The sequence below is a fragment of the Daejeonella sp. genome, from assembly GCF_030695525.1.
Lineage (GTDB): Bacteria > Bacteroidota > Bacteroidia > Sphingobacteriales > Sphingobacteriaceae > Daejeonella.
The window spans coordinates 1-49,349 of the sequence record NZ_JAUYSS010000039.1; the positions used below are offsets into that span (position 1 = coordinate 1).

43 protein-coding genes and 2 tRNA genes are annotated in these 49,349 nt (G+C 40.5%); 22 read left to right on the top strand and 23 right to left on the bottom strand.

Going from position 1 to position 49,349, the window contains the following annotated elements; genetic code table 11:
- Nucleotides 1-162 precede the first annotated feature (162 nt).
- From Q8S11_RS08515 to tgt, 5 genes are all read right to left on the bottom strand, one after another.
- Nucleotides 163-456, bottom strand: coding sequence for a hypothetical protein (locus Q8S11_RS08515; protein ID WP_305661664.1), 294 nt, complete (start codon nucleotides 454-456; stop codon nucleotides 163-165).
- A gap of 152 nt (nucleotides 457-608) precedes the next feature.
- On the bottom strand, nucleotides 609-3,443 hold the full coding sequence (locus Q8S11_RS08520) for a hypothetical protein (RefSeq protein WP_305661665.1): 2,835 nt from the start codon (nucleotides 3,441-3,443) through the stop codon (nucleotides 609-611).
- 637 nt (nucleotides 3,444-4,080) lie between these two features.
- Nucleotides 4,081-4,989: a DMT family transporter gene (locus Q8S11_RS08525; RefSeq protein WP_305661666.1), complete on the bottom strand. Its 909-nt coding sequence runs from the start codon at nucleotides 4,987-4,989 to the stop codon at nucleotides 4,081-4,083.
- 6 nt (nucleotides 4,990-4,995) lie between these two features.
- A complete protein-coding gene (locus tag Q8S11_RS08530) occupies nucleotides 4,996-6,075 on the bottom strand; it encodes an LptF/LptG family permease (protein ID WP_305661667.1) in 1,080 nt (359 codons plus the stop codon).
- 9 nt (nucleotides 6,076-6,084) lie between these two features.
- On the bottom strand, nucleotides 6,085-7,215 hold the full coding sequence (tgt, locus tag Q8S11_RS08535; RefSeq protein ID WP_305661668.1) for a tRNA guanosine(34) transglycosylase Tgt: 1,131 nt from the start codon (nucleotides 7,213-7,215) through the stop codon (nucleotides 6,085-6,087).
- Between the two features lie 156 nt (nucleotides 7,216-7,371).
- Between tgt and Q8S11_RS08540 the strand changes: the two genes are divergently transcribed.
- The 4 genes from Q8S11_RS08540 to dprA all read left to right on the top strand — a co-directional run bounded on the left by Q8S11_RS08540 (nucleotide 7,372) and on the right by dprA (nucleotide 10,894).
- On the top strand, nucleotides 7,372-8,487 hold the full coding sequence (locus tag Q8S11_RS08540) for a glycosyltransferase (protein ID WP_305661669.1): 1,116 nt from the start codon (nucleotides 7,372-7,374) through the stop codon (nucleotides 8,485-8,487).
- Nucleotides 8,484-9,092 carry an RNA polymerase sigma factor gene (locus tag Q8S11_RS08545; RefSeq protein WP_305661670.1) on the top strand — a complete coding sequence of 203 codons (609 nt, stop codon included), beginning with the start codon at nucleotides 8,484-8,486 and terminating at the stop codon, nucleotides 9,090-9,092. Before Q8S11_RS08540 ends, Q8S11_RS08545 begins: the two co-directional genes overlap by 4 nt.
- On the top strand, nucleotides 9,082-9,708 hold the full coding sequence (gene rsmG / locus Q8S11_RS08550; RefSeq protein WP_305661671.1) for a 16S rRNA (guanine(527)-N(7))-methyltransferase RsmG: 627 nt from the start codon (nucleotides 9,082-9,084) through the stop codon (nucleotides 9,706-9,708). The genes Q8S11_RS08545 and rsmG overlap by 11 nt, the downstream gene beginning before the upstream one ends.
- 91 nt (nucleotides 9,709-9,799) lie before the next feature.
- A complete protein-coding gene (dprA, locus tag Q8S11_RS08555; protein WP_305661672.1) occupies nucleotides 9,800-10,894 on the top strand; it encodes a DNA-processing protein DprA in 1,095 nt (364 codons plus the stop codon).
- Here dprA and Q8S11_RS08560 read toward each other — a convergent pair.
- The 4 genes from Q8S11_RS08560 to sppA form a co-directional block, all read right to left on the bottom strand.
- Nucleotides 10,891-11,388, bottom strand: coding sequence for a histidine phosphatase family protein (locus Q8S11_RS08560; protein ID WP_305661673.1), 498 nt, complete (start codon nucleotides 11,386-11,388; stop codon nucleotides 10,891-10,893). The two genes, dprA and Q8S11_RS08560, sit on opposite strands and share 4 nt — an antisense overlap.
- Complete coding sequence (locus Q8S11_RS08565; protein ID WP_305661674.1) at nucleotides 11,381-12,358, bottom strand: glycosyltransferase family 9 protein; 978 nt, start codon at nucleotides 12,356-12,358, stop codon at nucleotides 11,381-11,383. Before Q8S11_RS08565 ends, Q8S11_RS08560 begins: the two co-directional genes overlap by 8 nt.
- Nucleotides 12,355-14,037: a DNA polymerase/3'-5' exonuclease PolX gene (locus Q8S11_RS08570; protein WP_305661675.1), complete on the bottom strand. Its 1,683-nt coding sequence runs from the start codon at nucleotides 14,035-14,037 to the stop codon at nucleotides 12,355-12,357. Before Q8S11_RS08570 ends, Q8S11_RS08565 begins: the two co-directional genes overlap by 4 nt.
- An 85-nt stretch (nucleotides 14,038-14,122) precedes the next feature.
- Nucleotides 14,123-15,892 carry a signal peptide peptidase SppA gene (gene sppA, locus Q8S11_RS08575; RefSeq protein WP_305661676.1) on the bottom strand — a complete coding sequence of 590 codons (1,770 nt, stop codon included), beginning with the start codon at nucleotides 15,890-15,892 and terminating at the stop codon, nucleotides 14,123-14,125.
- Nucleotides 15,893-15,979: 87 nt separating this feature from the next.
- On the opposite strand from sppA, the gene folK reads away from it, so the two are divergent.
- Both folK and Q8S11_RS08585 read left to right on the top strand, forming a co-directional pair.
- A complete protein-coding gene (gene folK, locus Q8S11_RS08580; RefSeq protein ID WP_305661677.1) occupies nucleotides 15,980-16,462 on the top strand; it encodes a 2-amino-4-hydroxy-6-hydroxymethyldihydropteridine diphosphokinase in 483 nt (160 codons plus the stop codon).
- 35 nt (nucleotides 16,463-16,497) lie between these two features.
- A complete protein-coding gene (locus Q8S11_RS08585; RefSeq protein ID WP_305661678.1) occupies nucleotides 16,498-16,866 on the top strand; it encodes an Hpt domain-containing protein in 369 nt (122 codons plus the stop codon).
- 23 nt (nucleotides 16,867-16,889) lie between these two features.
- Here the strand turns inward: Q8S11_RS08585 and pssA are convergent, their stop codons facing one another.
- Nucleotides 16,890-17,609, bottom strand: a complete 720-nt coding sequence (gene pssA / locus Q8S11_RS08590; protein ID WP_305661679.1) for a CDP-diacylglycerol--serine O-phosphatidyltransferase — start codon at nucleotides 17,607-17,609, stop codon at nucleotides 16,890-16,892.
- Nucleotides 17,610-17,672: 63 nt separating this feature from the next.
- Nucleotides 17,673-19,265 (bottom strand): transcription termination factor Rho, encoded by a 1,593-nt coding sequence (gene rho / locus Q8S11_RS08595; protein ID WP_371135142.1) that lies wholly within the window; start codon nucleotides 19,263-19,265, stop codon nucleotides 17,673-17,675.
- A gap of 239 nt (nucleotides 19,266-19,504) precedes the next feature.
- Here rho and pyrF point away from each other — a divergent pair, with 239 nt between their 5' ends.
- The 3 genes from pyrF to Q8S11_RS08610 all read left to right on the top strand — a co-directional run bounded on the left by pyrF (nucleotide 19,505) and on the right by Q8S11_RS08610 (nucleotide 22,076).
- Nucleotides 19,505-20,332, top strand: a complete 828-nt coding sequence (gene pyrF, locus Q8S11_RS08600) for an orotidine-5'-phosphate decarboxylase (protein WP_305661680.1) — start codon at nucleotides 19,505-19,507, stop codon at nucleotides 20,330-20,332.
- Nucleotides 20,333-20,569: 237 nt separating this feature from the next.
- Nucleotides 20,570-21,850, top strand: coding sequence for a DUF2851 family protein (locus Q8S11_RS08605; protein ID WP_305661681.1), 1,281 nt, complete (start codon nucleotides 20,570-20,572; stop codon nucleotides 21,848-21,850).
- Between the two features lies 1 nt (nucleotide 21,851).
- A complete protein-coding gene (locus Q8S11_RS08610) occupies nucleotides 21,852-22,076 on the top strand; it encodes a PspC domain-containing protein (protein ID WP_305661682.1) in 225 nt (74 codons plus the stop codon).
- A 53-nt stretch (nucleotides 22,077-22,129) separates the two neighbouring features.
- Here Q8S11_RS08610 and Q8S11_RS08615 read toward each other — a convergent pair whose 3' ends face one another.
- Together Q8S11_RS08615 and Q8S11_RS08620 are read right to left on the bottom strand one after the other, a co-directional pair.
- Complete coding sequence (locus tag Q8S11_RS08615) at nucleotides 22,130-22,618, bottom strand: CHRD domain-containing protein (protein ID WP_305661683.1); 489 nt, start codon at nucleotides 22,616-22,618, stop codon at nucleotides 22,130-22,132.
- Between the two features lie 77 nt (nucleotides 22,619-22,695).
- Nucleotides 22,696-23,343, bottom strand: a complete 648-nt coding sequence (locus Q8S11_RS08620; RefSeq protein WP_305661684.1) for an ankyrin repeat domain-containing protein — start codon at nucleotides 23,341-23,343, stop codon at nucleotides 22,696-22,698.
- Nucleotides 23,344-23,475: 132 nt separating this feature from the next.
- Here Q8S11_RS08620 and Q8S11_RS08625 point away from each other — a divergent pair, with 132 nt between their 5' ends.
- The 4 genes from Q8S11_RS08625 to Q8S11_RS08640 all read left to right on the top strand — a co-directional run bounded on the left by Q8S11_RS08625 (nucleotide 23,476) and on the right by Q8S11_RS08640 (nucleotide 27,803).
- Complete coding sequence (locus Q8S11_RS08625) at nucleotides 23,476-26,022, top strand: DNA translocase FtsK (protein WP_305661685.1); 2,547 nt, start codon at nucleotides 23,476-23,478, stop codon at nucleotides 26,020-26,022.
- Between the two features lie 16 nt (nucleotides 26,023-26,038).
- On the top strand, nucleotides 26,039-26,689 hold the full coding sequence (locus tag Q8S11_RS08630) for an outer membrane lipoprotein carrier protein LolA (RefSeq protein WP_305661686.1): 651 nt from the start codon (nucleotides 26,039-26,041) through the stop codon (nucleotides 26,687-26,689).
- Between the two features lie 71 nt (nucleotides 26,690-26,760).
- Nucleotides 26,761-27,036 carry a hypothetical protein gene (locus Q8S11_RS08635; protein WP_305661687.1) on the top strand — a complete coding sequence of 92 codons (276 nt, stop codon included), beginning with the start codon at nucleotides 26,761-26,763 and terminating at the stop codon, nucleotides 27,034-27,036.
- Nucleotides 27,033-27,803, top strand: a complete 771-nt coding sequence (locus Q8S11_RS08640; RefSeq protein ID WP_305661688.1) for an MBL fold metallo-hydrolase — start codon at nucleotides 27,033-27,035, stop codon at nucleotides 27,801-27,803. The genes Q8S11_RS08635 and Q8S11_RS08640 overlap by 4 nt, the downstream gene beginning before the upstream one ends.
- A gap of 153 nt (nucleotides 27,804-27,956) precedes the next feature.
- On the opposite strand, the gene Q8S11_RS08645 is transcribed toward Q8S11_RS08640, so the two are convergent.
- The 4 genes from Q8S11_RS08645 to Q8S11_RS08660 all read right to left on the bottom strand — a co-directional run bounded on the left by Q8S11_RS08645 (nucleotide 27,957) and on the right by Q8S11_RS08660 (nucleotide 29,749).
- A tRNA-Leu gene (locus Q8S11_RS08645) sits at nucleotides 27,957-28,040 on the bottom strand.
- 106 nt (nucleotides 28,041-28,146) lie between these two features.
- Nucleotides 28,147-28,230 (bottom strand) — tRNA-Leu (locus tag Q8S11_RS08650).
- A 141-nt stretch (nucleotides 28,231-28,371) separates the two neighbouring features.
- Complete coding sequence (locus tag Q8S11_RS08655; RefSeq protein WP_371135143.1) at nucleotides 28,372-28,749, bottom strand: RadC family protein; 378 nt, start codon at nucleotides 28,747-28,749, stop codon at nucleotides 28,372-28,374.
- A gap of 406 nt (nucleotides 28,750-29,155) precedes the next feature.
- Entirely contained in the window at nucleotides 29,156-29,749 is a 594-nt protein-coding gene (locus tag Q8S11_RS08660; RefSeq protein WP_305661689.1) for a four helix bundle suffix domain-containing protein, read from the bottom strand.
- A gap of 306 nt (nucleotides 29,750-30,055) precedes the next feature.
- Here Q8S11_RS08660 and purL point away from each other — a divergent pair, with 306 nt between their 5' ends.
- The 5 genes from purL (at nucleotide 30,056) to Q8S11_RS08685 (ending at nucleotide 38,375) form a co-directional block, all read left to right on the top strand.
- A complete protein-coding gene (purL, locus tag Q8S11_RS08665; RefSeq protein WP_305661690.1) occupies nucleotides 30,056-33,742 on the top strand; it encodes a phosphoribosylformylglycinamidine synthase in 3,687 nt (1,228 codons plus the stop codon).
- A 361-nt stretch (nucleotides 33,743-34,103) separates the two neighbouring features.
- A complete protein-coding gene (locus Q8S11_RS08670) occupies nucleotides 34,104-34,535 on the top strand; it encodes a DUF2147 domain-containing protein (protein WP_305661691.1) in 432 nt (143 codons plus the stop codon).
- Nucleotides 34,536-34,555: 20 nt separating this feature from the next.
- Nucleotides 34,556-35,548 carry a YCF48-related protein gene (locus Q8S11_RS08675; protein WP_305661692.1) on the top strand — a complete coding sequence of 331 codons (993 nt, stop codon included), beginning with the start codon at nucleotides 34,556-34,558 and terminating at the stop codon, nucleotides 35,546-35,548.
- Between the two features lie 42 nt (nucleotides 35,549-35,590).
- Nucleotides 35,591-37,219 (top strand): acyl-CoA carboxylase subunit beta, encoded by a 1,629-nt coding sequence (locus Q8S11_RS08680; protein ID WP_305661693.1) that lies wholly within the window; start codon nucleotides 35,591-35,593, stop codon nucleotides 37,217-37,219.
- Between the two features lie 7 nt (nucleotides 37,220-37,226).
- Nucleotides 37,227-38,375 carry a dipeptidase gene (locus tag Q8S11_RS08685; protein WP_305661694.1) on the top strand — a complete coding sequence of 383 codons (1,149 nt, stop codon included), beginning with the start codon at nucleotides 37,227-37,229 and terminating at the stop codon, nucleotides 38,373-38,375.
- 251 nt (nucleotides 38,376-38,626) lie between these two features.
- On the opposite strand, the gene Q8S11_RS08690 is transcribed toward Q8S11_RS08685, so the two are convergent.
- Entirely contained in the window at nucleotides 38,627-40,813 is a 2,187-nt protein-coding gene (locus Q8S11_RS08690) for a DUF5916 domain-containing protein (protein ID WP_305661695.1), read from the bottom strand.
- Between the two features lie 197 nt (nucleotides 40,814-41,010).
- Nucleotides 41,011-43,245: a DUF5916 domain-containing protein gene (locus tag Q8S11_RS08695; protein ID WP_305661696.1), complete on the bottom strand. Its 2,235-nt coding sequence runs from the start codon at nucleotides 43,243-43,245 to the stop codon at nucleotides 41,011-41,013.
- A gap of 301 nt (nucleotides 43,246-43,546) precedes the next feature.
- Between Q8S11_RS08695 and trxB the strand changes: the two genes are divergently transcribed.
- Both trxB and Q8S11_RS08705 read left to right on the top strand, forming a co-directional pair.
- A complete protein-coding gene (gene trxB, locus Q8S11_RS08700; protein ID WP_305661697.1) occupies nucleotides 43,547-44,500 on the top strand; it encodes a thioredoxin-disulfide reductase in 954 nt (317 codons plus the stop codon).
- A gap of 187 nt (nucleotides 44,501-44,687) precedes the next feature.
- The gene (locus Q8S11_RS08705; RefSeq protein WP_305661698.1) at nucleotides 44,688-45,326 is read left to right on the top strand and encodes a hypothetical protein; all 639 of its coding nucleotides are present in this window, start codon (nucleotides 44,688-44,690) and stop codon (nucleotides 45,324-45,326) included.
- Here the strand turns inward: Q8S11_RS08705 and Q8S11_RS08710 are convergent.
- Genes Q8S11_RS08710 through Q8S11_RS08720 form a run of 3 tightly spaced genes read right to left on the bottom strand, consistent with a single transcriptional unit; the run spans nucleotide 45,321 to nucleotide 46,967 of the window.
- Complete coding sequence (locus tag Q8S11_RS08710) at nucleotides 45,321-45,923, bottom strand: hypothetical protein (protein WP_305661699.1); 603 nt, start codon at nucleotides 45,921-45,923, stop codon at nucleotides 45,321-45,323. The genes Q8S11_RS08705 and Q8S11_RS08710 overlap by 6 nt on opposite strands.
- The gene (locus tag Q8S11_RS08715) at nucleotides 45,910-46,404 is read right to left on the bottom strand and encodes an RNA polymerase sigma factor (protein ID WP_305661700.1); all 495 of its coding nucleotides are present in this window, start codon (nucleotides 46,402-46,404) and stop codon (nucleotides 45,910-45,912) included. Before Q8S11_RS08715 ends, Q8S11_RS08710 begins: the two co-directional genes overlap by 14 nt.
- Before the next feature lie 44 nt (nucleotides 46,405-46,448).
- Nucleotides 46,449-46,967, bottom strand: coding sequence for a hypothetical protein (locus tag Q8S11_RS08720; protein ID WP_305661701.1), 519 nt, complete (start codon nucleotides 46,965-46,967; stop codon nucleotides 46,449-46,451).
- A 66-nt stretch (nucleotides 46,968-47,033) separates the two neighbouring features.
- On the opposite strand from Q8S11_RS08720, the gene Q8S11_RS08725 reads away from it, so the two are divergent.
- On the top strand, nucleotides 47,034-48,449 hold the full coding sequence (locus Q8S11_RS08725; protein ID WP_305661702.1) for a dicarboxylate/amino acid:cation symporter: 1,416 nt from the start codon (nucleotides 47,034-47,036) through the stop codon (nucleotides 48,447-48,449).
- A 26-nt stretch (nucleotides 48,450-48,475) separates the two neighbouring features.
- Nucleotides 48,476-48,982, top strand: coding sequence for a hypothetical protein (locus Q8S11_RS08730; protein WP_305661703.1), 507 nt, complete (start codon nucleotides 48,476-48,478; stop codon nucleotides 48,980-48,982).
- Nucleotides 48,983-49,058: 76 nt separating this feature from the next.
- Here Q8S11_RS08730 and Q8S11_RS08735 read toward each other — a convergent pair.
- The coding region (locus Q8S11_RS08735) for a hypothetical protein (RefSeq protein ID WP_305661704.1) at nucleotides 49,059-49,349 on the bottom strand (291 nt) is incomplete at its 5' end.

Genomic DNA, 49,349 nt, shown 5'->3' on the forward strand with positions numbered 1-49,349 from the left:
ATCGAAATTCAAATGAAACAGGCGATTTATTTGTTTGTCGACTGCAAAAAAAAAAATGCAAAACGTATTTGTTACATTCCCTAATTATGAAAATGGTAAGTGTAATAGAGAATTGATCCTTAATGGAATTTGAGGAGCAGAAATAAAATAACAGAATATAGACTACCTGATATAGTCACGATCCTCATCGCTCAGTGGATCATGATCACCTTTGATATAAGGCTGGTCTTTATCAAGTGGTTCTGTTGTATTTGAAGAATTAGTTAGAATTTTATTTCTTGGTCTTCCAGCCATAAATCCTATAATCAGGCCCAGGCCAAACATTACCCCCAGGACTGCCAGTTTGGGTAAGCGGGCATTGCCGAAAATCCAAAAGTTTACCTCGTCGGTATTATTCATCAGTATGATGGTCACAAGTACCGAAACGACGATTATAAAAATGGTTTTGAAGGTCATATTGAGAGTAATTTATTAATCCGAATATCGGAATTCCATTGTTAATATTGAAATTAATCTCTGATCCCTGAAATTTAGCTCTGAATTTTTCATTAAACAAAAGCCATAAAGGAATAATTGACCCTATTCCTAATAGTTTACATGCAAAATCCCTAGAAATCATATAAAAAACCAATTTCTAAGATCGGTTTTTTGAGTGCTTTCTCCCTGGCAAAGATCAGTTTACCGGCAAGTTCAAAATTTGGTAGCATGAACCTCATGAGGTTCATATCCGTACTTAATTCGAGTCCGAAAGTGCGTGGCTGGAGAGGGGCGCCTTTTCCGATATTCTCAAAATCAGCAAAGAAACCGCCTTTCAGTCTTTTAATATAAGCAATCGGGCCTAACTCCGCATCAGGATAGAATAACGGAAACCGATAATCAAGGAGTAATGTATTTCTGAGTTGAGTAGTCAGACTTAAATTTCTGTATCCGCTGATTCTTGGAATTTCTATACTAAAATCATAAGCCCCGCTGTTTTCCTGATAATTGAAACTTGCCTGAAAAGAATGGTTGCTTAAGAGGCCGGGAGTATAAAATATACTCCTGAATGATAGCAGGCTGCCTTTTTGTACATGCTGAAAGGGAAGATGAAAATAGGATAATGAAAAATTTTGACCCCAGGCTGGTGCAAGATCCCTGGCACTGCGTTGGGTATTCCGGCTTAAGTATAGCTGATATTTCATCGGAAATTTCAGCTTTTCAATAAAATTACTGGGTTTGTTCTGAACCTCATACCTGGAGGTGAAGCTGCTTGAACTTCGGATACCCATGCTGTAGCTCTTATTAAGGCGATTAAAGGCAAATGGGATACTCAGTTCAGCTTCGGTAATGTTCTCGCGCCAGCTTACCGGAACCAAACGATTATTTTGCCGGGAATAGATCAAATTTGCCCTGTTTGAATAAGTGATATCCAGAATAGGATAGAAGCGTTTATAACTTAATCCGGCCAGATATTCACTTTTCCTTAGTCCGGAATTATACTGATAGCCTCCATACAGATCAAGGGTATTCAGTTGATTGTTCGATTTGAACTTTAGGCCAATGCTCAGCTCATCACCAATCTCGCTGTTTTTGGCAATCGGAGATAAACTATGGAAATTGAGCAGGTTATTAAATTCATTGTAGGATTTGGCTGGATATTTTTTTTGCGGTATGGAGTCGAGAATGTTGGCGTTTGACTCCTGAATGACCAGTGGGGATGCATAATCAATAAAACTGTCAATGGTTTCCCGGTTCTTAGTTTGCAGATCCAAGGGTATGCTGACTATATCATATCCCTTAAGCTGATAGTTATTGAACAGTACCCTGTTTTTACTCTTGTCATAGGATGGATTTGTGGCTCCGTACGGAGCTGAAGTAAGAGGTATGATCTCATGTTCAGGCGTAAGGCAGTAAATATTGTTCAGACCCTTATAATGCGCCCTGAACAGGATGTTATTGTTGGCATAAACCGGACGTGCAATCTGCTGCCTCTGAAAGGATGTGATGATCTTATAATTTCCATCAAGCCGTCCGAATTCCATTAGGGCAGCCCCATCTTTACTCATCACAACTGAAATTATTTTATCACCCTGCTCATTGTATGATGGATGCTGCAAGCTGAAGCCTTCCTTAACCGGATATTCCCTGAGAAGACTACCATTTTCAGCATCCAGCTCAATTAATGAGAACCGGTTTGATGTACTGATTCTTACGGCCACAATCGTTTTTGCATCTGCCGAGAGGCTGGGCGAGAATAGGCGACTTTTGTGAGTGAGTTGTTTAACCTGACCATGCTCTAAATCAAAAATATTGATCACATTGTAAGAGCGTTTTCTATACCGCTTGTCAATTCTGAACTCATCCCAGACAATTTTTCCGGCAGCATACCTGAAATTATATTCAGTTTGAAATCCGATTCTACGAAGTGTGCGCTCCCTGCCTTCAGAATCGATGAGGATTAGGGCAGGTGTATGAGTCAAATTTTGCCGGAGGGCAATTATTTCATCAGTGGAAGTGCTGACCGGTAAGAGGTAGTCGGCAGGTATTGAATCTTTTCTCTTGTTAATTGCAGCATATTTTAAGGGAAACAGGCCCAGGGATTGTTTTTCCCAAAGTGACTTCAATTCAGCAATGCTTGAATCATGAAGCATCTTGCTGTTAAGTCCGGTGAATTTTTTAATCGAATTACTAAGGCTGTAAGGCCGTAAAGGATTTCGCTTAATCCTAGTCATGATGCTGTCGATTATATCTTTGCCATAGTCCCTTTTTAGTTTAGTGGTCATAAAATAACCTAACTGATAATAACCCGGTGTCAGGTCCCTGAGTGAACCAAAATAATTCTTGGAGTAGGAGTAGGGATGGGTACTTAGTGTATTTGTTCTGAAAATTAGCTCCCAGTCGGGAAGCCTTCCGCGACCCGCATGGCTAAGGGCTGTTTCGATACCAACAGCATCCCCTTCATAGAACCAGGGCGGGAGGCTGATTCCGAAAATTGCAAGTGCTAACTCTTCAAAAAAAGGAGCCTTCAGTCCGCCGCTTAGTTTATCAAATTGTACCACATGTCTGAGTTCATGGATTGCCACGCCATCGAGCCAATCCTGGAAGTCGAGGTTCTGGGGTGGGGTAGTGTAGAACTCAGACCGCCGGGGTGCAAGCTGTACAAAACCATTGGAAATAACACCCTGATTTTGCAGGATTATAGTTATGGGCCGGGGTCTTTTATTCAGGGATTTGCTGACCCCGCTTATCAGATGTTCAAGGGTATTTGACATTCTCTGAGCTTCATTTTCCAGCTCTTCTGAGTAAAGGATCTGAAAATTATCAGTCCGGATCTGCATCCATTTTATACCTGGGGGGTTCTGTTCGGCATCAAAAATCTGTCCCAAAACCAATACTGTATTAAAACATAATATAAATGTTGTAAATATACTGATATACAGGTTATTAAATATTGATATATTCATCTATTTTCTCATTTACTAAATAAATTAGTTTTCCAATTCCTGAAAATAAATTTTCATTTAAACTAATTGTTAAAAATTAACATATATATTATTGATTATTAATTATTTATAATTTATATAGTTTTAATTGCTCTTTATAAAAAATATAGAATTTAGTGTAAAAACTGCCTTCTTCAAAAGATTTTTAAACCATTGAAAAGATACTGATTTCCCGATCGAAAAGTAATCAGATAGTTCTACAAAATTGAATTACGATAATTGCTGTCTTTCGGGTTTTCTTCCAATGTGCCTTTATAATTCCAGAAATTCAGATAGGGCAAACGGATTACAATTAGCCTGTTCAGAACCCATTTTAAAAGGCAGGAACAAGCACCATCTTTCTTAAATGAATCAGCTGAATCAGCTGGTTTGTGAGCGGCTTCTTTTGGCTCATTATAAAGTTTTCTTTTCGCTTTCCAACTCCACTCTGAAAGGAATTATATTGGCCTATATTTCCTTGCAAATTTGCATTACACTATTCTGTGCACAAGCAGGAAAACTGGGCTTGAATTCTCCCAATACTGAAGCTCAACGGCACTCTTTTTTTCTTTGTTATGAGCTGGTATTTAAAATGGACTTAGTGTAAAAAACTCCTCCCCTACCCGATGGGGGTTTTGGAAATTGGCCTTCTTTTTATGTTTTTTAAATAAGGATAAAGGAAGATTGTACCGAGAACAATTATGGCTCCGGCATAAAATCCCAGCGTCATTTGTTCCCTCTTTCCAAAGAACATAAAAGCCAGAATAATGCCATAAACTGGTTCCAGATTTGTAATAAGAGCCACCCTGAAAGCAGACAATTCTTTCATAACAGCCACCCCGGCAACGTAGGCCACAGAGGTACAAACGGTTCCAAGTATTAACAAAAAGAACAGATCTGAAGGATTGAGGCTAACAGGAGCCTTCAGGCCCTCTGAAATTAATAAATAGATAGAAACCCATACCCAGGCTCCGATGAGCTCATAGAAGCTTATAATGGGTGCAGGACGATTTTGGATTTGTTTCGAATTTATAATTGAGAAAATACTAGCACATAGGGCGCTTAACAGGCCACTGATAATTCCTGCAGAGTACTGGGATTCAAACTTGAATATCATATAGATTCCGGAGATGATCATCAATCCGGTAAATATTTCAAGGCCAGATATTTTTTGTCTTTTTAAAAGGGGTTCTAATATCGCCGTGAATAAGGTAAGGGAAGAAAGACTCACCAGTGCTACTGAAACGGTGGAAAGTTTGATGGATTGAAAGAAAAGAATCCAGTGCGCCGCCACAATTGCCCCTGTAAAGAACAATTTGATAAATGTTTCTTTTGATATCCGGATAGAGATTTTCTTAAAATATAAATAGCCGTATAAGCTGATAAAGGCGATGAGAACTCTGTACCATACCAGATGGGCGGCGTCAATTGAGATCAAAGCACCCAGAATGCCGGTAAATCCCCATACAAATACAGTGATGTGAAGGATGATCAGGTTTTTACTAATCTCAGGTTTAAGAGAAGGCATGATCGCTTATTTTGGGGCTTTCATCAATAAATAGATGCCCAGAATTCCAAAAACTATATTGGGGATCAATACGGCAATTAGAGGGGGTAATCCGCCTTTTAAGGCGAACATACTTGAGAATCTGATGAATAAAATATAGGTGAAGCTTAAAAAAATACCTATTCCAAGCGGAAGACCAACACCGCCCCGCACTTTACGTGAGGAGAGTGATACACCCATTAAGGTTAAAACGAAGGCCGATAAGGGATACACATAACGCTGGTATTTTTCAAGTTTTAAATCGGCCATTACCCCGGTGCCACGTATTTCTTCCTTCTCAATACGATCATTTAACTCTCCCATATCCATTGCCTGGTATATATTATCATAAATCTCAAAATCTTTCGGTCGCATATCCAGTGTGGTATCCATTTGTAAACCGGCTGACATGCTCTCTTTTAAACCATCGATTTTTCGGATGGAATAGTTTTCAATTTTCCATTTTGTTTTCACTGAATCCCAACTGATCCTGTCGGCAACCAACTTCTCTTTTAAATCCTGCCCTGAAAATTTTTCGAGTGTGAATTTATAACCGGTTTTTAAATTATTGTCGAAATTTTCAATGTACACCAGCGTATTTTTATCAATTTGCATATGGGTATACATCTTTGAATTATCTGATTTCGGATTTACATAAACATTCTCAAAGTCGATCTTCAGCCGGTTGGTTTCAGGAATGATAAAGAGATTAAAGATCAGAGTAACAAAAAAAATGATTGAGGATGAGATCAGATAAGGCCATAAAAATCGTTTAAAACTGACTCCACTACTAAGTATCGGCACAATTTCGGTTTGATCTGCCATTTTAGCCGTAAAGAAAATAACCGCAATGAAATTTATTAAGGGTGAGAGAAAATTGAGATAAAATGGGATAAAACCGGCATAATAACTAAAAATAATCTCTTTCATCGGTGCCTGATGTCTTAAAAAGTCATCCAGCTTTTCGGAAAAATCAAAAATTACAATAATCACAGTGAAAATTGTCAGGGTAAAGGCAAATGTCCCCAGATATTTTTTTATGATGTACCTGTCGATAATTCCGATCATATTTTATTTCTATAAGCGCTGTGCTAATTGAACGACCATTTTGTTTTTCCAATCGTAAAAATCACCGGCTATAATTTTCTCACGGGCTTCATTCACCAGCCATAAGTAAAAGTGCAGGTTATGTAAAGTTGCGATCTGAGCACCAAGTATCTCTTTTGAATGAGCCAGATGTCTAAGGTACGCCTTTGAATAATTTCTGTCGGCAAAAAGATCACTATCTTCTTCAAGGGGGGAGAAATCATTCTTCCAGCGTTCATTTCGGATATTAATGATACCGTTTTTGGTAAATAACATCCCATTTCTAGCATTTCGGGTTGGCATGACACAGTCGAACATATCGATTCCCAAGGCGATATTTTCGAGGATATTTACAGGCGTTCCTACACCCATCAGATAGCGTGGCTTGTCTTTTGGAAGAATATCGGTGACAATATCGGTCATTTCATACATTTCTTCAGCAGGTTCTCCCACCGAAAGTCCGCCGATTGCATTTCCTTCTCTTTCAAAAGAAGCAATAACCTCTGCAGATTGTTTTCGAAGATCTTTATACACTGATCCCTGAACAATAGGAAATAAGGTTTGATCAAATCCATAATGGGCTTCTGTCGTATCAAACCGCTCGCAGCATCGCTTCAGCCATCGATGTGTCATTTCCATCGATCGACGGGCATAGCCATATTCGCAGGGATAAGGTGTGCATTCATCAAAGGCCATAATTATATCTGCTCCAATAACCCTTTGGGTATCCATTACCGATTCTGGGGTAAAAAGATGCTTTGAACCATCGATATGTGAGCGGAAGGTCACACCTTCCTCCTTGATTTTACGTACTCCCGACAGGGAATAGACCTGATAACCACCACTATCAGTCAGCAGGGGTTTATCCCATCCATTAAATTTATGTAAGCCGCCGGCAAGTTTGAGGGTTTCCAAACCCGGCCTGAGATATAAATGATAGGTATTGCCAAGGATGATCTGGGCTTTGATATCTTCCGAAAGTTCATGTTGGTGCACTGCTTTAACCGAACCTGCAGTGCCTACAGGCATAAATATGGGGGTTTTGATGGTACCGTGCGCTGTACTAATTTCACCTGCCCGTGCTTTTGTAGATTTATCTGATGCCTGTAATTTAAATTTCATTCAATTGAAAAATATGAGCCGCAAAAATAGCAAAATATAAACTGTAGCCGGGGAGAGCCTGAAATATGGCCCCTTTATTTCTTTTATTTATTAAAAAATGACAATAGTTAGCTGAAAAATGAGAAATTTACCTCTGTTTAAAGCTCATAGTAACGCGTGGATTATTTAGTTATTTCATTTTCAATTGCCCTGTTTATTTGTTTGATCCTGCAGTTATATTATACGCTTGCAATTCATAGAAAATTAGCTGTTTATAAAGGTTATGAAGGACATAACCAGATTTTGGAGCCCATTTCTGTGATTATCTGCGCTAAAAATGAGCTGGAGAATTTAAAGCAGCATCTCCTGCCATTTCTTGAACAGGATTATCCTGATTTTGAGATCGTTATTGTCAATGATTGTTCAAATGACGGCTCCGACTGGTTTTTACGTGACCTGTCCCTGCAGCATAAAAATCTGAAGGTTGTTACCATTAACGATCATCCCCGTTTTAAGCACGGAAAGAAGTTTGCTGTAACACTTGGTATAAAGGCAGCGAAAAATGAAAATCTGGTCTTTACCGATGCAGATTGCAGACCAGCAACAAATCAATGGCTCAAATGTATTCAGCGAAATTTTGATGAGCATACTGAAATTGTATTGGCTTACTCACCTTATGAATTTAAGGGGAGCCTGCTGAATCGCTTTATCCGGTATGAAACATTTATTAACGCCCTTAATTATCTTTCCTATGCTCTGAAAGGCGATCCATATATGGGAGTGGGAAGAAATATGGCCTATAAGAAATCCTTATTTTTTAAGGGTAAGGGTTTTGCATCACATATGCATATTTTATCCGGGGATGATGATCTTTTTGTAAACCAAAATGCGACCAGTACAAACACCCGGATTGAAATAGATTGTGATTCTCACATCTGGTCTGAACCCAAAGAATCGCTCTCGAGCTATTTTTCTCAAAAGTTTCGTCATCAGGGAGCTGGTAAAGCATACAAAAGCAGTCATAAAAAAATGTTGACATTACAGGTGCTCTCAGGTTTTCTGTTTTATGTATTTCTGATTGTTTTAATCATACTTAAGGTCGATTGGTGGATTATTGCTGCATTTTATGCAATCAGGTTATTTATTCAAATACTGGTTTATGTTCCTGTTTTAAAGAAATTAAAGTATATTGATTTAATTTGGTGGGTACCGGTATTTGATTTCATTTATTACATGTTTATAGTGCTATTAAACTTTTTAGCCTTATTCAGGAAGAAGATTGAATGGAAATGAATCCAAACTTTTCGGCAAATGCCAGGAACGATTTTTTGCTCGTCATTAGGGCAAAGGATGGTGATCAGAAGGCCTATGCGGAGTTAATGCAGCGCTATAAGGATTCCATTTACTTTATGGCCATTAAAATGGTTAATAATAAAGATGATGCAATGGATCTGACAGTCGAAACTTTCGGAAAGGCATTTGAGAACATTGAGAAGTATAAGCCTGATTTTGCTTTCAGTACCTGGCTGTTCCGGATAGCAACCAATAATTGTATTGATTTCATCCGAAAGAAAAGACTAAATGTGGTTTCACTGCAAACCCTATCTGAGGATGATAAAGATGAGAAGCAATTGCAGATTGCATCTGATAGCTTAAATCCCGAACAAACATCAATTAAAAAGCAGGAAAGTGAGAAACTGAAGAGTATTGTGGATCAGTTACCTCAAAGGTACAGAACCCTGATTACATTGAGGTATTATGATGAACAATCCTACGAAGAAATTGCTCAGCAGCTCGATCTGCCTTTGGGTACCGTAAAAGCTCAGCTTTTCCGTGCCCGGGATCTGATGTCGAATATTATGAACCGTAGGAAGAAAAATTTGAGAAGTGACTTCTGATATCATATTACACTATTTTCCAGACCTGAGTCCGAAGCAAATGGAGCAGTTCGCCGAACTGGATGAGCTCTATCGTTTCTGGAATGCCAGAATCAATTTGATTTCAAGGAAGGATATCGATATGCTATATCTTCATCATATCCTTCACTCATTGGCTATTGCAAAGCTGATCTCATTTCTGCCTGGTGAAAAAGTGCTTGATGTAGGTACCGGTGGGGGATTTCCGGGGATACCTCTGGCTATCATGTTTCCAGAAACCGATTTTCATCTGGTCGATTCCATTGGGAAGAAGATAAAAGTAGTGCAGGAGGTTGCTTCAGGATGTGGGTTGACGAATGTACGGGCAAGTCATGCCCGGGCTGAGCAGATTGATGAGAAATTCCATTTTGTGGTTTCCAGAGCTGTAACCCGGCTTTCTGAATTTTATCCCTGGGTGAAAGGAAAATTTGAAAAAAAGTCGATGAACACTCTTCAAAATGGTATATTGTACCTGAAGGGTGGTGATCTGACTGAGGAAATTAAAGAATCAGGTTTAAAAACAGAGCTTATACCTCTTTCAAAGTATTTTAAAGAAGATTATTTTGATACTAAATTTGTGGTTTATATTCCGCAATAAGATTAGTATTTATATTGACTAAATGCGGCATCCCCAAATGTCCCATCTTTTGTTTGTTCTGATTATCTTATTTCGTTAAAATTCTTAAAATATGTCATTGCTACATCAGTTGGCATTATCCTGTATCCCGGGTATCGGCTCGGTACTTGCCAGAAATCTGCTTAGTTATTGCGGCGATGCCGAAGAAGTGTTTAAAGCAAAAACCAGGCATCTAGCTCATGTTCAGGGGGTAGGGCCAAAAACTTTGGAGTTTTTAAAAGAACATACTGCTTTAAAACGGGCTGAACAGGAAATCAAATTTATCGAAAAATTTAAAATAAAAGCTCTGTTTCTTACGGATGATGCTTACCCGAAACGGCTTAAAAATTGTGCAGATGCGCCCATAATAGTATATTTTAAAGGAAGCACAGATCTGAATGCCGGCAAGGTAGTCAGTATTGTAGGTACCAGAAATGCAACAGATTATGGAAAAGAAATTTGCAGAACGCTGATAGAGGATCTGAAGGTTCATAAGCCATTGATTATTAGCGGACTGGCTTACGGTATTGATGGGGCTGCACATAAAGAAGCCCTTAAAAATGAAATTCCGAATGTGGCAGTTCTTGCACATGGTCTGGATCGTATTTATCCGGCACAACACCGGGGAATGGCCGAAAAGATACTGGATTGCGGTGGACTGATTACGGAATTTATGTCGGGTACAATTCCCGACCGGGAGAATTTTCCTAAACGAAATCGGATCATCGCCGGTTTGTCCGACCTGACCATTGTAGTAGAGGCAAACATCAAAGGAGGGGCTTTAATTACCGCCGAACTGGCCAATTCCTATAACAGGGATGTATTTGCCTACCCGGGAAGGGTTAATGACGAGTTTAGTCAGGGATGTAATTTCCTGATTAAGACAAACAGAGCAAACCTGATGACCAAAGTAGCCGATTTGGAATACCTAATGGGATGGACCAGAGATCAGGTTTTAACTCTAAAACCTCAGCTTAGTCTGCCAATCAACCTGACAGATGATGAACGGATCATTGCAGATATACTTTATGCCAATGGAAGTCTTGGAATCGATGATCTCGCTAGTTTAAGCGGTTTTCAGCAAAGCAGGCTGGTCATGATCATTCTGGGTATGGAAATGCAGGGCAGTATCATTTCATTACCCGGTAAGGTTTATAAAATGACTTAATGCTCATTTTTCGGATAATCATAGAGAATCAATTCCCCGGTACCTTTGCTTATCATGTTCCAATTGTCAAAAGGGAATAGCATCAAAGCCATTCCACAGGTTGGAATATTGTAAATATCTACTCCGCAGAGTCTATTGACGAGATCAGTTATTGACGGATTATGGCCAAATATGGCCACAAAATCTGCCTGATCATCTATTTTGTTAATAGAATCGAGCAGGGTATTGGTAAGTGCATCGTATAATACCTCATCCTTTATAATTTCTGAATGTGCTATTCCAAATACGTCGGCAAAATACCGGGCAGTTGAAATAGCGCGCAATGCCGGACTGCTGTACAATTTTTGAGGGTGTAAATTTTTTCCTTTTAGTCTTTCAGCCATTTCATGAGCATTTCTTTCACCGCGGTTACTCAAGGCTCTTTTAAAATCCGGTTTTTTAAAGTCGGCTTCTTCTGCTTTTGCGTGTCGAATAATCAGTAATTGTTTAGGCATTGCATTCTTTGATAATTTGATTTAAATCGATAAGATTCATGCAGTTAAAATGCACTTTTGGGCAAGTGTTAAATCCAATTTTTGAGCATGGACGGCAGCTTAAATTATCTACCTGAATGATGCATGAATGATCTGTTTTGTATGGATACATTCCAAATTCAGGTACTGTATTGCCCCAAACAGATACAATTGGCTTGTTGAAGGCCGCTGCAATATGCATCAGTCCGGTATCATGGCTTATAACTTTCTCAGCATGGCTGATAAGAAATGCAGATTCGTCAAGTTTAAACCTGCCACAGCCATTAAATACCAGAAGGCCTGCCGCATGTGTAATTTCTTCAGCACGATCTTTGTCTTCAGGCCCTCCAAGTAACACTAAAGGTCCTTTGATCTTGCTGCATAGTTCAATCAATTTTTCCACCGGCAGCCGTTTTGTTGCATGCTGGGCACCTATTACAATTGCTATAAACTTCTGGTGTGAAGCTGGTAGAAGTTCATTCAGGTCATAGTTCTTCAGAAAAAAATAATCAAGTCCTTTGGAATCGTTCTTTACACCTAGAAATTCGACGGTTTGAAGATATCGGTCAACAATATGAACAGGGGGGAGGGCATTCATTTTAAAATTGACTAAAAGCCACTTTTGACGGTTTAATTTATCAAAAGAGCTTGAACTTACACCCAATTTGGTCTTGATCCATAATGTCCTCAGGTTATGATGCAGATCAATTATATAGTCAAAGTGTTCATTTTTTAGTTCTGATATACAATCTGACAGGGAATTTTCAAGGTAATGGATTTTATCAAGGTGTGGATTGCCTGCTAATACAGTTTCATATGACTTTTTAGTTAAATAATGCAGCTCAAGCCCTGCCAACTGCTCTTTCAGGCATCTCACAACCGGACTGGTGAGTACAATATCCCCAATTGAACTAAAGCGGATGATCAGTATTTTCAGTTTTTTGTCTTTCAAAGCTGCTGTTTCTTTTTTTTCTGTTCAAACAGAATACTGATCTGATCAAGAGTCATTGCATTCAGACAGTTTTCTTTGGCTAGCCCCCCCTTTCTTGCAACAAGAGTCCCGTATTTCATGTCATGAAACCCTTCCTTACGGTGAGCATCAGGATTTATCGACAAAAGTACACCTTTTGAAATTGCGTATTGATGCCATCTCCAGTCCAGATCGAGTCTGAGTGGATTGGCATTGATTTCAATGATTACCTGATTTTCAGCGCAGGCATCGATAACCTTTTTATGGTCAATTGGATACCCGCTTCGGCTGAGCAGCAATCTGCCGGTAGGATGCCCCAGAATTGTAGTATAGGGGTTTTCAATCGCTTTTATTAATCGCTCAGTAGCCTTTTCCTCATTCATATTTAAAATGGAATGTATGGATGCGACTACAAAATCGAAGCTGGACAGAACCTCATTTGAATAATCCAGGGAACCATCATATAATATATCAGATTCAATCCCTTTAAATATCCTGAACGGAGAAAGTTTTTTATTTAGTTCGTCAATTTCCCGTTGTTGTGCCGCAATTCTGGTTTCATTCAAACCATTGGCATAAAAAGCCGATTTCGAGTGATCACAAATCCCAAAATATTGCAGTTTTAAGTCATTTTTACAGAACAGAGCCATTTCCTCCAATGTATGGATTCCATCACTCCAGGTACTATGGTTATGCAGGCTTCCACGAAGGTCGGAATATTGGATAAGTTGAGGTAAGGAATTGGCTTCTGCAAGTTTAAATTCATTATTCCCTTCCCGTAATTCCGGTTCGATGAAGGGGAGCCCGGCCAGTTCATAGATTTGCGATTCTGACTTACCGACCCAATCAGCTCCCTGGAGCATTGCTTTCAGAGTTTCCACATGCTCCTCATTCCCGGTTTTGGAGATTAATTCCCATCCCAGCTCAGCATTTTTCACAAAATTTAATTTAATTTTGATGCCCTGTTCGGTCTCAGCAATTATTTGATTGTTAATAACTTCCAGGCCTTTAAAATTCCAGCTTTCAAGTTTATTTAAGCTGATATTATCAAGTTCTTTTACCAATAGAAGGTCAATGCTATCAATGATCTCAGATTTTCTGCGGTATTGTCCTGTCAGGAAAGCGAATTCAGGTTGAATTTCTGATATTAACCGTTCCAGGATAGCTTCAGCAATACTTTCAACCTGTGCATAGAGAAAGCGGCCACTACTGGCCATTATAAATTCGATGCTTTTCTTTATTTCTTCCTGAGTCTTGAGTCCGAATCCCTTTGCTTCAATCAGGCGATTTTCATTACAGGCATAATACAATTCCCCAACGTTTTCAATTCCAAGATCCTTCCAGATTACCCTGATTTTTTTGGGCCCAAGACCTTTGATTTTCATCATTTCCACTATTCCGGGTGTGGTTCGCATCAGCAGATCAGAGAGATCCGCTATGGCGTTTGAATGTACGAGCTCCCAAATTTTGGATGCAATACTTTTACCAAGACCATCAACCTGTTCTATTTCATCCAGTGTTTTGTCTGCTATGGGATAAGGAAGTTTATCAACTTTAAACGCGGCATTTGCTATTGATCTGACCTTGAAGGGATTTTCATCATGAAGTTCCATCAATTGACTTAAAAGTCTTAAAGTCCGGGCAATTGTTTTGTTTTCCATAAAGCTATTAGCTCAAAAATAAACAACCCTTCCCTGAAAAGGGAAGGGTTTGATATTTTTTAAAGAGATTTTGTTTTCGATAGATTTATTTCACCTGTATATTATAGGGTATACGAGCCTGAACCCCGGAAAGCTTAATCGCTGCCTTCATTTGCTCATAATAAATATACTGATCACCTAATTCCTGCTTCATAAAATAGGTCTTGATTTTATCACCGGTATTTTCAAAAAGCGATTTGAGAGGGTCAACCTGGTCAGGATAGCTGACGAGCTTGAAATCTTTTAAGTTCGCTTTTCTTGCTGCCGAAGCTATAGCGTCATCTATATTTCCAAGTCGGTCAACCAGGCCATTTTGCAAAGCTTCAGTACCACTCCATACTCTTCCCTGTCCGATACTATCAATATAAGCCTGTGATTTTTTACGGCCATCAGCCACCTTCTGTGTGAAAGTACTGTAAACTTTATTTACTTCCTGCTGAATAATCATTTTCTCTGCGTCTGTCATAGGGCGGCTTACTGTACCAAGATCAGCAAATTTGCCGGTTTTAACGCCGTCAAAAGTGATTCCCAACTTGTTTTTAAAGAAATTCTGCATATTGGGAATGATACCAAAAACCCCAATTGAGCCTGTAATTGTATTGGGCTGTGCAAAAATTGAATCAGCTGCACAGGCAATATAATAACCACCGGAGGCTGCAACATCACCCATAGAAACAATAACAGGTTTCGTTTTTTTAGTCAGAACCATTTCACGCCAAATAACATCCGAAGCCAGGGCACTGCCTCCGGGAGAGTTTACCCTGAGTACAATAGCCTTAACTTTATCATCCATGCGGGCTTTTCGGATAGCCCTTGAAATTCTATCGGAACCAATAGATTCATCATTTCCTTCTCCACTGATAATATCTCCATTGGCATAAATAAGGGCAATACGATCAGAGGATGGTGCTTTCTTTTCATTTGGAGCTGGAGCATATTCTTCAATACTTACCGATTTCAGGTCTTTTTTCTTGGCGGTTCCGGTACGCGTTTTTAGTTCTTCAAGAACCTCATCTTTGTATTTAAGGCCATCAATCATCTTGTATACCAGGGCATCTTTTGGATTTCTGACCTTGGCGCTGTCTGCGAGAGAAAAAAGTGTACTTTTTGGAATTTTTCTGCTTTTCGATATTTCAGTAAGGAAGTGATCATACATTGATCCCAAAAACGATGTTACCTGCTGCCGGTTTGGCTCACTCATTTTATCGAGAATGAATGGTTCAACAGCGCTCTTATAGGTTCCAACTTTAATGATCTGTGCTTCAATTTCAAGTTTTTCTAGTGAACCCTTAAAAAACAAAAGTTCTGAACTTAGGCCTCTGAAATCGATCATGCCTTCAGGGTTCAGGTAAACTTTATCGGCTACAGAAGCCAGGTAATATGCCCCCTGAGTATAAACCTCACTATAAGCTAAGATGAATTTTCCGCTCTTTTTGAAATCAATCAAAGCATTTCTGATCTCTTCAATTGTTGCAAAACCTGCGGATAAGGACGATACATCCAGATAAATGCCTTCAATATGATTGTCTTCCTTTGCCTCTTTCAGGCCCAGCAGTATCTCGTTAAGCCCTATTCTTTTTTTATTGTCAAATCCCATCAGACTAAATTCAGAAAATGGATTCTTATCAGTCCGTTCTTTAATCGGGTAGTCCAGACTGACATGCATAATGCTGTTAGAAGTTGGACTCACCTTACCATCTCCACCTGCGGATGAAATCATACCTACAATCAAAGCAATGAGTAGGATGAAAACAAAGAAAAATGACAAGATGAATCCTATCATGGAGGCAAAAACAAATTTGAAAAACTCTTTCATATTCAGAAACAAATATATTATCTATGCAAGTATACTAATTTACAGATTCAGTATTTGGCAAATTGTTACATGGAATTACCTAATTAGATGCATATCACCTATTTATTACTTGGAAGTAATCTTGGTAACAGGAGAAAATATATCTCAACGGCTATTTCTGAAATAGGGACAAAGCTGGGAACCATCGTGAAGAGTTCATCGCTCTATCAAACGGCCTCATGGGGAAAGCAGGATCAGCCTGACTTTTTAAATCAGGTTATTGAACTTAAGACAAACCTTAAACCGCAGGATTTATTGTCAGGAATACTGGGTATAGAGGCTGATTTGGGTCGTAAGCGACTTGAAAAATGGGGCTCCAGAGTTATTGATATCGATATTTTGCTTTATGGGGATCAGGTAATTAATGAACCCGAATTGAGTATCCCTCATCCTTACTTAGCAGTCAGACGGTTTTGCCTGATGCCATTATGTGAGATTGCTCCTGAATTTATTCATCCCCTGTTAAATAAAAATATTCAGGAATTGCTACATGCATTGTCTGATGATTTATTTGTAAAAAAGTTATCTTAGATAAAGTAATGTTAACTATAGCTTAAAGATTAAAAATGGATAATTCCGGTTTCAAGGTTGATTTATCATACCTAAAAGATGTTGCTAGTGGCAGCGATGAATTTATAATTGACATGATTGATCTGTTCCTTAATCAAACCCCCGATTATTTTGAGCAGCTTGAGCAATTTATTGCAGAAGAAAACTGGACCAAAGTGGCCGATATAGCGCATAAAATTAAGCCAACCCTGGCATTTATGGGGGTCGACTCCGCAAGGGAAAAAATGGCCGAAATTGAGCAGAATGCCCGCGATATTAAGAATCTTGGGACAATATCCCCTGCATTTCAAATACTGAAGGAAATGTCTGTGGAGCTATACAAACAATTAGATGAAGTAAAAGCCAGTCTACAGAATCCTACTTAATATTATTCCAATAGAGTTTAAGACTAATATTTCTGAGATAGATTTTTGCCTGACGATCTGAACTGAATCAAGGATATTAGAAAATATATTATAATAATTATCGGAACTGCTTCAAATTTTAAAAACCATAGAAGTAGTATTGAAGAAAAAATCAGAATATAACGAAGCAAGTTATCCTTAAACTTTAATGATTTAAATTTCAGGGAAATTAATGGAACTTCTGCGATCAGCAGCAAGCTCATGGACAGGCTGAATATCATCAGAAACCATTGATTTAGGATAAAATCAGCAAAAAACGGGTTGTTTTCAGCAATAATCAGAGGGAAAGAAGCAATTAATAGTGCATTTGCCGGAGTAGGAAGGCCGATGAAATTCTCGGATTGCCGGGTGTCTAAATTAAATTTTGCCAGTCTTAAAGCTGAAAAGACAGTAATGATGAAAGCCGAAAAGCTTAACCATGTGCCTCCAAATTCTGGCTGCGGAGAAATGGCAAATAAATGGTAGACAATTACTGCCGGTAAAACCCCGAAACTCACCATATCGGCAAGTGAATCCAATTCCTTACCGATCTCTGAATAGGCATTTAATAGTCTGGCCAGCATGCCGTCAAAAAAATCAAAAATTGCTGCAATTACTATTGCATAGGATGCCCAGATCAGATTTCCCTGAAAGGCAAAAACAATCCCCATGCAGCCGCTGAACAGATTCAGACAAGTTACAAAATTTGGAATATGCTTCTTCATCAGAAATTAGTTGAGTTCAACCCGATGCGTTTAATCCAAAAGTATGAACAAGATATTTTCAGATCAGGAGTTCATTGATATCAGGAATTCCTCATTTGTTTTAGTACCACGCATTTGTGATTGTAAAAACTCCATCGATTCCTGAGAATTCATGTCGGCAAGGTGATTACGCAAGATCCATATCCTTTGTAGTGTATCTTTATCAAGTAGCAAATCATCACGACGTGTACTCGAAGCGGTCAGGTCTATTGCAGGGAAAATACGCTTGTTAGATAGTTTTCTATCTAACTGTAGTTCCATATTACCTGTTCCTTTAAACTCTTCAAAGATTACTTCGTCCATTTTTGAACCGGTCTCAGTAAGAGCCGTTGCAAGGATAGTTAAAGAACCTCCATCCTCTATATTTCTTGCTGCCCCAAAAAAGCGCTTTGGTTTATGTAAAGCATTGGCATCCACTCCACCGGATAATATTTTACCCGAGGCAGGTGCAACAGTATTGTATGCCCTTGCCAGACGGGTAATGGAATCGAGCAGGATAACCACATCATGTCCGCATTCAACCATACGCTTCGCTTTTTCAAGTACGATGTTAGCGATCTTAACATGGCGTTCCGCTGGTTCGTCGAAGGTAGAAGAAACTACCTCAGCCCGAACACTTCTGGCCATATCGGTCACCTCTTCCGGACGTTCATCGATCAGTAAAATAATCAGATAAACCTCAGGATGGTTTTTAGCAATGGCATTAGCCACGTCCTTAAGGAGCATGGTTTTACCGGTTTTAGGTTGCGCTACTATGAGTCCACGTTGTCCTTTACCTATGGGGGTAAATAAATCGATGATGCGGGTGGAGTGATTTGCGGTATCTACGAACAGGTTTAGTTTTTCAGTTGGAAATAATGGGGTAAGATAATCGAATGGCACCCTGTCGCGGACCTCTGCCGGAATACGGCCGTTAATGGCTTCAACCCTGACTAAGGGAAAATATTTTTCACCTTCTTTTGGTGGTCGGATGCTGCCTCTCACAGTATCCCCTGTTTTAAGTCCGAAAAGCTTTATTTGTGATTGGGAAACGTAAATATCATCAGGTGATGACAGGTAGTTATAATCTGATGACCTTAAAAAGCCATAGCCATCAGGCATAATCTCTAAAATCCCTTCATTGACAATAACATTATCAAAATCCAAATTGATTACAGGTGCTTCCTGTGTTCTTGGATTTTGATTTTGGTTTTGCCTGCGTTCAAATTTTCTTGGCTCTGGCTGATCTGCAGGTTTTACTTCCACTGCTTCAACGGGGATTTCCGAATCATTTACATTTTGAACCGGATCTATTGCCGGTATTTCATCATCCTCCGGAAAATCAAAAGTGCGGGTGTTATCCAGGGGCACTTCCTTGTGTTGTTTACTTTCAGCAACAGGTTTTGTGCTGCGAAGCCGTTTCCGGGGCCTCGCACCTGATTCAGATGAATCTGCTGTTTCAGCACCCACAGAAACTGATTCCTCAGTTTCAGAAGCAGGGGAGGGTTCTGCAAATTGAAGAATCTTGGATATCAGATCCTGTTTACGTAAGGTATCAGTATCCTGAACACCGAGGGTTTGAGCAATTTCACGCAGCTCAGAAACGAGCTTATCGTTCAATTTATTACTATCCAGCATTAAATTTGGTTTATATATTTTGGGATTTTAGTTCAATATATTTATCCTGGAAATAGACGACACATGTATTCTAGCAAAAGAAATGATTTGAGAGAACTTTGTGATTTCCTGAATTCAGGGATAAAATGAGATTATGACACAATTCTATGCAATAAAATGTAATAAAACAAAATTTTAATTTTTTTTTTAATGCGCTGAGCTCATCTTTAAGTAATTTCGCTCAAATTTCGCAGAAAATAATGAATAGAGAGCAGTTAATTGAACAGATAAAAATTAAGAAATCTTTCCTTTGTATTGGTCTGGATACCGATATAACACTCATACCAAAGTTTTTACTTGACTATGATGATCCTGTTCTGGAATTTAATAAGCAGATCATTGAAGCCACACATGATCTTTGCGTCGCCTATAAGCCAAACAGTGCATTCTATGAAAGCAGAGGAGTGCCTGGCTGGCAAAGTTTAATCGGGACCTCTAAACATATACCTGGTACCTGCCTGGGGATCATAGATGCGAAACGGGGTGATATTGGAAACACATCTTCCATGTATGCCAAAGCATTTTTTGACCCCGAATCTTCAGGGATGAATTTTGATGCAATCACTATTGCACCTTATATGGGAAGTGATTCAGTAAAACCATTCCTTGAATTTCAGGATAAATGGGTCATTTTGTTGGCATTGACATCCAATGAAGGCGGAAAGGACTTTCAGTTTATAGAAACCGGAAACGGTCGTTTGTTTGAAAATGTGATTCAACGAGCAAATACCTGGGCGGGAAACGAGCGCATGATGTATGTAGTAGGTGCCACCCGTGGGGAAGAATTTTTAAATATCCGCAAATATGCACCTGATCACTTTCTACTGGTTCCCGGAGTGGGAGCGCAGGGGGGAAGCTTAAAGGATGTATGTAAATATGGTTTATCTAAAAGCTGTGGATTGCTTGTAAATTCCTCAAGATCAATAATTTATGCTTCATCAGGTCAGGATTTCGCCGAACGGGCAAGGGATGAAGCGAAGAAACTTCAATCTGAGATGGAAATATTGCTGGAGGGTATTGGGTTTTAATTTGGGAATATGCAACTCATTGTCAGAATTAGGATTTAAGGATTCAAGGATTTTAGGATTAAGGTGATTGCCTTGATTACTATGATTTATAAAATCCTACCCATCCTAAAATCCTAATAATCTTAATCCAGATAATTTAGATAAGTCACCTATTTCTTTAACCAACCGTTTAAACAATCTTTAATACCGTTTAATCATATTTTTTTAGTGCCGGAATTATTTTCGGCAAATTAAAGCATGATTCAGAATGAAGATTTGCTGCATTATATCTGGCAATTCCGGCTTTATCATGTGCCGGATCTTAAAAGCACCACAGGCGAAAGCCTGGAGATTATCCGGCCTGGCCAGCATAACCACCATGCGGGCCCTGATTTCTCCAATGCAAAAATCCGGATCGGAGATACTTTATGGGCCGGCAACGTTGAGATACATATTAATTCTTCCGATTGGTACCGGCATCAGCATCAGCTCGACCGGTCCTATGACAATGTAATTTTGCATGTGGTGGCTCATCATGACCAAAGCATTTTCAGGACTGATGGAACAGAAATCACTGTTTTGGAGATCGGCAACCTGATTCCTGAACATATTGCTCAAAATTATGAGGAACTAATGTCCGGATTGAACTGGATTCCCTGTGAAAAGAAAATAAAATTTGTGGATGAGCTATATATAAATACTTGTCTTACAAGGGTTCTGATAGAGCGTCTGGAGGCAAAAAGCGAACTGATAGATCTGCTGCTTACTGAGCTGAAGGGCAGCTGGGACGATGCCTTTTATATCATGCTTGCCAGGAATTTCGGCTTTAAAACCAATGCCTTGCCCTTTGAGATGCTCGCCCGGTCCCTGCCTCAGTCTTTACTTGCCCGATATAAAGACCATCCATTTCAGATTGAGGCCCTTATCTTCGGACAAGCAGGCTTTCTGAATACTAAACCAAAAGATCAATATCCGCAATTACTCAGAAAGGAATATCGCTTTTTGTGTAAAAAGCATGAAATGAAGCCATTGGATAGGTATTTATGGAAATACATGCGTTTAAGACCCCGTAATTTCCCATCACTACGGCTCGCTCAGTTTGCGGCTCTGATTATCCGTTCAAACCATCTTTTCTCTAAAATAATTGAAGAAAAGGAGATTGGTTTAATCGCTGCAAGATTTAATAAGCTTAGCTTGAATGAGTACTGGAACACACATTATCGCTTTGATCAGGAATGTAAATATTCTGCTTTATCTATCGGAGAAGAGACCATTAATAATATTCTGATTAATACAATTTCAGTATTTTTGTTCGCATTTGGTGTCAGAACGGGAAGTGAAATTCACAGGGAAAGAGGTATTATGCTGCTTGAAAGCCTCAAGCCTGAACGAAATGCAATTATCAGAAGATTTAATAAGATTGGGGTAAATTCCTGTAACTCTGCTTTAAGCCAGGCACTTATACAATTAAAAAAATCATATTGTGATCAAAAGAAATGCTTATCTTGCGGGATTGGAATCAAATTTTTGAACAAGTAAAATGTTTCAGCAGTTTCTTACATTTTTTGAAAAACGTTCGTTTGGGGTATGTACCTATCTGGGAGAGCGGTTTAATATATCCATTTCCAAGATCCGTCTATTTTTTATTTACTCTTCATTTCTGGCCGTTGGCTTTCCCCTGATATTCTATATTTTTGCCGCCATTGTTTTGGATGTGAGGCATTATATCAAGCGGATCAGGGCAAGTAGTGTTTGGGATTTTTGACCCCGGATCAAGTCCGGGGTGACATTGGATCAAGCCCTTGGTGTCAATATTCACTAAAACTTAATATTCCCTCTTAATTCCCCAGATCCTACGGTTGAACTGTGAATATTTACATACCATTTTCCGGCCAGTAACTGGGCCTCCTGAGCATCGGTAAGGGCGACTGTCATTCCACTCAATGTGCCGCTGCTGCCTGTTGAAAACCCGGTGATACCGATGGCAACACCAGAACTGACCGTATCACTGCCGGTATCAGAACCATGAAAATGCATGTTTGTTGTTGTTGCAGACGCATTTCCTAATTGCCAGGTAATTTTGTAAGTGATCATTTTCATTGTCGGATCGTAAGAGATCTCCGCGGTGCCTGTCCCTGTAGTATTTACTGCGGGAACTTCCTGAGCACCACTTAATGTAACGTTAGCCTTTTTAATCAGGCTGACAGGTTCCTCGGCTTCATCTTTTTTGCAGCCTGAAAGTGCAATTACAGACAGCAAAATAAGTGAAATTGACTTAATGGAACCAATGAGTAGGGACTTTTTCATAAGTTATTTGTTTAGTTTTAAGTACCTACGCAAATAAAATCCGTTTGGTTGTTTTAAGGAAAGAAAAAAGATTGCTGTCAGGAAAGAATCTTTGCAATTTCAATAAAACCCTTTTCATGAGCTTTGTCGGCAGCAGTTTTACCGTCTTCCATTTTAGCATCAACAATAGCACCGGCCTCCAGTAATACAATGAGAAGTTCGATGTTGCCGTTATGGGCGGCTGAATGAAGGGGGGTTGCTCCCGATTTTTGTACCACATTGATATCAGCACCGGCTTCAAGCAGCATTTTTGCAATCATGGTATAATTTGAAGCCACAGCAGAGTGGATAGGGTATACACTAAACCCGTTTTTTGAAGGGATATTTGGATCAGCACCAGCCAGAAGCAGTGCTCTAATCACATCTTCGTTTCCAAAATAGGCAGCCAGACTAAGGGGGGTAAATCCATCATCAGAAAATTCATGAACCAGACCAGGATTTTCTGCGACAAGCTTTGTAATATGATCGTTCTTCCCTAAGGCAGCAGCCTCAAAAATGCTGATTTCAGGAACATGTTTGAGGATAATATCAGCCAATTCAGGCTTTTTGTAATAACAACAGAGCAATAAAGGGGAAATCTGCTGACTTGTTTTTTGAATGGCAAGTTTCGGATTAGAGTTTAACAGTGCATATAATTCGATCGCATTGCCTGTTGCAATGTATTCCTCCAATAAATCCTGATCCATTTTATAAGGTATTAAATGAACTAAACATCTGTTTATCAATAATAAGAAAATTAAATAAAAAATGCAGCAGATTTAGGCTATCTCAGATATTCTTTATAACATTATATTTGTCAATATTTAACAAAAGTTCGAATGCCCTTATTAAAAGGAAACCAATTCAGGAATACCAATTCTTTTCGCGACGAGCCAAAGTCAAAGCCTTCCTCCAGGCAGCGGGTTCCGAAAGAAACGACAGAGGATCTGCCGAAGTTCAAATTGAATGACGACCGGGCAATAAAGATTATCGGCCTGTTTTTTCTGATTGTTTCACTTTATTTCATGGTGGCCTTTACTTCCTATCTTTTTACATGGCAGGATGATCAAAGTTATGTGATCGATGCCAATGGCGGCTGGAGTAATTTGATGAAAACCCAGCAGGAATTGACGGAAATGGGACTTAACCAACCCGCAGTTCAAAATTGGCTTGGTAAATTAGGTGCCCTCTTATCCCATCAGTTCATATATGAGTGGTTTGGTGTCGCCTCCTTCCTGTTTATCGCTGTCTTTTTTATTATTGGATACCGTATGTTATTTAAAATCAAGGTTTTATCCATATCAAAAACGCTTGCTTATTCCTTTTTTCTGTTGATTTTTACTTCCCTGAGTCTGGCATTTTTTCATGCTTTCATCAGTGACTACCCTCATTTTTTGGAAGGTGAGTTCGGGTTCTGGACCAATCGCTTGCTTCAAGCCCAGATTGGAGATGCCGGTACGGCCGGTTTGCTGGCATTTGCAGGTTTAAGTGTTTTGATCATTGCTTATAACATCGATTTTAAACTGCCCGAGCGTAGTGCTAAACCTAAATATATTGTCCCAGAAACCAGCGATGAAGTTGAACTGGAGGATGAGGTTTTGTATCCCCCTGTAGAATTTAATTTACCAAATCGCCCCGGACAGGAAATAAGCAACGGAAATACCCAAAAGCTAAGTCAGAATCTGCCGCCAATTGAAATTCCTGAGCGGACTGAACCTGAGGAACATAGACCTGTAGTTCTTAGTCCGGCGAAAAATGTACCTTTCGAAACCTCCCAGGCAGTATCCAATGAACTGAATGAATCACCACCGCTTATTATCGAGAAAACAGAGGAGGAGAAGAAATCGACTGAGCTTGTTGAGCAGTTCGGGATGTATGATCCAACTCTGGACCTGTCAAGCTATAAGTACCCGACATTAGATCTTCTCGAAAATCATGGTTCCAATAAAATTGCAGTTAATTCTGAAGAACTTGAAGCCAATAAGAATAAAATAGTTGAGACTCTTAACCATTATAATATAGAGATCGATAAGATTAAGGCAACGATCGGTCCGACCGTGACCCTGTATGAGATCATTCCTGCTCCGGGTGTCAGGATCTCGAAGATTAAAAACCTGGAAGACGATATTGCCCTCAGCCTTGCAGCACTGGGTATCCGTATTATTGCCCCAATGCCCGGAAAGGGGACAATTGGTATTGAGGTTCCGAATCAGAACCCTGAAATGGTATCGATGCGTTCGGTACTTGCAACAGAGAAGTTCCAGAATACGACAATGGATTTGCCTATTGCCCTTGGGAAAACGATTTCAAATGAGGTTTATATTGCCGATCTGTCAAAAATGCCACATTTGCTGGTCGCCGGTGCTACCGGACAGGGGAAATCGGTTGGTATCAATGCAATATTGATCTCATTACTCTATAAAAAACACCCATCACAATTAAAGTTTGTGCTGGTCGATCCCAAAAAAGTTGAATTAACCCTCTTCAGGAAGATCGAAAGGCATTTCCTTGCCAAATTGCCGGGCGAAGCAGATGCGATCATAACTGATACCAAAAAAGTGATCACCACCTTAAATTCTTTGTGTATTGAAATGGATCTGCGTTATGACCTGCTGAAAAATGGACATGTACGCAATCTGAAGGAGTATAATCAGAAATTTATCAGCAGGAAGCTTAATCCTAATGAAGGCCATCGTTTTTTGCCTTTTATCGTTTTGATCATTGATGAGTTTGCCGATCTGATGATGACGGCTGGTAAGGAAGTTGAGACACCGATTGCGAGGATCGCGCAATTGGCCCGTGCGGTGGGTATCCACCTTGTAATTGCAACGCAGCGTCCATCAGTAAACATTATTACCGGAACAATCAAAGCGAATTTCCCTGCCCGTCTGGCATTCAGAGTACTCTCTAAAATTGACTCAAGAACTATCCTTGACAGTGGTGGTGCTGATCAGTTGATAGGCCGCGGTGACATGCTTTTATCCACCGGAAGTGACCTGATCAGGATACAATGTGCCTTTGTGGATACTCCGGAGGTCGAAAAAGTGTCTGAATTTATCGGTTCACAGCGCGGATACCCCTCTGCCTGGATGCTGCCAGAATACCTGGATGAGAACGCGGATTCTGCGGCAAAAGACTTTGATGCTTCCGACCGCGATCCTATGTTTGAAGAAGCTGCAAGGCTGATTGTGATGCATCAGCAAGGTTCTACCTCTTTAATCCAGCGAAAGTTGAAATTAGGGTATAACAGGGCAGGCCGCATTATTGATCAACTGGAGTCCGCTCATATTGTCGGACCATTTGAAGGGAGCAAGGCCAGGGAAGTTCTGATACCTGACGAATATTCTTTGGAACAGTTCTTGAATACATTGGATAAGAATGATTAATTAAAGATAAAATCAAATGAAGAAGTTATTTATAGCAGCCTTTCTTGTTTTAGGTTCAGGAATAAGTGTAATGGCGCAGAGCGAAGTAAAAGCAAAGGCAATTTTGGCAGAAGTTTCCAAAAAGTACCGCAGTTATGACGTGATCAAGACTGAATTTTCATACACCCTTGAAAATCCGGAAGCAAAGATCAAAGAAACCCAGAGCGGAACATTATTTGTGAAATCGAAGCTAAATAAGTATAAAGTTATATTGAAAGGTCAGGAACTGATTAGTGATGGTAAAAATCAGTGGACATACCTCAAAGCAGATAAAGAAGTTCAATTGAGTGAGGTAGACAATTCGGCAGATGCATTAAATCCTGCAAAATTATTCACGATCTATGAAAAGGGTTTCAAATCCCTGTATACGAATGATACTAAAGTGAACGGAAAAATAGTGCATAACATTGATTTGAGTCCGACAGATACCAAACGTAGTTTTTTTAAAGTAAAACTGCAGATTGATAAATTGAATAAGCAAATTGTAAATGCGGTAATTTATGACAAAAATGGTAACCGGTATACGTATACCATCAGGACATTTACACCGAATATTAAGGTGCCTGAGTCTACATTTGCATTTGATTCTAAGCTATATCCGGGCGTAGAAGTAGTGGATCTGAGATAAGGATCATAAATATTTTTTAAAGGCTTCAATCACTTAGTGTTTGAAGCCTTTTTTGTTATTTTTGAAATGCAATGACCTTAAGCTATACCCAGCATACACTCGATAAGCTCGAAGCCCTGATCAAAACCCTTGGATTCAAGCTTCGCTATGAGAAAGGTAATTTTAAAACCGGTTCCTGTGTTCTGGAGAATGACCGGATAGTGATTGTGAATAAATTTTCAAATCTGGAAAGCAAAATCAACTCACTGGCTGAACTGCTTCAACGATCAGAGACCGACGAAAACCTGCTTGATGAAAAACAAAAAGCATTCCTTTACGTATTGAAACAGACAAAAATAGAGTTTTGAAGATCACATTTTTAGGAACAGGAACCTCCCAGGGCGTACCGGTCATAGCCTGTGATTGTGCGGTCTGTACCTCGAATAGCAAGCATGACAAGCGATTGAGAGTTTCAGTTCTGATTGAAGATCAGGGGAAAACACTGGTGATCGATGCAGGGCCTGATTTCCGTTACCAGATGCTCAGGGCAGGGGTGAGGCGACTGGATGCAATTCTGTTTACCCATGAACACAAAGATCATGTCGCCGGGCTCGATGATGTGCGCGCCTTCAATCATAAACAACAGTCAGAAATTGATATTTATGCCCATATCCGGGTTCAGGAGGCTTTGAGGAAGGAGTTTCATTATATATTCTCAGGCAATAACTATCCGGGTATACCCCGCTTAAGACTGAATACAATTGTAGAAAACCGGGCTTTCGATGTTTCAGGAATTTCTGTGATACCTATATCAGTTATGCATTTCAAATTGCCTGTTTTTGGTTTCCGGATAGGAGGCTTTACCTATATCACCGATGCGAATTCGATTTCAGAAGATGAAAAGTTGAAATTAAAAGGCACAAAGCTGCTGGTGATCAATGCCCTGCAAAAAACAAAGCATATTTCTCATTTCACTCTGGATGAAGCTTTGCAATTAGCTGCAGAGATTGGAGCTAAAAAAACCTATATCACCCACATCAGCCATAATATGGGCACTCATCGCGAAGTGTCAAAAGAACTGCCGGAAGGGGTTTATCTGGCGTATGATGGACTGGAGATGTCAATTGACAGTTGACAATTGAGAATTGAGAATGAATCCGCCACTAGAGATCGTCATCCCGATCCGTCCTTCGCGGAGAGGGATCTCCTGAAGATATTTTGAAATTTCAATTTAAAATTTACGTCCTCGTCGCTAGCCAGGTAACAGCCAACAGATAACTTATTTTAGTGCCCAGGAGCAGATTCGAACTGCCACACCCGTTAGGGCGCCACCCCCTCAAAGTGGTGCGTCTACCAATTTCGCCACCTGGGCATTTTGTTGTTATCAGTATTCAGTTTTCTGTTGCCAGATAAAGTTGTCTGTTTTCAGTTGCGAATTACTGATAACTGCTAACAGCTAACAGACAACTCATCACTCGTGCCCGAAGAGAGACTCGAACTCTCAAGGATTGTACTCCAACGGCTTCTGAGACCGCAACGTTTACCAATTTCGCCATCCGGGCATTCTTTTCTTTCCTTATTTTGTCCTGATTTCATCCTGATTTGTCAGTGAGCTGTCAGTGAGATTTCAGTGAATAGATAGTGAAAGTGTGTGCAAATATATGTGTTTAGGTCATTATTTCTAATTATGTTTTATTTTTTGTCTACATCAATCCTTCATCCGCGAAACTAAAATATGCATCTCTTGTCAGGATTATATGATCTAGTACTGGAAGGTCTAAAAATTGCCCTGCTGCTTTCAATTTCTTTGTAAGCTCTATATCTGCTTGACTAGGTCTTAAATTTGAACTTGGATGGTTGTGCGCTAAGATTATCGAAGCAGCATTACATTTAAGAGCTGTTACATAGATGACTTTGGGATCACAGATCGTGCCTGCTGTTCCACCTACTGAGATAGGTACGATTCCCAAAACCCGATGTGCTCGATTCAAGAGTATGATTTTAAACTCTTCTATGAACTCGATTATCTCAAAATTCCAATTACTCTTGAGTACCTGAAATGTTTCAATAGAGGAGCTAATTTTAGGTCTATCACTCGCTTTAACTGATTAAATCTCATTCGAAATCTAAGGGGATTATTCTGACCGACCATGATTATCATAGTGTTCTGGATATTGCCAATAGGCATTATTTATTAAGTGATGGCTATCTCAGATCAATATCGGGAAGAACTGATTTGGTTAGGTTGGGGTATTTGAATCGTTAGAGATTGCTGTTATTTAAACGAGGTACATATTACCCCATCTGACAATGTCTTCATTGGTCTGTAATACTGGTATTTATTGTGTTGGCAGGGCTTATATTTCTCGGTTGGTGGTTAAAACGATGGGTAATGTAATGATTGGGCGGGTAAATTAGTTGGCGGGTTTGGGTTGCTTGTTTATTAACTTCTAGTGACTCTAAGGACAAATGGGACCTATTGCCGATTCAGTGTCCCAACTTGTCATTTTTGTCCTTATTTCTTAATTCGATTCTAGCCTTAGTCATTCTTTCCCTTAAGCCGCCTTCCTTTAAAAAAGACTGTTCTAATGATTTGATCTGCTTGTTTAGTAAATAACTCACAAGCCTTATCAGGCCTATCATCACATTGGCACAAATTTCCGGGTTTTCATTTTCAATCCCTTTTTTGAAGGTTTCATAGTTTGGGTTTGGTATTTTGTTCAGTTCCCTGAGCCTTGCAACATACTTATGTTCTTTATCCCATATTTCCTGTTTATTGCTTCTTAAATAATCTTCATAATCTATTCTCAGTTCCTCCAAAGAAGCTCTGGCGACATTGGTTAACTTTATTTCCATTTCTTTTGAGGTTCCGGAAGCCATGCTGGCCTCTACTATATTTTGTTTACCGCTTCGGGCTGCCTGCACCATCTGATCGATGGTACGGTCGTATCTGGTAAAAAATCGTTTGGTAAAATATATTGTACCATCATATATAATTTCCGATTTCTGATAAGTGATCAGGTTGCGGTAACCACCGTGTTTGGGGATGAAGCCTTCATTATTGTTATCTTCTGCTTCCATATTACTCAAATTAATTAGGGACTTAATCGAAATTAGAGCCGTCGCATGAGTCCCTATTGTCCTAAAAATACCTGTTTATAGAGGGTAATGGCAAATATTGGGGTATGATTTAGTAAACGGTAGGTTTGAGGGTGGGGAAAGGTGAAATGGTTCTTTGTGTAGTTGGAAGATAATTGTTTAATCAAGCTTAAGTTTTTGCCTATTAAGCCGGCCTTCTTATCAAATCATAATCATATTCCCCTGTCCAAATTCCCATAAAAAAATTAACTTTGCAATTCTAATACAGGCACCCAAAGAAAACGTTCAATGATCCATTTTTTTGTCTCCCCAATTAACAAAGTTTTTGCTGTTCAAACCTCTGCTGAGATCGCTCAGGAAGATATAAAAAAAATAAACTGGCTCTTTGGGGAAGCGCATAAATCTAATCAAATGGTCATGCCGGGCTATCATGTTGGTCCGAGGGCTGCGATGATCACTCCATGGAGTACAAATGCGGTCGAGATCACTCAGAACATGGGTATTTCAGGTATTATACGCATCGAGGAATTTGAAAAGGTTCCTGCAGATTTTAATGCCTTTGATCCGATGCTTTCTCAAAAATATACAGAACTGAATCAGGAGATCTATACAATTCATATTAAGCCTGAGCCTATTCTGGAGATCAGCGATATAGCGGCTTATAATCAATCCGAAGGCCTGGCTTTAAGCACTGAGGAAGTTGATTATCTGAATAATCTGGCGAAAAAGCTGGGAAGGAAATTAACAGATTCTGAAATTTTCGCCTTTTCACAGGCAAATTCAGAGCATTGCCGTCATAAGATCTTCAACGGTACTTTTCTGATTGATGGGGAAGAAAAACCGACTTCGTTATTCAAATTAATACGTAAAACATCTGAAACAAATCCCAATGATATTGTTTCGGCTTATAAAGATAATGTGGCCTTTGTAAAAGGTCCGAAGCTGGTGCAGTTTGCACCAAAAACTGCCGATAAGGCTGATTTCTATGAAGAAAAGGAATTTGATTCCGTTCTTTCCCTAAAAGCCGAAACTCATAATTTCCCAACTACTGTTGAGCCTTTTAATGGTGCAGCAACCGGTTCGGGAGGGGAGATCCGCGATCGTCTGGCCGGGGGGCAAGGTTCATTGCCGCTGGCAGGAACGGCTGTTTATATGACCGCGTATTCGCGTCCTGATTGTCATCAGGATGACAAACTGGGCCGAACCTGGGAGAATGCCATGACCGAACGCCCATGGCTCTACCAAACCCCTATGGATATCCTGATCAAAGCTTCCAATGGGGCTTCTGATTTTGGAAATAAATTCGGTCAGCCTTTAATTGCAGGTTCTGTATTGACTTTTGAGCATGAAGAAAACGGTCGTAAAACCGGCTATGATAAGGTGATTATGCAGGCAGGTGGGGTTGGATATGGCAAACTGGATCAGGCGATTAAACATACTCCAAAAGAAGGGGATAAGATTGTTATCCTTGGTGGGGAAAACTACCGCATTGGAATGGGTGGTGCTGCAGTTTCTTCTGCTGATACCGGTGCTTTTGGTTCAGGGATTGAATTGAATGCGATTCAGCGTTCCAATCCCGAGATGCAGAAACGTGCAGCCAATGCCATTCGTGCTTTTGTGGAAAGTGATCATAACCCGATCGTTTCCATTCACGATCATGGGGCAGGAGGGCATTTAAACTGTCTTTCTGAACTGGTAGAAGCTACCGGCGGACTTATTGATCTGGATAAATTGCCTGTTGGCGATCCTACCTTATCAGCAAAGGAAATTATTGGTAATGAATCACAGGAACGTATGGGTCTGGTGATAGGCCAAAAAGATATAGATACCTTAAAACGGGTTGCCGACCGTGAGCGCGCTCCGATGTATGAAGTAGGGGATGTGACTAATGATCATCGTTTTACCTTCGAGTCGAAATCTACTGGTTTAAAGCCAATGGATTATGCTTTGGAAGATTTCTTTGGAAGTTCTCCGAAAACCATCATGACTGATAAAACTGTTCAGCGGAATTATGCCGAACTTATTTACAATACTTCAGATATTCCGGCTTACCTCAATCAGGTATTGCAACTGGAAGCCGTTGCCTGTAAAGACTGGCTTACCAATAAAGTCGACCGTTGTGTGGGCGGCAAAGTGGCGAAACAGCAATGTGCTGGTCCGCTGCAATTGCCATTAAACAATGCAGGCGTAATGGCTCTTGACTTTAAAGGTAAGGAAGGTATTGCGACTTCCATCGGGCATTCACCGGTTGCTGCATTGGTTGATCCGGGTGCGGGTTCGCGGACTGCCATAGGGGAGGCACTCTCTAATTTGGTATGGGCTCCATTGAATAATGGTCTGGCTTCGGTTTCCCTTTCAGCGAACTGGATGTGGGCTTGTAAGAATGAAGGGGAAGATGCCCGTTTATACGAAGCAGTTAAAGCTTGTTCGGATTTTGCTATTGAACTGGGAATCAATATCCCGACAGGGAAAGACTCGCTGTCAATGAAACAGAAATACCCGAATGATGAGGTGATTGCCCCGGGAACTGTTATTATTTCGGCAGCCGGAAATTGCTCTAATATCACAAAGGTTGTAGAGCCGGTTCTTAAACGTAATAGCGGGAATATTTACTACCTCAACTTATCTCAGGATAGCTTCAAGCTGGGTGGCTCTTCATTTGCTCAGATCTTAAACAAAATTGGAACAGAAGTCCCGACAATTAAAGATTCAGCCTATTTCAAAAAGGCTTTTAATGTATTGCAGGACCTGATTAAAGATGGTAACATCAATGCCGGACATGATGTAGGCAGCGGTGGTTTGATCACTACTTTACTTGAGTTATGTTTTGCCGAGGTGAATCTGGGTGCTGATTATGATCTGAGCTCTTTAAATGAACAGGATACGGTAAAAGCATTCTTTAACGAGAATATCGCAGTAGTTTTCCAGGCAGATGAATCTGTGGAAGCTGTTTTTGCTCAGAACGGGATTGAGATCTTTAAAATAGGAAATGTTGCAATAGGCAATTCATTAAGCATTACGAACAACAGCGATTCATTCACGTTCAATGTGTCTGAAACAAGAGATACCTGGTACAAAACCTCATTCCTCTTAGATTCAAAACAATCGAAGAACGGAATGGCGCAGGAGCGTTATAACAATTATAAGAATCAGCCTTTGCAATTTACTTTCCCTGCAGATTTTAACGGTAAATTACCTGTCATTGCCAAAGGAGCAGCGAGACCTAAAGCAGCAATTATTCGTGAGAAGGGAAGTAATTCTGAACGCGAAATGGCGAATGCGATGTTCCTTGCCGGTTTTGATGTGAAGGATATCCACATGACCGATCTGATTTCGGGAAGGGAAAACTTGGAGGATATTCAGTTTATTGGAGCTGTCGGAGGATTCTCCAATTCGGATGTTTTGGGTTCGGCAAAAGGATGGGCAGGTGCATTTTTGTACAATGAAAAGGCTAATACCGTCCTGAATAACTTTTTTAAGCGTGATGATACTTTATCTGTGGGTATCTGTAATGGCTGCCAGTTATTTATGGAACTGGAATTGATTAATCCGGATCATGAAGTTCATGGAAAGTTGCATCACAATACTTCCCACAAGCATGAAAGCAGCTTTACATCCGTAAAGATCCAGAAAAACAATTCGGTGATGCTTTCTTCATTAGAAGGAGCTTTATTGGGTGTCTGGATCTCACATGGTGAAGGCAAATTCAATTTGCCTTATGCCGAAGACCAGTATAACATTGTCGCTAAATACGGCTATGAAAGCTATCCTGCAAACCCCAACGGTTCAGATTTCAATACGGCTATGATGTGTGATGCATCAGGAAGACATTTAGTAATGATGCCACATATTGAACGCTCTACCTTTCCCTGGAACTGGGCCAATTACCCTGATAGAGGCCAAAATGACAAAGTTTCTCCATGGTTGGAGGCATTTGTGAATGCGAGGAAGTGGATTGAAGGGAAGAAAGCTTAAAGCTAAAAGCTGAAAGCTGGTGGCCTCCCCCAGCCCCCTCCGAAGGAGAGGGGGGCATGATGCCCAGAAATTGGAGTTCAATGGAAATAGATGTTCTTAAGCACTTTCCTAATCCTACGAATCACCTTAATCCTACCAATCCTAATCCAGACAATTTAGCAGCCTCCCCCCAGCCCCCTCCAAAGGAGAGGGTGTCATGATGCCTAGAAATTTGGGTTCAATGGAAATAGATGTTCTTAAGCACTTTCGCAATCCTACGAATCACCTTAATCCTACCAATCCTAATTCAGATTTTTATTCCCCCCTTGCACCTTTAATTTGAAATTATGCATATTTTTATAGATAATCAATTATCCTAACCATGCATAAACATCTTATTCTCGTTCTGCTGCTATTTTGCAGCATGAATGGCTTTTCGCAAAATAAAGATTTGATCCTTGGGAAATGGCTTAATGCGACAGGAGAAGCACATATTTTGATTTATCCGAACGGAAACAAGTTTTTTGGCAGGCTGGCCTGGCTGAAAGAGCCTTTGGATGTCAATGGGAATCCCAAATTGGACAAGGAAAATCCTAACAATGAATTGAGCAAACGCCCGATTCTGGGTCTGATTTTTCTTAAGGATTTTATCTACAAGGACGGAATTTGGGAGGGCGGCACTATTTACGACCCTAAAACTGGCAAAACTTATAGTTGCAAAATCAGTGCAGATGGTAAGAATAAGATCAATGTACGAGGTTTTGTGGGCTTTTCATTGCTTGGGCGGACTGAAATCTGGACCCGGATGGAATGAGGCATTGTATCTGTTTAATTTTGTTATTCTTTCCCGGCATATCAGGATTAAGTGCCCAATCTATTCAGCTTTTACAGAAAGGAAAGGATACGAGTTTGCGCGGATTGTCGGTGGTTGATGATTCCATAGCCTGGGTCAGTGGTAGCAAAGGCTGGACAGTATTGAGCAAAGATGGAGGTAAAATATGGGACTGGAAGCAAATAAAGGGCTACGAAAATCTTGATTTCAGGGATATTGAGGGCTTTTCGGCCAGTAAAGCCATTATAGTCAGTGCCGGCACACCCGCGGTGATTCTATTGACTATTGATGCAGGCCAATCCTGGCAGGAAGTTTACCGCAACGAATCAAAGGAAATTTTTCTTGATGGCATGGATTTCTGGGATGTTGATAGAGGTATTATTTATGGTGATCCGATTAATGGACAGATGGTTATATTGGAAACGAAAGATGGAGGAATGAGCTGGCAGAACATCAGTGCCCGGAATAAAATTCCTCTAATAGACGGTGAAGCGAGTTTTGCGGCGAGCGGGACAAATATTCGCACTGGAAAAGGAGGCAAGGTCTGGATTGCAACGGGTGGTGTCCAATCAAGATTATTCAGATCGAATGATTTTGGATTAAACTGGGAAGCCACAAAATTACCGATTATACAGGGTAAAAATAGTACCGGGCCATTTTCCATCGCATTTTATAAGAATAAATCAGGAGTAGCTGCAGGAGGTGATTTTCTTTCGGATACTTCGAGAGTAAACAACCTGGTTCTGACAAAAAATGGGGGTCGGTCCTGGCTAAAGCCACAGATTACTTTATTCGGTTATCGTTCGGCAATAGAATATTTATCTAAAAATGAATTACTTGCATCCGGACCAAAGGGTACCGATCGTTCTTTGGATGGCGGTAAAACCTGGATGAAACTTTCTGATCAGGGTTTCCATACGGTCAGAAAGGCAAAATCGGGCAATCTGGTAATCCTGACAGGTGGAAATGGGTATATTGCCATTTATCAGGACTGAAAAGGAATATAGCTATTCAATTTTAAGACTTAATTTGCTTCTATGAATCTTGAATTCAATAAAAATGAGGACAGCAATAAGCAGCTTGTCTATGAGGTGAAAACCCGGCTAAAGAAAATTTATGCCGGAGGTGGTGAGAAGGCTGCTGCGAAGCAAAAAGAGAAGGGGAAGATGCTGGCGCGCGAGCGGATCAGTTATTTGCTTGATCCTGATAGCCAATGGCTGGAAATTGGAGCCTTTGCCGCCGAAGATATGTACCAGGATGTAGGTGGATGCCCTTCGGCAGGGGTGGTTACGGGCATAGGCTATGTTTCGGGCAGGCAGTGTATAGTTGTTGCAAATGATGCCACTGTTAAAGCCGGTGCCTGGTTCCCAATGACTGCAAAAAAGAACCTAAGGGCACAGGAGATTGCGATGGAGAACTGTTTGCCGGTGATCTATCTGGTTGATTCGGCAGGGGTGTTTTTACCGATGCAGGATGAGATATTTCCGGATAAGGAGCATTTCGGACGGATTTTCCGTAATAATGCGATCATGAGCGGGATGGGAATCGTACAGATTTCTGCGATTATGGGATCCTGTGTTGCCGGAGGGGCTTATTTGCCAATTATGAGTGATGAAGCGATGATCGTTGAAGGTACTGGTTCTGTATTTCTGGCAGGAAGTTACCTTGTTAAATCTGCTATCGGAGAAGAAATTGATAATGAAACCCTGGGTGGTGCGAGCACGCATTGTGAAATATCCGGCGTGACCGATTATAAACACCCCAATGATGCGGCTTGCCTGGATTCGATCCGTAAGGTGATGAGCATGCTGGGGAGTCCGCAGAATGCTGGTTTTGACCGGATCAAGCCTGCAGCTCCTAAACTGAATGAAGAGGAGATTTACGGATTCCTGCCTGAGAGCAGGGAGAATCCTTATGATATGCGGGAGATTATTCTTCGATTGCTCGACAATTCTGAGTTTGAAGAATATAAAGCTTTGTACGGACAGAGTATTATTTGCGGATTAGGGCGGATTGATGGCTGGGCGGTTGGTATTGTGGCTAATCAGCGTAAGGTGGTGAAGAGCAAAAAGGGTGAAATGCAGTTCGGAGGGGTGATTTACTCGGATTCTGCAGATAAATCTGCCCGGTTCATCATGAATTGCAACCAGAAGAAAATTCCATTGGTATTTTTACAGGATGTGACCGGCTTTATGGTTGGGAGTCGCTCTGAGCAGGGTGGAATCATCAAGGATGGTGCTAAAATGGTGAATGTAGTAGCCAATTCGGTTGTTCCGAAGTTTACTATTGTGATCGGAAACTCCTATGGTGCAGGTAATTATGCGATGTGCGGCAAGGCCTATGATCCGCGTTTGATCTATGCCTGGCCTTCTGCTAAGATCGCTGTGATGGGTGGTCAGCAGGCTGCTAAAGTATTGCTTCAAATCCAGGAATCCTCCTTGAAGGCAAAAGGGGAGGTAATTACCCAGGAGAAAGAGGATGAATTGTTAAATGAGATAAAAGACCGTTATGATGCTCAAACTACACCCTATTATGCGGCATCACGTTTATGGGTGGATGGAATTATTGATCCTCTGGAGACAAGGAAGGTGATTTCAATGGGTATTGAGGCTGCAAACCAGTCGCCAATAGAAAAGTCCTTTAATGCAGGCATTTTACAGACTTAAAAAACAGATGAAGCATTTATTAGTCGGCATATTTTTATTTACAGCACTTAGTGCGGGTGCCCAGACCGGAGCGAAACTCCATAAAAGGGCCATTGTAGTGGATACCCATGGAGATATATTATCCGATCAGATCAAATCGGGTATTGATATTGGTGTTTTACAGAAGGGTGGAAATTTTGATCTGGTACGTGCCAAAGAAGGTGGATTGGATGTGCAGGTCTTTTCGGTTTGGAGTGATTATACCGGAGGATTCGCATTGGCAAACCGGCAGATTGATTCGCTGGATGCATTGATCAAACGTCACCCGGATAAGATTGCTAAGGTAAGAACTGCTTCAGAATTGAAATCGGCTGTGAAACAGGGGAAAATGGCGGCTATGTTTGGTGTAGAGGGCGGACATATGATCGAGAATAAGATCGAAAACCTCGAGGCACTTGCCAAACGCGGCATGATTTACATGACCCTGACCTGGAATAACAGTACTCCATGGTCGAGTTCGGCCTATGAAGAGACTTTTAAGAGGGATAGTTTAGAGCAAATCGGTCTTAGCGATTTGGGAATACAAATCATCAAACGTATGAACGAGCTGGGTGTGATTGTAGATCTTTCGCATGTGGGCGAGACTACTTTTTACGATGCGATAAAGGCTTCCACAAAGCCTGTAATGGCCTCACACAGTTCGGCTTATGTGTTTAATGCGCATCAGCGGAATTTAAAGGATGATCAGATCAAAGCTATCGCTAAAACAGGAGGGGTGGTTTTTGTGAATTTCTACACCGGGTTTTTGGATAGCACATATACCCCTAAGCAAAAACAGTTCAATGACAGGCATAAAGCTGAGCTTAGCTCATTGACAACAAAGTATAATAGTCTGGCTAAAGCTTCAGAAGAGATTAATACAAAATACCATCAGGAAATTGAGGATATGCGAGCCCCATTGTCATTGCTTATTGATCATATCGATCATATGGTCAAGCTTGTTGGGTCAGATCATGTAGGTTTAGGTGCTGATTATGACGGAGCAGAATCCTACCCCAAAGGTCTGGATGATGTTTCCAAATACCCGCTGATCACTGAAGCATTACTGCAAAGAGGATATTCAAATAAAGATGTGAGGAAGATATTGGGGGGGAATTTTATTAGACTCCTTCGGTAAGCTAAAAGTTGAAAGCTTAAAGCTGAAAGCAGGGATTGGAATTAATTGGGAAAATATTGCTCCTATTAGAAAAGTCAATCCCTTAGCTCTAATTTCTCATTTTCAATTATCAATTAAAATTCTCCATTAGATAGCTATCGGGTCTCAATTAAACAGATCTCTCCTCGCGGCATAATCATCATAACATAAAAATTATTTTCGCTCGTCGATTACGGTCAACTCTCAATTGTCAATTATCAACTGTCAACTAATCAAATGTTCCACCAATACGTCATTTTCAGCACCAGGAACCTGTTCTTGACAGAAAAGGGTGTGGGAAGGTAGTTGTCAGTATAAACGATAAAGATATCGGAGGCGGGTTTATAGCGCCATTGTACACGGGTATTTACATTGATATTGTCGCTTTGCTCATTATACTGTACAAATCCTGTAAAGAAGAGTTTATTGGTCATGGTTACATCCACACGTGGGCCAACCAGCCAGAATTTCCGCTTATTCCATGGGTCGGGCAGTTTGATGTCATTATAACTTGAACTGAGTGCAAAGCTGACATAAGGCTGGAAGCGGTAACCAAATTCCGTTGTGAGATTCAAACGGGTTCCATCAGCATAATATCCGCCGTAGCGCGTTGAAAATGAAAAAGTGTAAAGACTTTGTGGCCGTGACACGAATTCTGTACCAAATGAGTTCCAGCTATGTTCAGTCCCGGTAGCTAAAGTCGCGATGCCGGCATTGGTTGGATCAAATGGTTGTAAAAGCTTCACATAATCATGGGCAGTCCAGGCGGTGAAGCTTGCCCTGCTTCTAAAATTGAGGCTATAGGCAACATAATTGGTATTATCAGTTGGCTTAAAAGATTCGTTAAAGTAATTGCTGCTGAAAAATTTAGGTCCATGGCTAACCAGTTTGCCAGCTTTTGGGAAGAATAGATAAGAGGCTGATGGACTCAGATGCACATAGCCGCGTCTGGGTACATAACCAACTTCGGCATTGTAATTAGATCCTACATATTCATGCTGCCAGTTCAGATCCCAGTTTCCTGTCCAGTACCGAAGGTTCGCCGCCTGCATCAAATCCTTGCCGCGTTTATCCGGACTGAATGATTTCATGCTCACCGCTTTGCCGGTCCAGGTATTGTTCGCAGAAGCAAGATTATATTCTAATCCTGCCACCCGGTTATATTTAGAAACCCCTGCAGCAGCATTGGCCGCATCAAAATTCAGGGATTGTTTATTGATCACAATGGCACTGATACTTGATCTTGCAAACACTCTTCTTTGCAGCGCAATCACTCCGAAATTCTGAGCAGGTTCACTTGCACTGGTATTTTCAGTCTGCATATTCATTGCGCTGATTCTCAGGTCTTTATTTAGCTTTCCACTAAGGCGTGCGCCATATTGGATCGGTACCCCCAAACCAATACGTCTGGAAAAAAAAGGACGAATGTTCTGATAGCCGAAATTGGCGAAAAGGTCACCGTTTTCAAGGAAATACTGTCTTCGTTCTGGGAAGAAAAGTTCGAAGCGGTCGAGGTTGGGAACTTGCCTGTCGACTTCCACCTGTGAATAATCAGGGTTTACAGTCAGGTCGAGGTTTAGGGATGAATTGATGGCTACTTTAATGTCCCCACCAATCTCACCGCGATGATCCTTATGAATAGGGGAAGACAGATGATTATTGGAAATACCACCAAGTGTATAAGGAATCACCGAAATATTCTGCCCGGGTACAGGTGGTGGTTGATCCCATACCAAAGATCCGGTATAGGCCAGAGAAGCGGTTGCAAACTGTCTTGGAATAGGGGTCCAGCTTGATTTTTCGGTTGATTTAAGATCCATTCGACTGAAATTGATACCCCAGCGATTGATTCCCGGTTTATAGCGGATGGATTTGAAGGGAATTGCAGCTTCAAAAACATAGCGGTCAGGGTAATTTTTTACCGCAGAAGTCCATTTATTATCCCAGCTCAGGTCAATTTTGCTGCCGTCATACATTATACCATCCCATTGTGCGCCGGCTGCATTTGTTCCGAACGAAAATCCATTGGTCAGGTCATTGAATGGATCTATGAAAATAAGGAAGTTATCGTTCTTGCCGAATGCAAAATCCCTTCGCAAGGATTCTACAAAATACGGACCGGGCTCATGATAGCATACGGCGATAATATATAGATTATCTTTGTCGTAAGCCATTTTTACATCGGTCCTGATTTTTGCAAAGCTGGTATCCATTGGTTGTACCATGAAGAAATCACTGGCGAGTTCAGCATCATTCCAGGCCTGCTCAATCATGTTCCCGTCAATTTTGATTTCAGAGGTCGCGGGTTTGATATTTAGTTCGTATTTGGCATTTATCTTCTGTGCAAAAGCATTTTTATTCAGAATACTGATGAGAAGGGTCAAGAAAACGAAAATCCTCCGGATAGTTATGAATTTCATATAGATTTTGAGGATGTAATATTAGTAAGAATACATGAATAGTGATTAATAAAATAAATTGAACATGGAATATGGGTGTCAATTGGAATCAGGTTCAGGCAAAATTTTAGTTAAAATTTCATCGAATATTCTTAATAAACTATTGATTAGCCTCATAGGCAGGATGTTTAGACACTGAACATCCTGTAACCAGAAGCTTAAATGTTCCACCAATAAGTTAGTTTCAGCACAAGGAACCTGTTCTTAACCGAGAATGGGGCAGGCAGGTAGTTGTCAGTATATACTATGAACAGATCAGATGCAGGCTTATACCGCCATTGTAGTCGGGTATTTACATTTATGTTCTCACTTTGCTCATTGTATTGCACAAAACCTGTAAAATACAGCTTATTGCTCATGGTTACATCCAGGCGGGGGCCGACAAGCCAGAATTGTGTATTATTCCATGGTTTTGGGAGGTTTATATTGTTATAGCTCGAGCTTAGGGCGATGCTGACATAAGGTTGGAAGCGATAGCCAAATTCGCTGGTCAGGTTCAACAGGCTTCCTCCCTGATAATATCCGCCATACCTGCTAGAAAGTGAAATGGTATAAAGGCTTTGAGGCCTTGATACAAATCCTGCGCTAAAGGAGTTCCAGCGATGTTCAGTTCCGACGGACAGAGTGTCTCCGCCACGATTGGTAGGATCAAATGGCCGGAGGAGTTTGACATAATCATTGGCTAATCTGGCACTTATTGTTGCCCGGTTTCTAAAATTGAGGTTATAAGCTAAAGAATTACTGTGATCTGTGCTTTTAAATGAGTCATCATAAAAGTATGAAGTGGAAATTCGGGGGCCATGGCTAACAAATGGGCCCATTTTAGGAAGGAAGAGATATCCGGCATGCGGACTTAAATTTATGTAAGCCCGGCGTGGGACATAACCCACTTCTGCATTGTAATTTTCGCCTACAATTTCATGCTGCCAGTTTAAATTCCAATGACGGCTGAGATGCTGCAGATTGGCAGCCTGCATCCATCCGCTTCCAAATTTATCAGGACTAAATGATTTCATAGCCAAAACTTTACCCGTCCAGGTATTATTTGCGGAGGCCAGGTTGTATTCCAGCCCTGCCACCCGGTTATAGCGGGAAACCCCTGCATATGCATTTTCGGGCCTAAAGCTGAGGGAGGCTTTATTTATTGCCAGAACACCAATGCTTGATCTTGCAAACACCTTTTGCTGAATAGCCATTACAGTAAAATTCTGGGAGGGCTGATCAGGGCCTGAATCGGAGGTTTGCATATTCATCAGACCTAATCTTAAGTTGGGATTCAATTTGCCACTTAGTCGCGCACCATATTGAATCGGAACCCCAAGTCCGATCCTTCTGGAGAAAAAGGGCCGGGTATTCTGGTATCCGAAATTTGAAAACAAGTCGCCGTTCTCCAGAAAGTATTGCCTGCGCTCCGGAAAGAATAATTCGAAGCGGTCAAGGTTAGCAACCTGGCGATCGACTTCCACTTGTGAATAATCAGGATTTACTGTCAAATCCAGGTTTAGGGAGGAGTTTACAGCAATTTTTGCATCAGCGCCGACACCTTTACGGTAATTGCTTAAAACAGGTTTATTGGAATGATCATTAAAAATCCCTCCAAGGGTATAGGGAATAATGGAAATATTTTGCCCTGGTTGAGGGGGAGGCTGATCCCATACCAAATTACCAGAATAGGCAAGTGTGGCTGTACCAAACTGCCTTGGAACCGGCGCCCAGCTTGACTTTTCGGAGGTCTTGAGTTCCATTCGCCCAAAATTAATACTCCATTTGGTGGTTCCTGGTCTGTAACGAATGGATTTAAAAGGAATTGCAGCTTCAAATATCCAGTGATCCCGGTAATTTTTAACGCTTGAAGTCCACTTATTATCCCAGCTCAGGCCCACCGTACTTCCATCATAGATCAGACCATCCCATTGGGCTCCGGCCGCGTTTGCCCCGAATGAATATCCACTGTTCAAATCATTAAAAGGATCCATGAACAATAAGAAATTATCATTTTTGTTAAAGGCAAAGTCCCGCCTCAGGGATTCAACAAAGTATGGTCCGGGTTCGTGGTAACAAATGGCAATAATGTAAAGATTGTCCTGATCATAGGTCATTTTCACCTCGGTCTTTATTTTCGCGAAACTGGTATCCATTGGCTCTACGAGGTAAAAGTTAGTGGCCAGATCGGCGTCACTCCAGGCAGCTTCGTCCATGACCCCATCAATTTTGATGGCCGAGCTTGCCGGTCTGATCTTTAATTCATAGGAATCGTTTTTTTTCTGTGCAAACAGGGTAGAGTTGAGGAAGATCAGGATAATAATGCAGGAGTATGAAATAATGCGGGATTTTAAATCCTTAAAAGTATATTCTGGCAGGTCATTACTTTTATACTTAAACTCTGTTGACATAATCCCGGAAACATATGCGCATGTTGCTTTTCTTTATAATAATAACGCATTGGCGCTTTGGTGCCTAAGAAATAGATATATTGATCATAAAATGATAATTTTTGTATAGTTTTTTAGTTGATTCCTGGCTTTTTCAGGCTTAGACATCAGAATGGTACCTGCTGGGGATCGGAATTTCAAAACAGTTTATACTGTCTTTTTAATAAAGCTGTGACCTGATCCTGAAGGAACAGATTTAACTGACATTTCGATGTTGTTCATCCGCCATCAAAACCCTAAATTTGTTTAAATATTTACAGAAATGTCTCAAGAAAACGAACATGTACAATGTCTGATCATCGGATCAGGCCCCGCAGGTTATACTGCTGCCATTTATGCAGCCCGTGCTGATCTGAAACCGGTTATGTATACCGGAATGGTTCCGGGAGGGCAATTGACCCAAACCACCGATGTAGAAAACTTCCCCGGTTATCCGGATGGAATTATGGGTCCTGAGATGATGGAAGATTTCAGAAAGCAGGCAGAGCGTTTTGGTACCCAGGTACGCTTTGGACATGTTAGCAAAGTTGATTTTTCGTCTACACCGCATAAGGTAATAATTGATGAGGAAAAGACAGTTACTGCCGACACGGTAATTATTGCAACCGGGGCGAGTGCAAAATGGCTTGGATTGGAAAGTGAGCAAAAATATAACGGGTTTGGCGTTTCAGCCTGTGCAGTATGCGATGGCTTCTTTTTTAAGGGACAGGATGTGGCAATAGTAGGGGCAGGTGATACTGCAGCTGAAGAGGCGACTTATCTGGCCAAGCTTTGTAAAAAGGTACACATGCTGGTTAGAAGGGATGAATTCAGAGCTTCTAAGGCGATGCAAAACAGGGTATTAAACACACCGAATATAGAGATCCATTACAATACAGATACCGAAGAAATTCTGGGTGACGGTAAAAATGTGACCGGGGTAAAGGTGAAAAATAACCTGACAAATGAAACTAAAGTCCTGGATATAACAGGATTCTTTGTTGCCATTGGCCATAATCCGAATACAGAGATATTCAAGGGAATTCTGGATATGGATGAAACCGGATACCTGATCACGCAAGCCGATAGTACAAAAACCAATATTCCGGGTGTTTTCGCTTGTGGCGATGCTCAGGATAAGTTATGGAGGCAGGCTGTAACCGCAGCAGGAACAGGCTGTATGGCAGCACTGGAAGCAGAAAGATACCTCGCTGCCGCTGAACATGGTAGTCATTGATTGCCAGATAAATAAAATTTTAAAGCTTCCCTTATGTGGAAGCTTTTTTTTTGCTTAGGGGATGCTTAAATGCATCTTTCAGACAATGAATTTATTGTTCTTTCTACTTGTGAAATGGGTATATTTAATTATTAATTTGAGATAAGCATTTAATTGCTATTTAAACTAAAATTGTCAATTTCCGGATATGAATTTTCTAAAAATCATGACTGCCCTATGTTTAACGGCTTTATTGTTCTCCTGCGGAGCTGAAGAGGAAAAGCAGGTAATGCCTGTGAAGGAGGAAGGAAAGAAGATTCCTGAGCCATTTCGTTTTCACAAAGCAATAGAAGTAAAACCAGGCCTGACCCTCGATATTGTAAGCTGGGGCAGGGGATCTGATTCCCTTGGAGGCTATCTCATTTTAAGATCTGATTCCACTCATTTAAGTTATCGCTCTGTTTCAGGAGAATTGAAAGGTAAGGTGGTAGATACCTGGAATATGGATCTTGATACCGATGGGAATCCGGAGGTATACATACAATCGGCAGGAGAAGGAAAGGAAAATTATCTTAATATGTATATCTTTGAATTTGGTGAGAGTGGCTCCAGCCAGCAAATCCGCTTTCCTGATCTGAATTCCTCCTTAAAAGAGGGTTATCGCGGGAATGATTCATTATATATCAGGGATGGGAAGTTATTCCGTGAATTCCCTATTTATCTTAGTCAGGATTCTGCATCATCTGTTAAACCTAAATACAGGAAACTGGAGTATACTTTAAAAAACAATGGCTTTCAGTTTAAAGAAATTAAGGAAGAAACAGAAGTGGAAGCAAAAAAACTATAATTCAGTATCCTCGAACTGTTTATGGAGACGTTCCAGGTTTTGGATCATTTCTTCCAATTTTGCTTCTTCGCGTTTAATATAGATTCGCATTAAAACAAAATAACATAATGCGATCCAAAGGAAGGTTAACAAAATTCCCAGGACCGTGATCCATAAGGAAGTCATAAAGGAAATCTCAATAAAATAGAGCATGAATCCTGCAGTAAAGAAAATGGAATATACTTTATACTTTCTGGTATTGAAAATATAACGGTCGTGTTTATATTTTTTGAGGTGATTAATATACGCTTCGGGTTTGTCCAGCAGTTTATCATAATTGATCCTGCGGTAATTGCTGATCATTGCAAGGATATAATAAATGCAGCAACAGATAAATATGATCATTGCAAGATGGGTAGTCCACATTGTAAATGGGCTCGCTATCCAAACATAAATGAGTACGGCAGCGGCAATCCCCATGCCTAACATTTCGATTAATAATTTACTTGCAAGACCATTCCTGGTCTTTCGTACATTTTTTAATACATCTTCGTGACTGACTTTCGGCAGTGCAACCTGGTCGTGCCAGATACTTTTCAGTGCTTCAAAATCTTTCATGTCTGTTATATAATTCAGTCAGTTTTTGTTTTATTCGATGAATTTTTACTCTCAAATTTCCTTCTGAGATACCGGATATTTCTGCGATTTCAGCATAGGGTAATTCGTCCAGCACCATCGTGATAATGATACGTTCATTTTCTTCGAGCTGGGCAATACATTTATAAAGGGTTGAAATCTGCTCGTTCTTCTCTGAAATCTCCTCACCTTTTGTTTCAATGATGGTGTCGGTAAGCTCATCTTTTGCCTGCCGTTTTTCGACTCTCAGATAGGATAAGCAGGTATTGACAGCAATACGGTAAATCCAGGTAGATATTAAAGCCTGATTTCTGAATTTATCCAGGTTTTGCCAGACTTTCATGAAAGTCTCCTGCATCAGGTCGTTCGCGGTTTCATCATCCCCGGTATAACCATAACACAAATGGTAGATCTTTTTAGAATTGGCCTGGAAAATTTCCTTAAATTGCGCTTCCTTGCTCAAAAGTAACTAGTTTAGGTATTTATGACTTTCTTATTTCCGGATTGTTACAAATACTGGCTTTTATTGACCCAGCGGGTTTGTTCTGAGGCCTTGATTACGATAATTTCAAATTCTTTCTGATAATCAAACTGAAGGTCCTCATGCAGTTTTGGAATTAGCTTGATGATTTTATCAAATTGCCTTGTCAACAATCCCTGAAGTGGTTTATGACTTGTTTTAAGGTCTGCAAAATTTAAAAAATTTATGCAAAACCACAGTGCAAGTTCAGTTTCTACTTCCTTTGATCCGGTATATTTAGCATAGCGGTTAATCAGGCGCATAATTTTTCGCATACTTTTGGTGCTGTAATAATAATGCTTCTGCATGGTTTTAAAATCTTCAAGCAGGAAACTTTTTACTGCCTCAGCATACTTGATAGGGTCTTCTGCATCAAAAAGGAGGTAGTTAAGTAATTCCTTGTTTTCCTTTTTGTATTTGGCCAGACGAAGACAGATATCCGTTAATTCGTGTACAGAAAGCCCTGACAGCTCTTTTTTTAGATCACTTAGTTTCTCCGGCTTCATCTTATTGCTTGCATTTGCGGGGTAAATCTAATTAATTACTTTTGTTCGATAAACTAACCAGCATTTATGAAGTTTTCAAATCTCGGAATTATCGCTTTAATAGTGATTTCATTTTCTGCCTTGCTCACTTTTTTGGATCATTATAATCTATTGAATGTTCCAGAATTGGTACTGATGTTTTCCAGATGGTTGGCTATCGCCGGATTATTTTTATACGGATTTAAAAAGAAATCACTCACTGCCTGGATTTTGATTTCAATGGTAGTTGGGGCAGAAATTGGCCATGATTTTCCTGAGGCAGGAATTAAATTACAGGTATTGAGCAAGGTCTTTTTAAAGATGATCAAGACTATAATTGCCCCATTGATTTTTGCCACCCTGGTATTCGGTATTGCCGGACATTCTGACCTGAAGCAGGTGGGTAGAATGGGATGGAAATCAATTCTTTATTTTGAAGTGGTTACTACCATTGCCCTGTTTATCGGACTTGCAGCAATCAATATTTCTCAGGCTGGTATGGGAATTTCAATGCCAACAGGGGCTCAGGAAGAACTTGAAAAGGTGCCACCTCAAACATTGAATGATATAATTCTTCATGTTTTCCCTGAGAATATTGCAAAATCTATTGCTGAAGGTCAGGTTTTACAGATCGTGGTTTTCAGTATTATTTTTGGTATTGCACTTGCAATGGTTCGCGAAGATAAGCGTCAACCGATGCTCCGGGCTACAGAAAGCCTTTCGGAAGTAATGTTTAAATTCACAAATATAATCATGTATTTTGCGCCGATAGGGGTAGGAGCAGCTATTGCCTATACGGTAGGCCATATGGGACTTGGTATTCTGGTCAATCTGTTTCAGCTGCTGCTAACTTTGTATGTGGCTTTGCTTGTTTTTCTTCTTGGGATTTTGCTTCCGATAGCTTTAATTGTTGGTGTTCCAATCAAAAAATTCCTGCAGGCGATCGCCGAACCTGTCTCTATCGCCTTTGCAACGACCAGCTCTGAAGCAGCACTCCCAAGGGCTATGGAGGCAATGGAACGTATTGGTGTTCCCCGTAAAATCGTCGCTTTTGTGATGCCCACCGGATACAGTTTTAATCTGGATGGGACAACCTTATATTTATCGCTTGCCGCTATCTTTGTCGCACAGGCAGCCGGAATGCCTTTGACCTTTGGTCAGCAATTGCTGATCGTTTTCACCCTGATGTTAACCAGTAAGGGGGTAGCAGGAGTACCAAGGGCTTCCCTGGTTATATTATTGGGGACTGCTGCATCCTTTGGTATGCCGGTATGGCCCATTTTTATAATTCTGGGTATAGATGAACTGATGGATATGGCCAGAACATCGGTCAATGTAATTGGGAATTGCCTGGCTACAGTAGTAATAGCTAAATGGGAGGGGGAATTTAATCCACCGGCTGAATTAAGTGCGCCGGATGAGAACCGGATCCATAATCTCGAAGATCAGGCAACAAAACATTAATGAAATAATTATTTAGTATCAAATTTATGAGTGATAGAGGTAAAAAGATATTTTTAGCGATTTGTATAATAACCCCATTTCTGTTATACACCGTTTATTATTATTCGATCATGGTGAAGAATGCCCCCTACAGGTTTTCTGATTTTGAATCCATTACGTTTAAATATGGGCTAGGAGATAGCCTGATCAATCAATACTATTCCAAAACAGGCGATTTTCAATATGTGAATCAGGATGATTCATTGGTTAAGACAAACGTAAAAATGCGGAAAGATGATCTTTTATATCTGCATCGTAAAGCAGCAGAGTTGGGATTCTGGAACTTTCCAACAGAACTTAAAGGTGATGAAGAGACAGCTAAGGGAAGAAATTCCCCTGCTTATTATATTGAATTCAAGTATAAAGATAAGAGTAAGCATGTGGTGTATGACATCGGTTATAATGAGAAGCCTAAGCTGGCCAATGCGGCAAAGTCATTAATTACCGAGATTAGCAACATGATATCGGATGTCAGGGATAGGAATAAGGATTGATCCATTGTTTTTAATATGGCAGCTAATCTTTCATGCAGTAGATTTAATAAATTTTCTTTTTAGAAAGCAAGGTCTGTTACTCTTCGGGCCCGGCAGTCCCGTGTTCTGCCGTAGTTTTTGCCCATAAATTTCTTTGTAACATTAAAATCTGCGTGGCAAAAAGATACAGCTGCCACCCGGGTTTATTTAAAATGGCAATTGGTCCTTTTGCCGGGCTGTCCGTCCCAATGAAATACAGCTCCATGTAAAATAAACCTTGCCGGAGGAAGTATCTTCCGGCTATCCGCCTGTGGTCGGTGATATCACCGACCAATGATATGATCGTGCCTGGTACGGTGAGAACACCGACCAGAGGGGAACGCGTTTT

What these genes read in the sequence shown, in the direction of transcription:
- Q8S11_RS08690 (WP_305661695.1), bottom strand. Translation starts at nt 40,813, where the DNA reads ATGAAATTCATAACTATCCGGAGGATTTTCGTTTTCTTGACCCTTCTC.
- Q8S11_RS08695 (WP_305661696.1), bottom strand. Translation starts at nt 43,245, where the DNA reads ATGTCAACAGAGTTTAAGTATAAAAGTAATGACCTGCCAGAATATACT.
- Q8S11_RS08710 (WP_305661699.1), bottom strand. Translation starts at nt 45,923, where the DNA reads ATGAAAGATTTTGAAGCACTGAAAAGTATCTGGCACGACCAGGTTGCA.
- Q8S11_RS08685 (WP_305661694.1), top strand. Translation starts at nt 37,227, where the DNA reads ATGAAGCATTTATTAGTCGGCATATTTTTATTTACAGCACTTAGTGCG.
- pyrF (WP_305661680.1), top strand. Translation starts at nt 19,505, where the DNA reads ATGAATAGAGAGCAGTTAATTGAACAGATAAAAATTAAGAAATCTTTC.
- sppA (WP_305661676.1), bottom strand. Translation starts at nt 15,892, where the DNA reads ATGAAAGAGTTTTTCAAATTTGTTTTTGCCTCCATGATAGGATTCATC.
- Q8S11_RS08630 (WP_305661686.1), top strand. Translation starts at nt 26,039, where the DNA reads ATGAAGAAGTTATTTATAGCAGCCTTTCTTGTTTTAGGTTCAGGAATA.
- purL (WP_305661690.1), top strand. Translation starts at nt 30,056, where the DNA reads ATGATCCATTTTTTTGTCTCCCCAATTAACAAAGTTTTTGCTGTTCAA.
- Q8S11_RS08705 (WP_305661698.1), top strand. Translation starts at nt 44,688, where the DNA reads ATGAATTTTCTAAAAATCATGACTGCCCTATGTTTAACGGCTTTATTG.
- Q8S11_RS08625 (WP_305661685.1), top strand. Translation starts at nt 23,476, where the DNA reads ATGCCCTTATTAAAAGGAAACCAATTCAGGAATACCAATTCTTTTCGC.
- Q8S11_RS08560 (WP_305661673.1), bottom strand. Translation starts at nt 11,388, where the DNA reads ATGCCTAAACAATTACTGATTATTCGACACGCAAAAGCAGAAGAAGCC.
- Q8S11_RS08635 (WP_305661687.1), top strand. Translation starts at nt 26,761, where the DNA reads ATGACCTTAAGCTATACCCAGCATACACTCGATAAGCTCGAAGCCCTG.
- Q8S11_RS08615 (WP_305661683.1), bottom strand. Translation starts at nt 22,618, where the DNA reads ATGAAAAAGTCCCTACTCATTGGTTCCATTAAGTCAATTTCACTTATT.
- Q8S11_RS08660 (WP_305661689.1), bottom strand. Translation starts at nt 29,749, where the DNA reads ATGGAAGCAGAAGATAACAATAATGAAGGCTTCATCCCCAAACACGGT.
- Q8S11_RS08680 (WP_305661693.1), top strand. Translation starts at nt 35,591, where the DNA reads ATGAATCTTGAATTCAATAAAAATGAGGACAGCAATAAGCAGCTTGTC.
- Q8S11_RS08525 (WP_305661666.1), bottom strand. Translation starts at nt 4,989, where the DNA reads ATGCCTTCTCTTAAACCTGAGATTAGTAAAAACCTGATCATCCTTCAC.
- rho (WP_371135142.1), bottom strand. Translation starts at nt 19,265, where the DNA reads ATGCTGGATAGTAATAAATTGAACGATAAGCTCGTTTCTGAGCTGCGT.
- trxB (WP_305661697.1), top strand. Translation starts at nt 43,547, where the DNA reads ATGTCTCAAGAAAACGAACATGTACAATGTCTGATCATCGGATCAGGC.
- Q8S11_RS08720 (WP_305661701.1), bottom strand. Translation starts at nt 46,967, where the DNA reads ATGAAGCCGGAGAAACTAAGTGATCTAAAAAAAGAGCTGTCAGGGCTT.
- Q8S11_RS08520 (WP_305661665.1), bottom strand. Translation starts at nt 3,443, where the DNA reads ATGAATATATCAATATTTAATAACCTGTATATCAGTATATTTACAACA.
- Q8S11_RS08670 (WP_305661691.1), top strand. Translation starts at nt 34,104, where the DNA reads ATGCATAAACATCTTATTCTCGTTCTGCTGCTATTTTGCAGCATGAAT.
- dprA (WP_305661672.1), top strand. Translation starts at nt 9,800, where the DNA reads ATGTCATTGCTACATCAGTTGGCATTATCCTGTATCCCGGGTATCGGC.
- Q8S11_RS08620 (WP_305661684.1), bottom strand. Translation starts at nt 23,343, where the DNA reads ATGGATCAGGATTTATTGGAGGAATACATTGCAACAGGCAATGCGATC.
- Q8S11_RS08545 (WP_305661670.1), top strand. Translation starts at nt 8,484, where the DNA reads ATGAATCCAAACTTTTCGGCAAATGCCAGGAACGATTTTTTGCTCGTC.
- Q8S11_RS08610 (WP_305661682.1), top strand. Translation starts at nt 21,852, where the DNA reads ATGTTTCAGCAGTTTCTTACATTTTTTGAAAAACGTTCGTTTGGGGTA.
- Q8S11_RS08730 (WP_305661703.1), top strand. Translation starts at nt 48,476, where the DNA reads ATGAGTGATAGAGGTAAAAAGATATTTTTAGCGATTTGTATAATAACC.
- Q8S11_RS08515 (WP_305661664.1), bottom strand. Translation starts at nt 456, where the DNA reads ATGACCTTCAAAACCATTTTTATAATCGTCGTTTCGGTACTTGTGACC.
- Q8S11_RS08605 (WP_305661681.1), top strand. Translation starts at nt 20,570, where the DNA reads ATGATTCAGAATGAAGATTTGCTGCATTATATCTGGCAATTCCGGCTT.
- pssA (WP_305661679.1), bottom strand. Translation starts at nt 17,609, where the DNA reads ATGAAGAAGCATATTCCAAATTTTGTAACTTGTCTGAATCTGTTCAGC.
- Q8S11_RS08530 (WP_305661667.1), bottom strand. Translation starts at nt 6,075, where the DNA reads ATGATCGGAATTATCGACAGGTACATCATAAAAAAATATCTGGGGACA.
- Q8S11_RS08570 (WP_305661675.1), bottom strand. Translation starts at nt 14,037, where the DNA reads ATGGAAAACAAAACAATTGCCCGGACTTTAAGACTTTTAAGTCAATTG.
- folK (WP_305661677.1), top strand. Translation starts at nt 15,980, where the DNA reads ATGCATATCACCTATTTATTACTTGGAAGTAATCTTGGTAACAGGAGA.
- Q8S11_RS08585 (WP_305661678.1), top strand. Translation starts at nt 16,498, where the DNA reads ATGGATAATTCCGGTTTCAAGGTTGATTTATCATACCTAAAAGATGTT.
- Q8S11_RS08725 (WP_305661702.1), top strand. Translation starts at nt 47,034, where the DNA reads ATGAAGTTTTCAAATCTCGGAATTATCGCTTTAATAGTGATTTCATTT.
- tgt (WP_305661668.1), bottom strand. Translation starts at nt 7,215, where the DNA reads ATGAAATTTAAATTACAGGCATCAGATAAATCTACAAAAGCACGGGCA.